The organism is Ferrigenium sp. UT5, assembly GCF_045866295.1.
GTDB lineage: Bacteria > Pseudomonadota > Gammaproteobacteria > Burkholderiales > Gallionellaceae > Sideroxyarcus.
On record NZ_BAAFRY010000016.1, the window covers coordinates 1 to 55,563 of the forward strand.

A 55,563-nucleotide genomic window follows, 5' to 3' on the forward strand; every position below is an offset into this window, starting at 1 on the left:
GCGCACGGCGCGCTCGCGAACTTCGGGGGAATACTTCGGGGTGGGTTTCTTGTCCATAAGGGCTCCATTCTCTCAAGATTAGGAGCCTCCTCAAAACCCGGAGCGATTCACTACACTGACCAACGCCGCCTCCCCGGAGGTGGCTAAAGTTCCTGGGTAAAATTCAACGCGCAGAACTGGGTAGTTTTAAACGCGCGCCAACACCCAATCTGATTGGGTTATCACTGAACACCCTGAGCTGAAGATTATTGACGATGAAACGTGGGCGGCTGTTAAAGCAAGGATACAAGCCACCCGCAATAAGACTGCCGGCATGCGCGAGAACCAGAAGAATACCGCAGCAAGTGGTGGTCGTGGCCCACGCTACCTGTTCAGCGGCCTGTTGAAGTGCGGTTGCTGTGGTGGCCCGTATGTGATTGTAGATCGCTACCGCTACGGTTGCGGTATCCATAAAGACAGGGGAGACACTGCTTGTACTAACCGCACCAAGATTGCCAGGGAAAAGGTAGAGAAGATTCTGCTGGAAGGCATCAAGAAAGACCTGCTGTCTGAAGATGCGTATCGACAGTTTGAGCGGGAAACGCGCCAGATTCTAAAAGACATGCAGCCAGACCCTACGGAAGCTCGCAAGAAGGTCGAGAAAGCCCACAAAGAGGCCGAGAACATCCTAAATGCGATCCGGCAGGGGATTATCACCCAATCTACTAAACGAGCGCTTGAGGAGGCTGAGGAAGCCGCTAAAACTGCTGAAGCTGAGTTGAGTGCCATCCTTGCCTTTCAGCCGACACAGATCTTGCCTCGTGCAAGGGAGATTTTCAAAGGAATGGTGGAAAAGCTGGAGTGCATCAATGATGTTGCCGCCGCAAGGGAGGCAATCCGTGCCATTACTGGCGATATCACACTGACTCAGGAAAACGGAGAGCTATACGCAGAACTAACAAAGGGTGGCATAGCCACCCTCAGTCAGATAACGTTGGTTGCGGGGGCAGGATTTGAACCTACGACCTTCGGGTTATGAGCCCGACGAGCTGCCAGACTGCTCCACCCCGCGTCAGTTGAGGGGGCGCATTATAGGGAAACATTGCTGGAAGGTCAACGTTCATTTTGATGTAATCGTCAAAAAGGAGAGTTTGGCAACTCCTGATTTTTGTGCGATGGCCATCACCTGCGCCACCCGACCGTAGTTCACAGCTTCATCGGCTTGAATCTGCAATTGGAAGCCAGGATCAACGGCGCGACTTTTTAACATCTTGGCCAGCCCATCGTCGTTTAGGCGCGCAGACTCATAAGTCACTTCACCTTTCGCATCGATAGCCAGACTCACCTTCTGCAACTTGTCATCTTTCGCCACCGATTCCGTCTTGGGCAGATTGATCTTGAGCGACTGCGACGCCAGTAAGGGCGCAGTAATGATGAACACCACCAGCAACACCAGCATCACATCCACCAGCGGCGTGACGTTGATCTCGCTCATCATGTCGCCACTGTCCTGCCCCGCATTGCCGAATGCCATTGCCGTCTCCTACAGTTTGTAATCGTGCTTCTGCGCCAGGCGCAAGAAGTCATGCGCGAAATTTTCCAGATCGGTCACATGCACCTTCAGACGACGCAAGAAAAAGTTATAGGCCAACACGGCTGGCAACGCGACTGCGATACCAATGGCGGTGGCGATCAAAGCTTCTCCAATAGGACCGGCCACCACATCCAATGACGCCGAGCCACTTTTTCCGATGTCTTGCAAGGCATGCATGATGCCCCACACCGTGCCGAACAATCCGATGAAGGGCGCGGTGGAACCGATGCTCGCCAACTCGGCCAGCCCGCGCTCGTGATAGCGCTGGATGTTCTGCAACTGCTGGCGCAGCATGCGCTCCAGCACGTCTTGAGGTGCACCGGAATGCTTAAGGTCTTGCTGGGCACTGTTGATCGTCTTCAATTCCGCAAAACCGGCTTGCGCCAGGCGGGCGATATCACCCTGACTGGCTTCGCTGACCTTGCCCGCTTCGCTCCATTCACGTACGGCCCAGAATTCCTGGTTGAAAAGGCGATCCTGCTTGCGCGATTGGTATTGCTTCCACAGTTTGAACAGGGCGATGGACCATGTTGCGATGGACAACACGATCAGCAACAGCAAGGTGGCCGAGACGATGGGCGAGTTGATGGAAAAGAAATCGTGCATGCGTTCATTCCTCTAAAGAAAATTTGATCGGCACCAGGAACCACTGTGTGACCGGTTGCCCGAAGCGCTTGGCCGGCGAGAACTTCCAGGTCTTGACTGTCTGCAGCGCGGCTTGATCCAGGATGTCGTAGCCGCTGTTGGTCTGCAGCTTCACCTCGCCCGCCCTTCCCTCGGCCAGCACTTCCACGTTGAGCACCACCTTGCCCTGGTAGCCCATGCGCCTTGCCACCAGCGGATACGGCGGGCGCGGATTGCTCAGGTAGTCGGCGCGATAGTCCGGCTCGGCATCCAACAGTACCGGCGCAGAGGGGGTTTCGTTTTGTACAGCGGGAGCGGCAATCTCATGGGTAATCGGCGTGGGTTCAGTTACCGCTTCCGGTCCAACCTCACGGAGTTTGGGCTCCGGCTTTGGTTTAGGCTGCGGTTTAGATTCTGGCACCGGCTCCGGCTTGGGTGCCGGTTGCGGCACAATATCAACCTGCGGTAGAGCGATATTGGCGAATGAAATGGATAACGCATTGATCGCCGCCTTGGGCAACTCCGGTTGTAGCAGCAAACCTGCAATGAAAACCAGATGCAGCAGCACGACGAGGCTAATCACGATCAGACGTTCGTATAAAGTAGAATCCAGCGGTGAATCACGGAACGAGGAATCCATGCGAATACAGGGTAAACCGAATTGAATTGCCGACATGCTACCAGCGCCCCTCCAGTGTCGCCAGCAAGGTGTGAGGTAGGTCGTCAACCGTAGAGTCCAACGGGTTAAGCGGCCATCTGTTTTGCATAGTACTGCTGGCTGAAAGCGGCAGGCGAGAGATAGCCAAGTCGAGCCTGCTTTCGCATGCGGTTATGGCACATCGACTTTGTTGCGCCATCCGGCGAGCGAGTTAGACGCTCTGCAGGCACTGCCGACAAGAAACAAGCGCAGGAACTGCACGACAGTCTGAAAGCAGAAGCATGGCGTGTGCAGAAGATGGGCGATAAGCCCGACTACGTTTGGGACGAAGCAGCGTTGAAGTTTATCAAAGAGACGCAGCACAAAGCGACTCACCGAGATGATGTAAGCCGATTGCGTTGGGTGCAGCCGCACCTGACAGGCAAGAAGCTCGCAGAGATCGACCGGGAACTGATACGCCGCATTGGGGATATCAAGGCAAGCGAGTCCAGTCCTGCCACTGCAAACCGAGTCCTGGCATTGATACGTTCGATACTCAGGAAAGCGGCCTTGGAGTGGGAGTGGTTCGATAAGCTGCCCAGGATCAGGCTCTACAAGGAGGCGAAACGTCGTGTTCGGTGGCTCACACCGGAACAGGTGAATACGCTCCTGAAGGAACTGCCTCCCCATCTGCAGGACATGATGCTGTTCGCGTTATCCACGGGGCTGCGCCAAGCCAACGTACTCAAGCTGGAATGGTCGCAAGTGGATATGGCTCGCAAGGTGTGTTGGATACACCCTGACCAAGCCAAGGCGAGGAAGGCGATTCATGTCCCGTTGAACTCGTCGGCAATGGATGTGCTGTTGAGACAAATCGGAAAGCATCCGCACCGTGTCTTTACGTATCGGGGCAATCCGTCTGAGAACGCAAATACGCGGGCATGGCGGGGCGCATTGAAACGTGCAGGCATCAAGAACTTCCGGTGGCACGATCTGAGGCACACTTGGGCAAGCTGGTTAGCCCAACAGGGAACGCCGCTAAACGTGTTGCAGGAATTGGGAGACTGGGAGAGTGAGACGATGGTGAAGCGATATGCCCACCTTGCACCTGCTCAACTGGTCGAGCACTCGGAGCGTGTGTCCGGCTTGCTTCATGGCACAAATATGGCACAAGCCGAAAGGTAAAAAGGCCTTGCATCGCTGCAAGACCTTGTTTTGTTTGGCTCCCCGACCTGGACTCGAACCAGGGACCTGCGGATTAACAGTCCGTCGCTCTACCAACTGAGCTATCAGGGAATTGATGAGGTCGCTATACTAACGGCAGACGATATTTCGGTCAACAACTGACTGCAAACATGTTAGCCCCAGGTAGTAATGTCCGCTTTCTCCCAAATAGAAATGTCCGTTGGTGATTAGACTCACCCCGATTTCCGGCGTCACCAACAAATGCACATGATTCGTCATCAGCACATAGGTGTGAAGGTGTGCAATAAATAATTGCGGGTAAAGGAAAAAATAAAACCCGGTGCAGTTTCGACCGGGTTCTATTCACTACGTGTTGGTGGCGGACGGTTGACCACGTGCTGACCGGCCTCCCGGGCTTATGAGGACTGGCGAGGGCTGCAGCGGGTCAAGCGCCTAACAGGCGGCGAGCGAGTACGGATTGCATGTCACGACGTCCGTCCGCAATCAAGTAAATAAGGACCTGGTTGCCTGTGACACGATAGATCACGCGGTAGGGTTTGAAAAATGTCTGGCGGTATTCTTTGATCCCAAGGCCGACTAGTTCCTTCGGATAACTGCCGCGTTCCGGGAATTTCGACAGACTCTCCACAACGTCCATCAACTCATCCAATACATAGTTGGCGTTGGCGACGCAGTCGAATTCGGAGATGTAGTCGTGGATGGCCTCCAGATCCTGCTCCGCTCCCTCGGTGAGCAGGACCTCAAACTTGGCTGATGAGCCTGCCATCAGACTGAGGCTCGCTTGGCGCGGAGGCGGGCAACTACGTCAGCGACAGGCTTGACCTTGCCAGCGGCCACATCCTGATTGCCCAACGCGAGGATCTTTAGCAAGGCGAGTGTTTCTTGCGTCTCCTCGAACGAAGCGACGTCCTGCAGGACAGCCTTGGCTTCGCCGTTTTGGGTGATGACCATCGGTTCACGCTGCTCCGCGAGGTGCGTCAGGACCTCGGCTGCGTTGGCTTTGAGATAGCTGATCGGCTTGACTTGTGATGAGTAGCGCATGGCTGTGCTCCAGTTTTAACAAGACTGAATATAGTCCTTTTTTAGTCTCATGGCAAGGCAGCTGAATTGGATGTGCCAGTGCCATCAAGGAGATGAAGGCGATGAGCTAGCCAGTGGAAGCCGATGCGCTCCTGCTCTAGCCGCAGTCCAAGGCGAATGCGGTTGTCGCGCAGGTCGTTGTATAGGGCTCTTTCCTCGGGCGTGAGTCGGTGCAAGTCCACACGGAGGGGCTTGTCCTCACTTCCCCAATAAACAGCGTGCGCATCGAGTGTGGCTCTGTCCATCAAGAACGAAACCACGTGGTCAAAGTGGACGCGAAGCTGATCCAGAATGCCAAAGCCATGCGTGTCGATATCGCCCCAATAATGGATTGAGCAGTTGTTCAACCAACGGCTGCGGGAAAGTGCATCCCAACCATAACCAGCACCGAAAATTACGATGGCATTACAAGCAGGCGGAAAGGCCAGGAAGTTTGTTTCGTTCTCCGTGATGAATACACGCTGCACGTCGAGATCCAAGCGACTGAAGCTATCGGCATCCAGCGTCAAGTCAGGGGATACTGAGCCGGGCACGACCCGAATCGACGGATCAAGAACGCGGAAGCGAATGCGCGTCGGCTTTTCCAGAAAGCCGTATCGAGCAGAAAACTGACTGATACCGGTTTTGCCAGAATCCACTGCATCGACTGGTAATGCCAGATCGAGCAACTCAGCCAGCACGCCACGATGTGCTTCGATGAATTTGCTGTGAACCCCAGGCAAATCCACCTGCCGCAGATAAATGCCAGGACGTTGATGATCGACGAGCCATGTCACCACGGCCAGCAATTGAGGCCATTCGACGGACAGCTCCAGCGCCTGCAGCGGGCGCTTCTCCAACCACGGCAGCAAGGCTGGATGGGTTTGCCGAGTAGTGGAAACCTGTGCCGAAAAGCGTTCCCAATCTTTGCGCTTACCTAACCAGGTCAACGCATCTTCTAGTGTCTCGACCCACACACAAGCCGGTAGCTTTTGCGCGCCCTGGACACGGTGCCTGAGCTCCTGCCACTCCACGCGTACTGAGCTCGTCGCGGCCAATTCGGCGGCCCACTCCCGAACTTCGTTAAAGCGATCTGTGATGTCCGCTGAAGTTGGGGACTTAAGAGACATGCGTAAGGGGAAACGCACATTGCCTGTTACTGCGTCTCGCAACAGTTCGCCGCGCTCCCAAAGTCGCGTCAACTGCGCTTTCAACTCCTTCGGGCCAGTCCAAGTCACTGCGCAGACTCCTGCGCTGATTGGGTTGGCATCAAGGCCTTCTGCGCGCGGTATTCCTCGATGGACAGATTGCGCAACTTTGAAGCTCGCCCACCTTCGTTATGGACGAAGCCAACACTGGAGACGTAAGGTTCGATGATGTGGATCTTCTGCAGCGGAGTCACGATCAACAGTTGCAGGTTCAGTTGCCGAAACAGCTTCAGGCCGTATTGGGCTGACTCATCCGAACCACGCCCGAAGGCCTCATCAATGACCACGAAGCGGAAGGAACGAGAGCGGACAGCCCCCCACTCCAAACCAAACTGGTATGCCAGGCTGGCGGCCAGAATGGTGTAGGCCAATTTCTCTTTTTGCCCGCCCGACTTGCCACCGGAGTCTGAGTAATGCTCGTGCTCGCTGTTGTCCTCACGCCAGCGCTCGCTGGCGGCGAAAAGGAACCAGTTGCGCACATCGGTGACTTTCGCTGTCCAGCGGCGATCCTGTTCGGACAACCCTTCGCGCCCCCGGAAACGGTCGATGATGGCCTTGACCTGCAAGAATTTTGCTTCGGAATACTGGGCGTCATCCGAACCTGTGACAGCGCCTTCAGTGCAGGCGCGTAATTCCTGTTGGAAGTCGCGGATCTCGGCGTCAGGGCTGGCCTGCGACTCCAGCACGATGTAGCGGCCAGGGTTGTAGTCGATCTCGCCCAGCGATTTGTTGATGTGGGCGATGCGCTCCTTGATGGTTTCGCGCTCACGGGCCAACTGAGCATTGAAGTTCGCGATTTCGTTGATGGTATTGACGTTGAGCAGTTCCTTGAAGCGCGAAACAAAACGCGGCAGGTCGTCGCGGTTCAATTGCGTCAGCAGGTTTTCATATTCAAAGGCCGCTTCAAGGCTGGCATCCATCTCGGCCGTCTCCAGCTTGAATGTCTCCTTGAAGGAGGCCATGGCTTTGATGATCTTCTCGGCTAGACGTTTGAGCTTCAAGTCTTCGGCGTCAATCCTTGACTGCAGCCAAGTGCGCACGTCCTGCTCGCGGTTATCACAGGATTCAACCGTGAGTTGGTGTTCCCCCAGCGCCTCGGCGCGCATGGCTTCGAGCTTTGCCGACAATGCATCGTCGATGACAAAACCATGAAGCCGCTCCATGGTTTGCTGTCGGAGGTCTTGCGCGTCAGAGCGCCGCTGCTCCACTTTGGCGCGCTTCTCGCGCGCAGTTTGCAACTCTTCTCCTGTTTCCTTCTGCGCCTTCTGCAAGGTGCGCAGGTTTTCGTTCAACTGTTTGAGTACATCCGATGCTGACTCCAGCCGGTTGCGTTCATCCACCAACTGTGCAATTTCGGTGGCAACGCTGGCCCAATCCTGCTCGTCGAACGCCGTAAACTCTTCGAGACGGGTCAGCGCATCAAGACGGCTGGCGAGCTCATCACGTTGTTTCTGGACAATACCGATTTCACTGCCAACCTTACCGAGCTGCGCTTCCAGCTGACGGCGCTTGGCCTCCAGTGCCGCGATCTTGGCGCTATTGCTCCAGCCCAGTACATAGCGGCTGCGATCATCGATACGGTGACGGTCATCCTTTTCATGTCGGCCACTCGGGTCTTTGATCTGGCCCGCGCGGGTGATGGCGCGGGTCTCGCGGCGGAATTGCTCTTGCGTGGCGCAACACGCGACGTCAAACCGATGGGCGAGTTCGCGTTCCAGCCAATCGTAGTGCGGTGATTCAGGCTTGATCGCCAACTTACGAACTAAGGAATCACGGTGCAGGTCAGGCAGTTCAGCGGCCTTGCGTGATCGCACATGGAAGTACACCAAACGGCCACGCAGATGGGCGCCATCCACCCATTCGGCCACGGCCTTGTAATGTGCATCCGGGACCAGCAGCGCCAGGCCAAAGCCGCGCAGCAAACGTTCGGCAGCACCTTCCCAATCGCGTTCATCTTCACGCACCTGAATCAATTCACCAGCAAACGGCATTTCCTCCACGTTTAGTCCTAGCGCCGCACACATCGCGGCGCGAATCTGGATTTGCTGGTCATCAATGTTGCTGCGTCGGCGCTTGAGGCTGTCGATCTCCAAGGTCTGTTGGTCGTGCTCTTGCTTGCCTTGGCGCAAAGTCACACCGTGTTCAGTGAGGGTGTTTTGCAGATCAGCATCGCGGTTGCGTGCATCCTCGCGCCAGTTTTGATACTTGCCGCGCTGCACGACGAAGGTGGTGGCATCGGTCGCAGGTGGCTCACCCAGTACGGCGGCCAGTTCACCATAGCGACTGGCCTTGGCTTTACGGGTATCCCGCAGCTGCTCTTTTTTGCGAATCTCGACGGCAAGGCGTTCCAGCCGATCGCCGCCGTTGTCGTTGATGGCCTGCTTCAGTTCATCTACTTGCTGGCCTTGCGTCTCCTGCGAAGCATCCAGTTTTTGTACTTGTGCATCCACGCGCTCCCATTCTTCAGCCAGCGAGCCCAGGCGTTTATCTATAAGCCCAAGCTTCAGGCCCGCAAAGTGGGGTCTCAGACTATCCCGGCATCCGCGCAGACTGTCGACCTCGGCTGCCAGCGCCTTGTGGCGGCCACAGTCATCAATCAGAGGCGTGAGCAATTCGACCTGTTGCTGGGTTTTCAGTACGGCCTGATGGGCGCGATTGAGATCATCGAAGTGGCCAATCAAGGCCTGCAGTCGCGGGCCAACCTCGAAGGGTTCAAGCATATGGCTGCGCACGAAATCCGTCAGGTTACCCACGGACTTCATCGACACCGTCTGGTGGAACAATTCCAGCGCCTGATCGTTTTCAATGCCGAAGCGCCGACGGAACCATGCCGCATAGGGTGGAAAGCTATCGTGCAATTCAGCGCCAAGCCCGCGCAGCTTCTTGCGCAGCTGGGCAATGTCCGACCCGAAATGTGAAAAGTCAGTTGCAATAGATAGTGCACGCTCCGCGCTCAAGAAGAACCGAGCTGGCTGCCCCTGAGCCTCCTTCATCCAGAACACCTGCGCCAGCGTTACCGTTTGGTCGTAGCCTGCGTTGTGGAAAACACCCAAGATCACCGAGTAGCTGTTGTGGTCTCGCAGGCTCACCGGCTTGGCCGCGCCGGTAACCTCATTGCGCTCGGATTTATAGTGCCCCAGCACGTAGGAGCGCAGTGTTCTTTCCTTGCTGTCCGCTCCGGCGGCCTTGTTGTAGGCGATCCGGTTAGCAGGCACCAGCAGAGTGGTAATGGCATCCACCAAGGTGGATTTGCCCGAGCCAATATCACCCGTAAGCAAGCCATTCTTGCCATCCAGTTGCAGCGTCCACACCCGGCCGTCAAAGGTGCCCCAGTTGAATGCCTCCAGCCGCGTAAGCCGAAAGCCCGACAGCGTGTCATCGGCGCAGAAGTCCAGGCCGAGTGATTGCGGATCATTCATGGCCGGCACCTTCCTTGGTGTTGCTCACTCCCGCCAGCTGAGATTGATACGTGGCCAGGCGCGTATCGAATTCGGCCAGCCATTGGGCGTCGACAAAGGCTTTCAGAATCCGCCGCACCTCGAAAGTGGCGGGCCCGACTGCCGCGCCACCGGCGGGTTTGAGCTTCTGCAGAAAACCCAGTTCGGCCACCTTGTTGATCGTGGTCTCGATCTGATCGATCAGTTTGGCCTCATTCGGGCCATCAGGCAGGAACACCCGCACCAGCTCCACGATGTCGTCGCGGGATAGCACCAGTCTTGTGTCCCCACCACCCGCGTCGAACTCGGCCAGTTTCTTGCGCAGTAGGGCAAGCAACAAACTCACGGCGAAGGACAGCGGGCGGCGCGCCACCAAGCGGGGCAAACACGGTGATGAATCGTCGTCGGCAGGCTCGGGACGGCTTTTCAGGAATGCATAGCCTTCTGCCTCATCCAGCACCAGATCAAGGTTCAACACCGCCACGTAATCACGCACGCGTGCTTGCAGGTTCAGCAGAGCTGCCCATTGGCGTTCATCGCCATCCCGGTAGAGCACACCTTTGAGCAAGCCGATCAGCAAAACCGACAAATCAGCGGCTGGAGCCACCATCGGGTGTGCAGTCGGTGTTGTGTTCAAGAATTCCTCTTCCATCCCTTGCCTCAGCTTTTGTTCTTTTTCAGCGCATGAAGATCACGCGGGGCAGCCGCGCACTCCGGGTAATAACTTGACCATCCGTTGCCACTGCCTGCCAGAGGATGGGTTCGGGGGTGTCTTCGTCCACCACGGTGCTGAATGCTTCACTGCCCAATTGCAGATAGGCCACCAACTCGGCCAGCCCCTGTTGTAAGGGCTGATTCGCTACCAGCTCACTCAAAGTGATCTGGGCGCGATCTTGCAAAGCGTGGCGGATATGGCGGGTAAGCCGCGCCTTGTCGACAACCACCTGATCGAACAATGCCGATGGGTCAATATCTTCATCACCCGTTTGCAAGGCCAGATCGGCAATCACGGGTTTGATGGCGGGAGTGAACAGGGGCCGCTCCATTGCCAGCTCAATGTCTGCGCAGGACTCAGCCATTTCCATCACGTTGCCTGGAGGGGGAGCATCGCGCAGCGCCAGCGCCTTGCTCTCGATGCCATGCAGAATGTCCATGATGCGGCGGTTTTCCAGCCAAGCCTGATCGTCCAGAAAACGGCGCAACTGCTGTGACAAAGCGGCGACGGTGCGCTGGGTATGTTCGCCCGCTTCCATCCAGTCGTAATGCACGCGGCGGGTGCGGGTATCCGGGTTCAGGTCCGCCACCGCGGGCAGTGCGAGCACGCGATCCAGCAGCTCGGTCAATTCTTCCTGACGACGGCTGGATAGCAGAAAGTCCCAGAAGGCGCGAAAGCTCTTGCCCTGATCAGAATCGGCAATGGCATCGCGCTCGCCCATGATGTCTTCCAACAGCGCGCCCTTGCTGCCTTCCCAGAGCGCGATGCGCTCGCGGACGCGCCGGTCCAACTGACGAAAGTTATGCTCCACCTCGCGAAAGTCAGTCAGCAGCTCGCGCGCACCCTGCATGAATTGCTGGAAGCGATCTTTCACCGCCGTGTCATCCAGCAGCGGCACATCGCCCGACAACACCCGTGAGATTTCGGCGTCAATGTCATCACGTTTTTTGTGCAGCTCGGCGATACGCTTGGCCGGATCGGCCTCACTGCCTTCGCTCATCTGTTTGAGCAGGTCAAACAGCGTGAGCAGGCGGGATTCCGTGCCGACGAACTGCCGTTCGCTGAGCTGCGCCAGCCAGGCGATGGCCTTTTCGGTCGCGGGCGTCAAATCGAATTGCGCCTCGTCCGTGCCGGGGCGGTAGAACTTGCGCAGCCAGCCCTTGTCGGGCGCGGCCCAGTCGTTCAGGTACTCCAGCGCGGGTTTGGGAAATGCGCTTTCGCCCACGTGCAGGCGCAAGGCATACAGCTCGTCCTCCAATGCTTCGGCCAAATCCGCCGCTGCCATCACCCGCACATTCGGTGCCACGAACACCCGCTGCAGAAAACTCGCCACCAGCGGTGCATGATCCGAACGCAACAGCCGCCACGCGGGGTGGTGGGTGCGCAGAACATCAAGGGTGGCGTAGTCGAGGGTCATGCGGCGCTCGGCTCGGTGGGCGTGAATAGAGCAGACTCGAAAGCGTCCCATGCCGCACTGCGTAATGCGGTAGCTTCGGTTCGCTTGGATTTCGCACGGATCACGGCGTCGTTCAATGCTTGAGCAAGGTCTTTTTGATGTGCAGGAGTTGGCAGCGGCACCTTGAGAGCCTTGATGTCTTTGCCGCCGATAGCGAAATTCCCAACCGCTGTTCGAGCTGCTGCTTCAATTTGGCTGCGCACGGCAGGCACTTGGAGTAAGCGCCAAAGAAATTCAGGTTCGATCTTGTCTAGGTTCGGCCGAACACGAATGACCTTGTCAGGGAAAATCATGTCGTCGATGTCGGACTCTACAAGTGCCGACATCCCAACATATGCCAACGTGCCATTGGTTCGGCACATCAGAATGTCACCTTTCTTGAGGGCAAATTGTTCGCGCAGGGCAGGTTCATCCGCTATGAACTTGTTTTCTGCCAGATCAAGCCGCCCCTTGGTGACTGCACTGATCTTCAAGACGCGCAAAGGGGTGGATTTCTTCGACGGTCCTTTCGAGCAGCCGTGGCGAACTTCAAGCAGCGCATTCCCCAGCAATTCTGTCGTTGCTTCCAAAGTGGTTGAGCCACTTCCAGTTACCCCACGAAGAATGCCGTCGTGACTCCACCGCTCCACATCCTTGAACCGTGCCACGAACACCGGCCGATCCGGTAGAGGAGGCGGCGGGGCCACGCCCAGTGCCGCTTCAAAGGCTTGCCAACCTGCGCGCTCAATGACTTCGGCCTCCTGTTCCAGTTGTTCGGCGCGAGTCAGGGCTTCTGCGTAGACGGTGACCAGTGCATCTTGCTCGTCCAAGCTTGGTACTGGCACCTCGAGGCTCAAAAAGCCCTCGGGCGTGACCCGCTTTCGGCCGCTGGTGCCCGATGCCTTGCGCTGAAGATCTGCCTTGAAATGCGCGGCGCGCAACAGGTGGTTCAGGAAAGCAGGCCGCAGTTTTTCTGGCTTGGGCGTAAAGACTGGGTACTCGGGGGTGATGACCGCTTTGGGAATGCTGTCCGGGATCAGCCCCACCGCGCCATTGCGGGCATCGATTTTGGAGAAAACCAGGTCGCCAGGGTAAGCGGCAAACATCGCCCCTTTGAAAGCTTCGGCCCGATCACGTGGCAGCACCTCGCCAGAGAACTTGATGGTGATGGCCTGCCAGTCACCAAGTACTCCGTCAACTCGCACGGATTCGTGACGCGGAACGATTAGTTCACTCAAGGCTTTTAATGGAAAGCCACTGGCGCGTGCTTCACCCGCTGTCGTCTCAATCCAGCGTTCTATCTCCCTCCACCGCCGGATCACGCAGTGGAGGGCACCGGAAAATTTGGCGTTGCCTCCGGCTGCGCACCTTGCGCTAACCAGTTTTCAAACTCGCGATAGGCTTTGAGCAATTCGGGCAGATCTGTCGCCACACCTTCGCCGGTTTCGCCAGTGGAGGTGATGCCGACGGCCTTGGGGGCTGCAATGAACACAGGGTAGTCAAACAACTCGCGCACGCGCGTCCACAGTGCGGCGGTGTGGGCTTCGTCGACGCCTTTGTATTTGGACTTCAACTCCGATAGCAGTGCATCGCTGTGTTTTTGTACGCCCGCCGGCGCCGCTGTGGCTTGCTTTTTGAGTTCGGTAACCGCCTTCTTGTGTTCCTTTGCGACCTCACCCAGCCAGACCGGCTTGCTCTGGGTTGTGGGGCGGCAGGTGCGTGGATATGCCGGCGCTTCGCCGCGCTGCCAGGGCAGCAAGGTGCGGTTCAAACCCAGGGCTGCCAGTTCATCCAGCAGACGCTGTGCTTCAGCGTCCTCGCCGCTGACGATGCGAGATGCGTAAGCCAGGTGCTGCGCAGTGCGCTCCGCATCAAAGTCTGCATCAAGCTCGGAATGGGCTTGAGTCCATGCCGCTTCCCACGCAATCGATTCGTCATCGGTGAACTTGCGCAGAAACACCAAGGATGCTTTGACCGTGGCGTTACTCGACTTGAAGGTCTCCTCGGGCAAGCTGACCACGGCCAGCAGCTTGGCGCGGCCCTCGGCCCAGCGGCGCAGCCAGGCCAGAGAAGGATTGTTGAGATTGCCATCGGGCAGCACAATGCCCATCCGCCCGCCGGGCTTGAGCAGGTTCAGGCAACGCTCCACGAAAATCAGTTCGGTGGGGCGGTTGTTCTTGGCCTTGCCGATCTCGAACAGATCAAGGATCGGCGTTTTTGCGGCGGCGGCATCCAGTAGGCGTTGGTGGCTTTCTTCCCACGCTTCACCGTAGCCGCGCTCCCGGCAACGGGCGAGATAGGCTTCGTCGGTGGGTACGCGGGTCTCATCGCTGCCACCGACCTTCTGGTCGCTGCCGACGTTGGAGCCAAACGGTGGATTGGTCAGCACCAGGTCAAAGCGGCCATTGAAGATGCCGTTGATGTCGAGCAGACCATCGTGGTAGTGAATGCCGCCATGCCCATCGCCGTGCATGATCATGTTCATCTTGGCGGTGCGGGCGGCGCGTGGCTCAGCATCGGTGCCGTAGATGCATTTCCAAGCTAAGCGCCCCACGCGGGTATCGATAGGCTTGTTGTCGTCCCCGCTGGGGAGCAGTTCGCGGTTTAGCCGAGAAAAGGCCGCTTCGATCTGGGTTTCTTCCTCTTCTTCCGGCAGGCCCAATGCTTCGATACGGGCGCGTTCTTCATCCTTCTGCCGTTGAACGTCTGCCACGATTTGGGCGCGGACGTGCTCAAAGGCACGGATCAGGAAACCGCCGGAGCCGGATGCCGGGTCGCAAACGAGTTGGTTTTCCTGTGGGTTGAGCAGGTCGACCATGAATTCGACCACCGGGCGCGGGGTGAAGAACTGACCCAGCTCGCCACGGAAGGTGGTGCCGAGGAATTTCTCAAAGGCCAGACCTTTGATGTCATCGCCAGTCTTGGAGAGATCAAAGCGTTGCAGTTCTTTGACGATGCGCCGGAAGGTGGTTTCCGAGATTTCCAATTTGTCAGTGGCTGCAAACAGATCATCTGCCTTGTAGTAGTCCTTGGTCAGCTCAAACAAACCATCGTGTACCAGTGGATCGTTTGGCATACGGGACGCGGCGCGCTGATCAAGATAATCAACAGTGAATGTCCCGTGCAGGCCGGAACGTTCGATGTACATCTTGATGAAGAGGATCTTCGAGATGGTGTCGAAAGCCCGGCCCGGGTCCATCTTGTGAACGTCGCGCAGGATGCTGTGGCAAACAAACAGCAGGTCCTGGAATTCTTTGCGATTGAAGGTCCGCAGAGATTCACGGATTTCTTTCAAGCGCTTTGCATCGCCCCAGTCAGTGGCTTTGGGAATTTCGTTGATGGCCACGAAACCGCCAGGGAGCCCGGGAACCAGTTTGAACACCGCCGTGTGCCGGGCATTGGTGGCAATGAAGAATTCGCAACCGGCGGCGCGGGTATAGGACTCGCCTTGGTAGTAGTCTCGTTGCTGGATATCGATGGTGTCGGTCTTGCACTCAATCACCAGCACGGGTGTGCGACCTGCATCTTTTTCGGTTGCGGACTGCCAAATCACGATGTCGGCGCGAGGGCTTTTGTGACCGTGTTGCGTGCGTCGCTCCTGATCCATCTGCTCCAGTGCATAGCCGTAATGCTCTACCAGCGTGCGGATGAATTTCTGCCGAACGATCTCCTCCGGTTTGGTCGTGACGTCACGCCACTCCTTGCGCAACGGAATCCACAGCCAATTGCCGTCCTGATGCAGAGTGTCGGCGGCAGGTGGAAATGGCAGGCTGGGTTTGTGGGTCGGTTTCTTGGTCTTGGCCATGAGTTAGTTCTCAATCAATCTTGCTTTTGTTGTTCTTCATCCGCGCCGCCTGCGCGTACCCATTCGTCCACCTCGGACAACTGGAATTTCCACAGTCGCCCCACACGATGCGCAGGTAGACCCTTGCGCTCGCGCCAGCGATAAACGGTGTCCTTGGCCACGCCCAAGTGCTGGGCGACATGCTCGGCGGTGACCCACGGTTCGGTGTTCATGGCATTGGCGCTCAATTGGTCTGAGTGAAAGTCGATGTAGATCGGTGAAAGTCTACATGAATGGAGCTTTATCGACTATCGCGCCACCACAGGTGCTCTCCATTTCTTGGAGGTCATCACGGAGCGGTAAGGATGTCCAGCTTCTGGAGCCCCTTGCATCGCTCGTCAAAGCGGCGGTTTTTCGTGCGGCAGGAGTACAAACCTGCGAACCCGGTACGCACCCAGGTTCGCACCTTCTGAGTTCGCGCGATTCCGCACACGCCAGCGCTGATGCGGCATTCAGCCCATCGGGCCGCACCGCCAAGTGCGAACCGCAAACCTTGCAAACCTTGTTTTGGGGTTGGACGGTGGCGCAATGCTGCGCTGTCGCCCCCCGCATTGGATTTTCGGCAGGAAGGACCCGTTTTGCCTGGGCGTGTGTGTATTCCCCGACCGTAACAATAGGCCGTGACCATCACCATCATCACAACCATCACGGTCAATGGCCCGCCGTGACAGTGGTGATGGTTGTGACGGTGCTTCATCTCTGTTTGGCCCAAAACACGCACACATCAACGTTGCAATGGATCGTCACCGGCATGGCCGGTAATATCTTGGTTTGTCCAATTCAAATCCAAGACGTGCGGAGGCGTGCATTCAGCGATGAGCTACTGTCGGCAATTCAATCAGTTCGATCCATTGACCGGTGCAGTCCCTCGCGTACCGTTCGTGGCACTGGGCGAGATTGCCGGGCGTGCGCGCCATTTGCTGAGTAATGCCACGACGGCGCAGCTTATTGAATTGGCTGAGACTGTCGAGTGGATCATCGACAGTGCCGTACTCAGGGCGGCTGAAGAAGCCGGTGCTGACGAGGAGCCCGCGCCAGTACGCATGCAGCGCAGTGACGGGCAATGGCTGCGTGACAGCATCTTCTATTACGACATCCGGCCCAAGGCGGGTGAACGCTTTCCGCACCATCATCACGCTTTTGCCGTGCTGGCACTGTGGTTGGTGGTCGATGCCAATTTCTCTATTCAGCCCGAACTCGATGCAATCGGCTACCACCGGGCGGTGCTGCCAGAGACGGCAGAGATCGAGCGGCAATGGGTGACGGCGGGGCGGTATGCCATCGATGCCATGGAGGCCATCTGTCTGGCGGAAGAACTGGCAAGCCGTCACGCTGACGCTCGCCTTGCTCGCATCCTGTTCCCCAATGAAGGAACGAGCCTCGATGCAGCAGTGAAGGAACGCATTTCGATTCAGGCCAAGGCTGCGGCCATCGAGAAGCACAAGACCAATCGTGCTGCACGATTGCGAGCTATCGAGTTGTACAGCATGCACAACTATCCCAGCGTCGAAGCCGCCTCACAGGCCATCGCCAAACTGGTACACAAGTCGCCACGCACCGTGGCCAAGTGGCTCTACGACGAGCGCAAAGGTCGTACCCCGCCGACATCTGACCTGCAGAAGTAGCAAGGGCACTCTCGCTGCGCGCAGCGTGTGCAGTCTGCGCGCACTGGTCGTTTCTCTGCCGGAAATAGAGGTATTCAATACAGAGCATCCCAAAACGACCACGGATGCTCACCATGAATTTCACCCGCCCAATCCTGCCCGAAACCGGCTTCGTTCGGTTGCCGCAGATCCTGTCCCTCATCCCCATCAGCCGTTCCGCGTGGTGGGCTGGCATCCGGGAAGGCAAATTCCCCCAAGGCATCAAACTCGGCAGCAAGACCACGGTCTGGCGCGCTGAAGACATTCGCAATCTCATCGAACGCTCGCGCTGATTCGGGCGGTGACGATGAGCGCGTCTATCGCATCGAAGGACGGAGTAGTAGAGAACGACCGTCACCACCATCACGACCATCACACGGTCGAGGTGGATGCGGTAGCTACTCCGGCACCGACGCCTGACACCGATCCCGTTGGCGTGATCGAGGCGGCGCTGCTCCGACTGGCCGATGACGTGGGCGTGCTGGCCGAGGAAGACGTGGTGCGCGCCTTCACGATTTTGAAGGCCACCGATCTGCCGACCTACTTACGCCTGCGCAACGCCGCCAAGAAGGCCAACCGCGATTGCTCGGTGACGGTGCTCGACAAACTGGTGCGTGCCGAACTGCCCGGCAGCGATGACGACAGCAGCACTCTTGATGAATTGGTGGCTTTAGCCCGGGCGCAGTGCCAGTTGCACCACGATGCCGACCGAAACGCCGTGGCCGTGATTCCGATGCCCAGTCGGCGCGAAGTGTGGCGGGTGTATTCCTCCGGCTTTGAAGACTGGCTGCGGGCCACCTACTGGAGGGCCAAGGAAATGGGCGTGCCGGAAACCACCATGAAGTCGGCACTGGCCACACTCGCCGCCGCAGGCATCAACGATGGCGACGAGATTGAAGTCCACGTCCGCGCCGCCCGTTGTGACGATGGCTACCTGATCGATCTGGCCGATGAGCAGTGGCAGGCCATCCATGTCACACCCCAGGGCTGGCGGGTGGTGAATGAATCACCGGTGTATTTCACCCGCACGCCTTCGATGCGCCCGTTGCCGATGCCAGCTGCGAATGGTGATGTCGGATTGCTTTGGCAGCACACCAACATCCCGGCGCACAGCCGGGTGATGGTGCTGCCTTGGCTGCTGGACTGCTTCCGTCCGGACACCCCATTCCCGGTGCTAGAGCTGGTGGGCGAACAAGGCTCGGCCAAGTCCACCACGCAATCCGTGCTGCGCAGCCTGGTCGATCCCAACAAGGTGATGCTGCGTGGGCGGCCCAAGACGGTGGAAGACGTGTTCGTCGCTGCCGCCAACAACTGGCTGGTCAGCTACGAGAACCTCTCCGGCCTCACGCCCGAGCAGCAGGATGCGTTTTGCACCCTGGCTACCGGTGGTGGCTTTGCCTCGCGCCAGCTTTACACCAATGGCGAAGAGCACGTGATGGAGACCAAACGGCCGGTGGTGCTCAACGGCATCGCCGTGGTCGCCACGCGTCCCGACCTGATCGACCGGGTGATCCATGTCGATCTGCCGACCATCCCCGCCGATGCCCGACGCGACGATGCCGACACGCACGCGGGCTGGGAGCGTGATCAACCCAAGGTGTTCGCCGGCTTGCTCGATCTGTTCTCAGCGGCACTGGCCATCCTGCCGACGGTCAAGCTCACCCAGAAGCAGCGTATGGCTGACTACGAACGACTGGGCGAGGCAGTGGCCCGCGCCCTGGGCTTTGCTCCCGGCGAATTCCAGCAGCAGTACGCAGACCTCGTGCGCGCGGGCATCGACCGGGCCTTGGAGAGCAACGCCGTTGCGCAGGCCCTGGACAAGTACCTCGCGGATCGCATCCTGCCCATCAATTGGCAGGGCACCGCCGGTCAGCTCTACGACCTGCTGAACACCCACAGCATTCCTGACCGCAGCAGTTGGCCGCGCTCCCCGAAAGGGCTGGCCGATCAATTGCGACGCATTGCTCCGGCCTATCGCGCCAAGGGCATCGACATCACCCACCTTGGCCACAGCCGCGATGGCGCGCTCTGGCGCATCACCACCCAAAAACAGCACGCCACGCCGCCCGGCGTCTCCCACACCTCTGTGGGCGGCATTCGATATGGAGAGCACAAATGAACGTGAACCCTTTCACCAAGAAAGCAGCAACAGCGGCCAACCCGAAATCCGCTAAGGGCGCATCGCCCGTCAGCGAAATCGGGGATGTCAGTGCCGTGGCGAAGATATTCGACCGTCTACGCCAGCAGAACGCCCAGTACCACCAGGCCATTGCCGCATTGGTCGCGGCCAACCGCATCACCTGCGGCTGGGACAAACCCGCCGAGCCGGAGATGACGCTGACCATTCAGCGAGATGTACTGGCAGCCTTGGGCGACGCGGATGCGCTGGCGAAATTCGATCAAGAACACCAACAGGCGCTGGCGCAGGAACAAGCCGCACGTGTGAAGGCCACGCAGCAGGTGCTGGAAGCACCCACCCGCGTCAAGGCACTGGAGCAGTACATCAACGATCTGGCCGGGCAGATGGTGGCCGGTGTGGATGAATCGCTGATCGATCAGGAAATCCGCCGCATCTTCCGCCCCAGCGCACAGCGGATGCTGGCGGCCGCCAAGATCTTCGTACAGGCCTGGCGCGAAATGCAGAGCGTGGAGGCCGTGCTGTTGCAGCGCGTGCGCCTGACCCACACCCGCGTGACGGGCGACACCTGCACGCGTTTCGACCACGAGCTGATCGGACAAACGCGCGATGGCGAACTGTTGCCCACCTTGATTGCGGGCATCCCGTACGAAGAACTGCGCGACCTGAACGAGCAGTTCACCCGCACCGACAATGAATTGGTCACTGCGCTGGACACCGCCCTGCGCAGCGCGGGCTTCGACGGCTGGGGCCTGAAGGTCTATCACCCCAAGGCCAAAGGTGATGAGCGCCGCATCTACGCGCCCGATCCCAATCCGCCTAAAAAGCATCTCGGTCAAGGTACCGGCCTGTCGACCGTGGTGCGCGTGGATGTGTGAGGGCTGCCGTCATGAAAATCCTGCCTTCAGGTCGGCATCAGCCAGATCGCTTCGGGCCGCTGTCGCCGCGCATTGCACCGGGGTCAGACGGTCTGGAGCGCCTGCCAGTCCGGCAGCAGTTTCTGCCACCGGCAGCACACGCCGCCATCTCGCGTGACGACGGCATTGGTGCGCTGCCTTCCGCGTCACAGGCAGCGTGGGGCGAGACCCCGTTCACCGTACCGGGCAGGACGTCGACCTCCATCGTACGCAGGGCGCGGCGCGTGCGGGTCAAGCTGCCCTGGTGGTGGCCGTGGTTTCTGGCCGCCGAACGGATCGACCGGCGGCTGCGCCGTTGGTGGCAGCGCCATTTCCAACGCCCGCCACGTCGGTATCGCCGTCACAGGTGAAAGGGGTCCTTCCCACGCATTAACCGATACGGGGGGCGCAGCCGCGCGCCCTCGTCAGCGACAGAACCCGAAACCGGGTTACCACCCCAGGTTACCGGTTACCACTCGGCAATGCGCCGGGTTACCAGCATTCAAGGAGATGAAATGAACACGACGATTGACACCACCATTCCCGGCCAGCCGCTGGCCTTTCACGACCCCGAAGTCGCCCAACGGGTTCAAGATTGGCTCGACACAGGAAAACCGCTGGTCTGGATTCCGATCCTGAGCCAGGAGAACTTTCCCGATGCGCCTCCCGCGATATTGCACTGGCTTGACTCACGGCAGGCCGCATTCCACGTCCCAATTAGCGTGCCCGCAGACCTGTTACGGATGCCGGAAGGCGTAACGGGCTGGTTGATGCCCGCCGACGAAGTGGACACCGACGTGGCCTGTGGCGTCTGGAACGGCGAGGTCTACATATTGGGCGTTCAGGACAAACGCACCGGGCATGCGCAGACCTTGCTGGGCGAGCGCGTCGAGGTGGCAACAGGTCAGGTCGATGACCCGACGCAGAGCGCGGTTTGACTTGGCTTCTGCTCGCCACAGCGCGTTCATGGACCTGTCTCAACCACAGGAGCATTTGAAATGACGAATACCACCAACGGTAGCATTTCGGCCCAATTGGCCGCGCTGCCATCCCTGCCCATGGCTGACCTTTGGGCGCTTTGGGATCAGCATTTCCCCCGGCGACCCAGCCACCGCAACCGCCACTATGTGGAATCGCGTCTGGCCTACCGCATCCAGGAGAAGGCCTACGGCGCGCTGCCCACCAATATCCGCAAGATGCTGGTCGAGGCCGGTGCCAAGCATTCCAAGATCAAAAGCAGTGTCGGGCGCAGCACACAGACTTTGCTGATACCCGGCACCACGCTGATCCGGGAATGGGATGAGCGCCAGCATCGCGTCACCGTTACGCCAGATGGTCTGTACGAGCTCAACGGTCAGGTGTTCAAAAGCCTGTCGGCGGCGGCGCGCCACATCACGGGCACGCGCTGGAATGGGCCGAAGTTCTTTGGTCTACGGGGCGGAAGAGGGGATGCTCAATGAACGCGCCTTTGCAGATGCCACAGACCGCACCGATGCGGCGCTGCGCGGTGTATTGCCGCGTCTCCAGTGACGAACGGCTGGACCAGTCCTTCAATTCCATCGATGCCCAGAAAGAAGCTGGGCACGCCTTCATCAAGAGCCAGAGCCACGAGGGCTGGGTCGCTGTGGCCGATGATTACGACGATGGTGGCTTCTCCGGGGGCAATATGGACCGGCCTGCCTTGAAGCGCCTGATGGCCGATATCCAGATGGGCAAGATCGACATCGTGGTGGTCTACAAGATCGACCGGCTGTCACGCTCGCTGGCGGATTTTGCCCGGATGGTCGATGTGTTCGACCGCCACCGTGTCAGCTTCAGCGCCGTCACGCAGCAGATCAATTCGGCCACGTCGATGGGCCGGTTGATGCTCAACGTGCTGCTGTCCTTCGCGCAGTTCGAACGGGAAGTGACCGGAGAGCGCATCCGCGACAAGATCGCGGCCAGCAAAGCCAAGGGGATGTGGATGGGCGGGCCGTTGCCGCTGGGCTACGACGTTCGGGATCGTCTGCTGGTGATCAATGAAACCGAGGCTGCCCTGGTTCGCCGCATCTTTGATGACTTCGTGACCGTGCGCTCGGCCACGCTGATGGCCAAGGCCTACGGCGCGCAAGGCGTGGTCACCAAGGGCGGCAAACCCTTCACCAAGCAGACCATCTACAAGATGCTGCACAACCGGATGTACCTGGGCGAGATCGTGCACAAGGGCCAAAGCTTCCCAGGTCAGCATCAGGCCATCATCACGCAAGGCCAGTGGGAAGCCGTCCACGCCTTGATTGCCACCGACGGCATCGAGCGGCGGCGCGAAACCAATGACCGCCAGAGCGAACCGGTGCTGTTGCGCGGCCTGCTGTTCACGTCCGATGGCGAACGGCTGGTGCCCAGCTACACGGTGAAGAAGGGCAAGACCTACCGTTACTACAGCCCGATCAAACACCGGCGCTTTGGTGCGTGGGCCAGTCAGCACGGTCCGCTGCCAGCAGCACCCATCGAGGAACTGGTCACGCAGCAGATCGTGGCGGCACTGTCGGCCCCGCGCATCGTGCAATCGGTGTGGGACCGGATGCGGCACCTCAGGCCGGATCTGACCGAACCCCAAGTGGTGCTGCCGATGCGCAACCTTGCCAGCCTGTGGCGGGAGTTGTTTCCAGCTGAGCAGTGTCGACTGGCGCAACTGCTGATCGAGCGCGTGGTGATTGCCGACGGCGGGCTGGAAATTATCTGGCGCGATCAGGGCTGGCAGGAACTGGTCGGAGAACTGATGCCCGGCACCATTGGTGCAGAACTGCATGAGATGGAGGAAACCATATGAAACCGAAAGTACGAACACTGGGAGTGCCCATCGCCCGCGAACGCCGGGATGGCGGGCAGATAAAACTGTCCACCTTCATCCCGCTGAAGATTAGAAAGCGCGGTGCCAGCAAGGTGGTGGTGCGGCCAGATGGAGCGGTTGAGTCGCCGAGCAAGGTCGCCACCCAGATCGACCAGCCCTTGCTGGTGGCGCTGACACGCGCGTTCTACTGGCAGCAGCTGCTCGACGACGGCGTGGTCGCCAGTGGCAGCGAGATCGCCCAGAGGGAAGGCCTGCACCACTCGACGGTCAACGAGCTGTTGCGTCTGACCCTGCTCGAGCCCGCCATCATCCGGACCATCCTGGCCGGGCAGCAGCCCCGGTGCATGAGCCTGCTGTGGTTCCAACGCAATCCACTGCCGACCGACTGGGTGGCGCAGCGCGAGGTGGTCACGGCGTTTGATGTCTGACCGGTCGCCTTGGTTGACGATGAACTGCCGCGCGTAAGTTGCTGATTTTGCAAGAGCCAAAACTGCGCCTACCCGCAGGCCAAACAGAGAATAGAGACAGACTTTGAGCCAAAAACGCTGAAATCAGGGCGTTTCGGCGGCAGGTCACCCGCAGCACAGTTGGCCGGAACCCCGCGTGGTGCGGGGATTTCAGGCAAGAAAAAGGGCCCGGAGATTGTCCGAGCCCTTCAATTTGGTGGAGGCGGCGGGAATTGAACCCGCGTCCGCAAGTCCTCTACAGACAGTTCTACATACTTAGTCAGGTTGTTTGATTTTATCCGGAAGACGCCAACCGACAGGCTGCTACTGGACGAGTCACCTAAATTTAATGCGATACAAAGTGACCCTGCATCACACGATTCCGTGTAAATGACCTCACTCATCGCGGCCTTGCGGCCTTGAGCCCCTCCACGGAAAGCAGGGTGTGAGGTCTAACCGGTTAAGCGGCTAGAGCGTACTTTTCGTCGTTTGCGACTATTGGTTTTCCAGCTGATTTACGAGGTGGCGGGTCCTCGGTATGCCCTGCACTGCTTTGCAACCCACGTCGAAGCCAGGTCGCCCCCGGTTCTGGTTTGTTACTTGGCGCCGGGGATTGTAGCAGTTTGTCGGGTTGCGGTGTTCTGCATGTGCCGGGCGAAATGGCGGTCTGCCTTGCTGGCGTGCGACGAGAACCAGTCCAGGAGCAGCAGCACGAGGCGATAGGCGAGGTAGCGCTGATCCTTGCAGCCGTTGCAGGATTGGTTTTGCATGGCGCGGTAGTTGGCGATGAAGTGCCGGTGTTCATGGGCGTGGCTGTCGGCAAAGGGATAATCATGTTCGCGCATCAATTTTTCCTCATAAGGGAAGAGGGAAGCGCACTGCTGTTGCAGGAAGGCGAACATTTCATCGAAGTCGATGGGCTCGTTGTGCAGGATGCAAGCGGCAAGCTGGTTGATGCGTTCGATCAGGGCGTGGTGGGCGGCATCTACCGGTTCGATGCCGGTCTGGAATTCCGCTTTCCACAACAACGGGGTGGAAAGTTCGCTGGTGCCGTAGTGGTGCTGTGTGGCCTGGTATTCGTGACAACGTTCGAGATAGATGCGGGCTGGTAGGTCTTCCGGGCAATGTTCGGCGCAGCGCTCGAAACGCGGCAGTGCCTGGGCGATGTCTTTCAGGTGGTAGTAGGCGACCGCTTGCTCGAAATCTTCCCGGGTATCGGATTTGTGCCTGCGCAGCCTGGGATCGTCAACGTCGAACACTTCGTAGAGGGAGAGCGGCTGCGCCTTGCCCTTGACGCGGAGGCGGTCGATAAAACGGAAATGGTAGGCATCGGGCGTGTTCAGGTCGTACAGGGTGTTGTGGCTGATGAGCAGCGGGGTGTTGTAAATCTTGGTCGCTTCTTCCAGGCGCGCCGCCAGATTGACAGCATCGCCGATCACGGTGCTATCCATGCGGTTGATGCCGCCGACGGTGCCGATCATCACCATGCCGCTGTTGAGGCCGATGCCGATGTGGATCGGTCGGTAGCCGGCGCGTTCCCGCCCCGCGTTGTAGTAGGCGAGTCTTTCCAGCATGGCGATCGCGCCGCGCAATGCTTCATCCGCGCCCTTTTCGAACAGCGCCATGATGGCGTCGCCGATGTATTTGTCGATGATGCCGTGGTGGCGGCTGATCACCGGCTCCATCTGGCTCAGGTAGGAGTTGATGAACTCGAAGTTCTCGGCCGGCGTCATGGATTCCGACAGCGGTGTGAAGTCGCGGATGTCGGAGAACAGGATGGTCATCTTGCGTTCCACCTGATCGCCCAGTTTCACATCGACGATGCTTCTGGCCTGCAGCAGGCTGAGCAACTGGTGCGGGACCAGGCGGCTGTAGGCGGTTTCCGTTTGTTGCAGAAGGGCGAGCGCCTGCTGGTGCGCGATGATGACCTTGTGCAGGATGGCCTGGATATCGTCCTCGCCGGAACTCAGCGCGGCAGCGTTCTGCTTCTCGTTCATATCGCCATGCCCCTTGTGGTTGCGGACATCATACCGGGGATCACAGGGTCAGGTAGCGCAGCAGGGCAAACGGGGTTTGCACGCTGCCGGCGGCAGGCCAGGCACGGAGGTCGGTGCCGGCAGCGAGGTAGCCGTAGGCGGCAATGATGCCGATCATCTGGGCGGCCTGCGCGGCCTGCATGTCGCGCAGGTCATCGCCGAGGTACAGGCAGCGTTTTGCTTCGACGCCCATCAGTTCCGCCGCGTGCAACAGCGGCTGCGGATGCGGTTTGGCCTCGTTGCAGGTGTCGCCGCTGACCAGGCACGCCGCCCGCGTGGCGTACCCCAGTTTTTCCATCAGCGGCACGGTGTAGCGGTGCGGCTTGTTGGTGACGATGCCCCAGGGCAGGTCGCGTTCCTCCAGTTCCTCGATCAGCGCCGCCATGCCCGGGAACAGCCGGGTGCGGTCGCACAAGTGCGCCGCGTAGTGTTGCAAAAAGGCGTCGCGCAAACTGTCGTAGTCGGGAGCGCCGGGTTCGAGCCCGAGCCCCAGATTGAGCAGGCCGCGCGAGCCGTGCGAGGCTTGCGGGCGGATGACTTCGAGCGGCAGCGGCGCAAAACCGCGCAGTGCCCTGACATGGTTCAGCGCCTCGCCCAGATCGGGTGCGGTGTCGGCAAAAGTGCCATCGAGATCGAAAAGGACGGCATCAACCACGTTGGCTGGCGAGCAGATAGTTGACGCTCGTGTCGCGTCCGAGCGCATAGGACTTGTCCAGCGGGTTATAGCTCATGCCGGTCACCTCGGTTACCTCCAGCCCCGCAGCGCGGCACCATTGCGCCAGTTCCGAGGGTTTGATGAATTTCGCGTAGTCGTGCGTGCCGCGCGGCAACAGGTTGAGCACGTATTCCGCGCCGATGATGGCGAACAGATAAGACTTCGGGTTGCGGTTCAGCGTGGAGAAGAATACGTGGCCGTTCGGTTTGACCAGTTGCGCGCAGGCGGCGACCACGGCCGCGGGATCGGGCACGTGCTCCAGCATTTCCATGCAGGTCACCACGTCGAAGGAGGCTGGACGTTCTTCGGCCAGCGCTTCGACCGCGACCTTGCGGTATTCGACCTGCTTGCCGCTTTCCAGAAGATGCAACTTGGCAACGCTCAAAGACTTGTCGGCGAGGTCGATGCCCGTTACCGTCGCGCCCGCATCCGCCAGCGCTTCGCTCAGGATGCCACCGCCGCAGCCCACGTCCAGCACGGTCTTGCCGGACAGCTTGGCGATGCCGTCGATATAAGCCAGTCGCAACGGGTTGATCTCGTGCAGCGGTTTGAATTCGCTGTTCGGGTCCCACCACTTGTGGGCGAGTTGCGAGAATTTTTCCAGTTCGATAGGGTCGGCGTTGGACATGTTGATTGACTCTTCATGAAGGTGCATGTGGAATATAGCAAAACCGCGCCGAATTGAAAGAAATTCCAAATAGAGACAAGGCGCATGATGCGCTTGGCGGATCGCGTCGATCTGATGGATATGTTAAATCAGGGTGCTGCAACGAAGTCGGCGTCTTAGCGCTGCACTGCATATTTTCGAACCAGTCCGGGCATGTTCCGTTCTGGGTGAGACCACGCCATTGCTTACTTGACGATGGTCAGTTTGGGTTTCCCCGGCGTCGGTGAGAGCGGTCCGTCCGCTCCGTCAACCGTTGGCAAAACAGTCTGCGATGCTTGAAACACCAGGCCCTGACCGTTTTCCTTGGCAAAGATGCCCACGACGGCGGCAACCGGCACGATGATCTGGTGCGCCACCCCGCCGAAGCGTCCGCTACAGGTGATATCCTCATTCCCGAGGTGCAGATTCTTCACTGCGTCCGCCCCGATATTCAGAACGATTCTGCCCTCCTTGACGTAAGCCTTGGGCACCTGGGTGTAGTCATCCACCTGCACCGCCAGATATGGGGTAAAACCGGAATCGGTACACCATTCGTAGATGGCGCGGATCAGATAGGGTTTGGTGGCAGGTCCGGTTGTCATGCCCAATTACTTGCGCATGGCTTTTTCGGCCGGCGTGAGCGCCTCGATGAAGCCTTGCCGCGAAAACAGGCGCTCGGCGTATTTCATCAGCGGGGTCGCCTCCTTGTCGAGATGGATCCCGTAATGTTCGAGACGCCACAACAAGGGGGCGATGGCCACATCAAGCATCGAGAATTCGTCACCCAGCATGAATTTCTGCTTGCCGAAAATCGGGGCAATCTGGGTCAGGTTGGCCCGGACGGCCTCGCGCGCCTTTTCATTGACCTTGGCGTTATTGCTTTCCAGTCCCGCGATATGGCAAAACAACTCTTGTTCAAAGCGGTGCAGGAACAAACGGGCACGCGCACGCATGACCGGATCGGGCGGCATCAGTTGCGGATGCGGGAAACGCTCGTCGATATACTCGTTGATGATGTTGGCTTCGTACAAAATGAGGTCGCGTTCGACCAGCACCGGAACCTGGTTGTATGGATTCATCACCGCCAGATCTTCCGGCATGTTGAACACATCAACATCGATCACTTCGAAGTCCATGCCTTTTTCAAACAAGACAAAACGACACCGATGGCTGTAGGGATCCGTTGTCCCGGAATAAAGTGTCATCATAAATTAAGTACCTGAAAATCAAAGTATTGCATTAAAAACCAAACGGCGGGGCAATGAGCCCCGCCGTATTGGCACTCATGAAAGCGGAGCGCAAATTACCACAAACCCGCTCTCGAATTCAATCCGCTTAATGCAGATCCTTCCAGATTTCCTTTTTGAGGGAGAACAACAGCAAAAACAGAATGAACAGGAAACCCAGCACGATCCAGCCGATCTGGTGACGCACCAGCTTGGCCGGTTCGCCCATGTACACCAGATAATTGGTCAGATCGGCGATCGCACTGTCGTATTCGGCCGGCTGCATCGAACCCGGTGTTTTCACCACCAGTTTCTTGATTTCGTGGCCCTCGTGTTGCTCGACTTCAGCGTGTTGTTCGCCTTGCAGGTCTGCCAGCACAAACGGCATCCCCACATTGGGGAAGACCGTGTTGTTCCAGCCGCTGGGGCGGCTCTCATCCACATAGAATTTGCGCAGGTAGGTGTACAGCCAATCAGCACTGCGCGAACGGGCGATCACACTTAAATCCGGAGGCGCGACCCCGTACGCCAGCTTGGCCGAGTTACTGTCCATCGCGGCCTGCATGGTCGAACCGACTTTCACGTCTTCCGGCAACTCGAGTTCCGCCTTGATCTGCTCTTCGCTCATGCCGATATCGCGCAAACGGTTATAGCGCATGTAACTGGCCGCGTGGCAGGCAAGACAGCGCGAGGTGAACAACTTTGCCCCGCGCTGCAACGAAGCCTGATCGTGCAGATTGACCGGTGCCTTGTCCAACTGAACCGCAGCACCGCTGGCGCTCGCCAATGCCGGCAGGGCGACCAGCAATACCAGCATGCCTATTTTCTTGATTGCATTCATGTCAACGAACCTCTCTCAATTATTTGGACGTCACACGCTCTGGCTCGGGCTTGCACTTGTCGATGCGGGTGTACCAGGGCATCAGGATGAAGAATGCGAAGTACACGACAGACAAAATGCGCGAGATCAGGGTATATGTGGGGGTCGCCGGCATCAGGCCGAGATAGCCCAGACCGACGAAGCTCACCACGAATGCAGCCAGAAACGACTTGTAGATCGTGCCACGATAGCGGATCGACTTCACTTTGCCGCGATCCAGCCACGGCAGGAAGAAGAACGCCACGGTGGCAATCCCCATCGCCACCACTCCCGGGAACTGCGAACCGAACATGGGCGGTACCGCACGCAGGATTGCGTAGTATGGCGTGAAGTACCAGACAGGGGCGATATGCTCCGGTGTCTTCATCGGATTGGCCGGGACGAAGTTATTATCTTCCAGGAAATACCCGCCCATTTCCGGCGAGAAGAAGATGATGGCCGCAAAGATCATCAGGAACACCACCGCGCCCACCCCGTCTTTCACGGTGTAGTAGGGATGGAAAGGGATGCCATCCAGCGGATGGCCGTTCGCATCCTTGTGCTTCTTGATCTCGACGCCGTCCGGATTGTTGGACCCAACCTCGTGCAGGGCGACCAGGTGCGCCACGATAATCAGCACCAGCACCAGCGGGATCGCAACCACGTGCAGCGCAAAGAAGCGGTTGAGCGTGACGTCGGACACCACGAAGTCGCCCCGGATCAGGATGGCGAGATCATGACCGATGAACGGCACTGACGAGAACAGGTTGACAATCACTTGGGCGCCCCAGAACGACATCTGCCCCCACGGCAACAGGTAGCCCATGAAAGCTTCCGCCATCAGCGCCAGATAAATGATCATGCCGATGATCCACAGCAGTTCGCGCGGCTGGCGGTAAGAACCGTACATCATGCCGCGGAACATGTGCAGATAGATCACCACGAAGAACATCGAGGCGCCGGTGGAGTGAATGTAGCGCAGGATCCAGCCCCATTGCACATCGCGCATGATGTACTCGACGGAAGCAAAGGCGAACAATGCATCCGGTTTGTAATTCATGGTCAGGAATATGCCGGATACAATCTGGATCACCAGCACCAGCAGGGCCAGCGAACCGAAGAAGTACCAGAAGTTGAAGTTCTTCGGCGCGTAATATTCGGAAGCATGCGCTTTCCAGGTCGAGATCAACGGGAAGCGCGCATCGATCCAGCCGATCAGTTTGGTCAGAAGGTTCATCATGCTGCGACCCCTTTGCGATCACTACCGTTCAACGGACTGTTTTCACTCAACTTCCGATCAGGCACGGAGGAAGGGCTTTGACTGTCGTCACCAATCAACAGGCGGGTCTCGCTCAGGTATTTGTGCGGCGGAATGATCAGATTGGTCGGCGCCGGCACGCCCTTGTACACGCGTGCCGCCAGGTCAAAACGCGAACCGTGGCACGGGCAGAACCAGCCACCCGCCCAGTTTGCGCCGAGATCGGCAGGGGAGACTTCGGGACGGAAAGTCGGAGAACATCCCAGATGCGTGCAAACCCCAAGCACCACCAGCACCTCGGGCTTGATTGAACGAGTTTTATTATTGCAATAATCCGGCTGTTGCGGCATTTCCGATGCAGGGTCCACCAGCGCCTCATCGTGCTTGCCCAGCAACTCCAGCATCGCCGGGGTGCGGCGCACGACCCAGACCGGCTTGCCCTGCCATTCCACGCTGATCATGCTGCCGGGTTCGATCGCACCGATATCCACTTCAACCGGAGCGCCTGCCGCCTTGGCACGTTCACTCGGCATCAAACTCAATACGAACGGTACTGCTGCACCGGCTGCCGCAACGCCTCCGGCGGCAGTCGTTGCAGCAATCAGCATCCGTCGCTTGCTGTGATCCACATTCTCTGTCATGACTCTCGTCCCTTTCGTCATACGTTACACAAAAACCGACATCGGCAATTCAGATTGCCGCATCGATCGTCAGGCAAGGAAGATGGCAACGCGCCGTCTGGATTATTTTTTTCAGACACGCAGGGTTGACTCCCCATTCAACCCCATACTTGCTGCACACGCGAAACAATCAGACTCCGCGTTCGACCAGGACAACTCCGGTTGTTCTTCTTATTGAGTGATTCATTAGTTGTTCTTTGCGCCCTGTTTGACCCATTTGCGCAAGGTCAAAATGTACTGGCGATCCAGCGTGCCGCCGGCATTCAACCCCATCGGCATTTTCAACCCTCGGTTGGTGCCGGTCAGCAGTTTGGTGAAGGTGCTGGCCTCGCTGTCGCCGGGGATCACGACCTTGCCGAACTTCGTGCCCTTCATCAACCCTTCGTATGAAGTGAGATCCAGACCGCTCTTGGCATAGCCCTTGGCCGTGGGAGAAGGATGATGGCAGCTGACACAATAATCGATCAGGATGGGCTCGACATCACGCTGGTAACTGACTTCTCCGGATTGCAACACGTTGATGGCACTTTGTGCCGGGGCCAAAGCCGCTTCAGCCGCATATGAACCAATGGAGAAAGCCAGTAAAGCACCCCCGCCCAACAAAGTTACGATCTTCATACTCATTTCCTCCTGATATGCCCTGATGATTCTGCACAAACCCAAGCAAGACATAGCTTGCAGCTGAATGGCGCTGCCCCATTAACAGGCTCCGGGTATACGAACACCCTAAACGGGTTAAGCCTAAAGTGTTACAAAATGACGGGCGAATAGTACGCAACGCTTTTGCACAATGCAACGCGGTAATTAACATTCCAGAGCTTCATACAGGGTTTTTCTGATCAAAGAATTGATGTTCGATTGCGAACCGGCTGGCCAGATGCTGTCCGAGCGCCTGAATGCCATATCTTTCCGTGGCATGGTGGCCTGCGGCAATGAAGGCAACTCCGCTTTCCTCGGCGACATGAACGTTCTGCTCGGATATCTCGCCCGTCAGAAAGGCATCCACCCCCAAGTCCACCGCTTGAGGAAAATAGGACTGGGCGGCCCCGCTGCACCAGGCAATCCTCGTCACTTCGACTGCCGGATTCCCGATCACTTGCGGCGCACGCTTGAATTCTTGGGCCAGACGCCGCACCAGAACCCCCAGCGGTTGCGGCTGCAACAATACCCCGTGGCAGGCAAGCTCCTGTTCACCAAATCGTCCGAGCTCGGCAAAACCGAGTAGGCGGGCCAATTGCGCATTGTTCCCCAGCACCGGATGCGCATCCAGCGGCAGGTGATAGGCGAGCAGACTGATGTCATGCCGGAGCAGATGGGCAATACGGCGCTTTTTGATACCCGTGATGGGGGCGCTTTCGCCGCGCCAGAAGTAGCCGTGATGAACGATGAGTGCGTCCGCCCCCCAGTTGCTAGCTGCTTCCAGCACAGCCTGCGAAGCCGTCACCGCGGTTGCGATGCGGACCACCTCGGCCTTGCCCTCGACCTGCAAACCGTTCGGACAGTAATCCTTAAAACGGTCGCTTCCGAGTTCAGTTCCGATATAATCGCGCAACTCCTTTAACTGCATGGCCGCCCCTCATTCACCGCACTGTTGGATCATATCATGCGCAAATTCTGGCTCTTGTTCGCCCAAGCCACCACCATCGTGCTGGCGCTGCTGTTTGTCATCCACACGCTCAAGCCGACCCTGCTGCCGTCCGTCACGCGCAATGGCGTGGTTACCCTGTATCAGGAGGAACCGCCTGACACGACCGGCGAGGTGATCGGCATCGGCTTCAGCCGTGCCGCAAAAAAAGTAATGCCTGCCGTCGTCAACATCTACACCACCAGCGAGGTCAAGCAGCCCGCGCATCCCTTCATGGATGACCCGCGCTTCCGTTTTTTCTTTGGTGACGAATTCGAAGAAGGCGTGCCGCAACAGAATTCCAGCCTGGGTTCCGGGGTGATCGTCAGCAATGACGGCTACATTCTGACCAATCACCACGTCGTCGAATCGGCTGACCAGATCGAGGTTGCGCTGGCGGACGGTCGCAAAGCCAAGGGGCACATCATTGGCACCGACCCGGAAACCGACCTGGCCGTCATCAAGATCGAGGCGGGCGACACCCTGCCTGCCATCACTTTTGCCAGCGCTGAAGCGGCACATGTCGGCGACATCGTATTGGCCATCGGCAATCCCTTCGGCGTGGGCCAGACCGTGACGATGGGCATCGTCAGCGCGCTCAAGCGCAACCACCTCGGCCTCAACACGTTCGAGAACTTCATCCAGACCGATGCCGCCATCAACCCGGGCAACTCCGGGGGCGCGCTGGTCGATGCGGAAGGCAACCTGCTCGGCATCAACAGCGCCATCTATTCGCCGAATGGCGGATCGCTCGGGATTGGCTTCGCCATCCCGGTTTCCACTGCGAAAAAAGTCATGGAGCAGATCATCCAGAACGGCTCCGTGACCCGCGGCTGGATCGGCGTCGCGGTGCAGGACATGACGCCGGAACTGGCAGAATCCTTCAAGCTGAACGATGCCCAAGGCGTCTTGATTTCGGAAATCATGCGCGGCAGCCCCGCCGACAAGGCCGGCATCAAGCCGGGCGACATCCTGATCGGCATCGGGGATAACACGATGATTGATTCCGCGTCGATGCTGGAGATCATTTCGGCGCTGCCACCCGGCAATCCGGTTGCCCTGCGGCTATTGCGGAATCAGGGTGAAGTGGTGGTGCAGGTCAAAGTGGGAAAGCGGCCCAAGCCGAAAGCGCAGTAGATTTCCCGCTTGCCGTGCTACCGTAGCAAAGCGCAGCAACAATCCCTATAAATTCACTTAATCGCGTCTGACCATCGGCGGGAGGATACCGCCGCCGATGACGTGGACATGCAGGTGAAATATTTCCTGTCCGCCCCCGGTACCGCTGTTGATCACCGTGCGAAATCCGGTGTTGAGCCCCTGCTCGCGCGCCAGCTTTGCCGCCAGTAGCAGCATCTTGCCCAGCAAAGCTTGCTGTCCCGCGTCTGCCTCCAGCAAGGACACGACGTGCAGCTTGGGGATCAGCATGAAATGCACCGGTGCGACCGGATGGATGTCGTGGAAAGCGAAGACGTCATCGTCCTCATACACCTTGCGGCTGGGAATCTCGCCGCGCGCGATCCGGCAGAACAGACAATTGTCACTCATTTTTCACTCCTGCTTGCGTGCCGCTTTTTCGGCGATCCCGGAAATTCCCTCGCGCCGCGCCAGTTCCAGCAATACGGCGTCCGCTGTCAGGCCATGTTGCGCCAACAGCACCATGCTGTGAAACCACAGATCGGCCACTTCGTACACCAGATGCGCCGGGTCACCTTCCTTGGCCGCCAGCAGCACTTCGCCCGCTTCCTCGATGACTTTTTTCAGGATGGCATCATCGCCCTTGCTAAACAACCGCGCGACGTAAGACGAGTCCGGCGCCGCACTTTTGCGCGACTCCAGCGTTTCGGTCAAGCGTTGCAGAATATCGCCGCTCATTTCTTGCTCCCCCCCGCGACCGCGGGAAAATCATCTTTTGTAAATCTCGTCCGGATTTTTCAACACCGCATCGACCTCGACCCACTCCCCGTGCACCAGTTTGCTGTAGAAACAGCTCGCCCGTCCGGTATGGCAGGCGATGCCGCCCTGTTGCTCGACTTGCAGCAGAACCACATCGGCATCGCAATCCAGACGGATCTCCTGCACCTTCTGGATATGGCCGGACTCTTCGCCCTTGTGCCACAACTTCCTGCGCGAACGCGACCAGTATATGGCCTCGCCCGTTTCGGCCGTGCGCTTGAGCGCTTCGCGGTCCATCCATGCCACCATCAGCACGCGTCCGCTTGCCGCATCCTGCGCGATAGCGGGAACCAACCCGTCTGCCGACCAGTTCACTTTGTTTAACCATGTTTCAGTCATAACACTCCAAATCAACCACAGGGCACACAGAGAGCACAGAGAAATTCGATCAACACATCAGTTCAGCAGGTTTTGTCTGCAAGCTCTGTATTCTCCGTGGCAAATGAGTCTTCAAATTCACAACCGCACCTCGATGCCCTGCTGCGCCATGAACTGCTTGGCCTGCTGCACGGTGTATTCGCCGAAGTGGAAGATGCTGGCGGCCAGCACCGCATCCGCGCCGCCGATCTTGACGCCATCCGCCAGATGTTGCAGGTTGCCCACACCGCCGCTGGCGATCACCGGGATTTCCAGCGCATCGGTCACCGCGCGCGTGAGCGCCAAGTCGAAACCGCGCTTCTGTCCATCCTGGTCCATACTGGTGAGCAGAATCTCACCCGCCCCCAGCGTTTGCATTTTGCGCGCCCACTCCACCGCGTCGAGGCCGGTGGCACGGCGTCCGCCGTGGGTGAACACCTCCCACTTGTCGGGCGCGGTTTGCTTGGCATCGATCGCCACCACGATGCATTGGGAACCGTAGCGCCGCGCCGCATCCGCCACCAGTTGCGGGTTGGTCACCGCCGAGGTGTTGATGCTGACCTTGTCCGCGCCGGCATTGAGCAGATTGCGCACGTCCTGCACTTCGCGCACGCCACCGCCGACGGTCAGGGGAATGAACACCTGCTCCGCCACTTTTTCGATGATGTGAAAAATAATACTGCGATCGTCGGAACTGGCCGTGATATCGAGAAAGGTCAGCTCATCCGCACCTTGTTCATCGTAACGCCGGGCAATCTCGACCGGGTCGCCGGCATCGCGCAGTTCGACGAAGCTGACGCCCTTGACCACCCGGCCAGCCGTCACATCCAGACAAGGAATAATGCGCTTAGCGAGCATTGGAATGCTCCAAAGATTCAAAACCACTCACCACAGAGACACAGAGACACAGAGAAAACCTTAACCCTTGCCTATCGTCTCGTGGTTTCGATTGATGTATTTGGTCTCTCTCTGTGTCTCTGTGTCTCTGTGGTGCAAAGGTTTGCTTCTGCATCTCAATCACACCTTGAGGTCGGTCAGCTCATCCGCCAAGGCTTGCGCCGCCTTGAAATCCAGCGTGCCTTCGTAGATGGCGCGGCCGGTGATTGCGCCGGTGATGCCCTCGGCACGCACCGCGCACAGCTTGCGCACGTCGTCGAGATTGGTGATTCCGCCGCTGGCAATGACCGGCACCGACAGCGGCCGCGCCAGTTCCACCGTCGCCTCGATATTGACCCCGGTCATCATGCCGTCGCGGCCGATGTCGGTATAGATGATGGCTTCGACGCCGTAGCCTTCGAAACGCTTGGCCAGATCGGCCACATCATGCCCGGTCAGTTTGGACCAGCCGTCCACCGCCACTTTGCCGCCTTTGGCATCGAGGCCGACCATGACATGACCGGGAAACGCGTCGCACGCCTCATGCAGAAAGCCCGGGACTTTGACCGCCGCCGTACCGATGATGACGTAACTGAGGCCAAGATCAAGATAACGCTCGATGGTTTCCAGATCGCGAATGCCGCCGCCCAGTTGCACCGGAATTTCGCCGCCGACTGCCTCGACGATGCTGCGCACGGCCGCTTCGTTCTTCGGTTTGCCCGCAAACGCGCCGTTCAGGTCCACCAGGTGCAGGCGGCGCGCACCCTGTTCCAGCCAGTGTCTGGCCATCGCCGCCGGGTCGTCGGAAAACACCGTCGCCCCTTCCATCTCGCCTTGGCGCAGACGCACGCATTGGCCGTCCTTCAAATCGATCGCGGGAATGATAAGTGTCGAAATATCCATGATATGAACGATGAGTTAGAGAGGATTACAAGGGATTCCAGTGGATAAAATTGTGCAGCAGCTGCAAACCGGCTGCCGCACTTTTCTCCGGGTGAAACTGCACGGCGAACAGGCTGTCGCGCGCCACCGCGCAGGTAAAAGGTTGCGGGTAATCGCTGCTGGCCTGCACCAGCGATGCATCGGCAGGCTGCACGTAATAACTGTGCACGAAATAGAAACGCGCATCCTGCGCGATGCCGCTCCACAACGGATGCTCATGCGTGCCCCCCCCTTCCAACTTCCCCCCGCTGGTGGGAAGGGCTAGCGTCTCACCTCCCTGCGGGAGTTGAGGATTAACCCCTCGACGCACCTGGTTCCAGCCCATATGCGGCACCTTCAGCTTGTTGCCCTGTGCATCCCTGAGGTCATGGGCGAAACGCGCCACCCTGCCCGGCAGCACGCCCAGCCCCGGCACCTCGCCCTCGGCACTGTGCTCGAACAGCATCTGAAGACCGATGCAGATGCCGAGAAACGGCTTGTTGCGCGCGGCATCCAGCACGGCCTGGCGCAAGCCGCGCGCATCCATCTCGCGCATGCAATCCGGCATCGCGCCCTGCCCGGGAAAGATCACGCGCCCGGCGGCGGCGATGACTTGGGCGTTGTCGGTAACGCGCACCGCCGCCTGCGGCGCAACCTTGCGCACGGCCTGATACACCGAGCGCAGATTGCCCATGCCGTAATCGACGATGGCCACTTCAGTCATGCTGACACCTTGTAAATATCCGCCCGGGAACAGGGCGCACCCCGGCCCCAAACCCGCGCAACAAAACCGGCGGGATTGACGCGCCGAGAATCCGTGAACATCCGTGTTTATCCGTGGCCAAAAGCATGTTTTGAAATTACAGGGAACCCTTGGTCGATGGCATGACACCCGCCATGCGCGGATCGATTTCCAGCGCGACACGCAGCGCGCGCCCGAAGGCCTTGAAGATGGTCTCGGCCTGATGGTGTGCGTTCTCGCCTGCCAGATTGTCGATGTGCAAGGTGACCAGGGCATGATTGACGAAACCCTGGAAGAATTCATGGAACAGCTCGGTATCGAACTGGCCTATCGTGGCGCGGGTGAAGCGGCAATTGAACGTCAGCCCCGGACGCCCGGAGATGTCCAGCACCACCCGCGACAAGGCTTCGTCCAGCGGCACGTAGGCGTGTCCGTAGCGGCGCAAGCCCTTCTTGTCGCCGACCGCCTGCGCAAAGGCCTGGCCCAGCGTGATGCCGATGTCTTCCACCGTGTGGTGGGCATCGATGTGCAGATCGCCCTTGGCCTGGATATCCAGATCGAGCAGTCCATGCCGCGCCACCTGATCCAGCATGTGCTCCAGAAAAGGCAGGCCCGTACTCAACCGGACCTTGCCCGTACCGTCGAGATTCAGCTCGACCGCGATTTGGGTCTCCAGGGTGTTGCGGCTGACTTTTGCGCTACGCATGATTCGCCTTATGCGAGTGAGTTAATCGTGTCCTGCAATGCGGTTATAAACCGTTCGTTTTGGTTACGACATAACCTGAAGGTTAGTCTCCACCGAAACTCGCTATTCATCGCGCAAACTTTCTTGCAATGCCGCGATGAATCGCTCGTTTTCTTCCGCCGTGCCCACCGTGACCCGCAAACAGTCCAGCAATGCCGGATGGCCGCCGTCCAGGTTCTTGATCAGCACACCGCGTCGTTTCAATCCTTCGAACAGCGCGGTCGCCCTGGCGATGCGGAACAGGATGAAATTGGCCTCGCTGGGATACGCCTGTACGCCCGGGAGGGATGTCAGCGCCTGCAGCAGTGCGGCACGGTCCTGCCTGATGCGTGTTGCCTGCGCCAGCAGCACGCCGTGGTGCGCCAGCAACCGCGTCGCCACCACCTGCGGCAACACGCCGACATTATACGGCAAGCGCAGTTTTTCCAACTGGCTCAACCAGGCGGCAGCACCTGCCAGGAAGCCCAGACGCAAGCCCGCCATCCCCAGTTTCGAGAACGTGCGCATCACCAGCAGATTTTCATACTGCGCCAGTTGCCCCATGAAACTGTGGCTGGCAAAGGCATAGTAAGCCTCATCCACCACCACCAGTCCGGGGGCTGCGGCGATGATGCGATGCACCGTTGCCGCGTCGAACAGATTGCCGGTCGGATTGTTCGGGTAAGCCAGAAACACCAGCGCCGGCTGCTCGCGCCGGATGGCCTCCAGCATCGCCTCCGGATCGAGCGAGAAATCTTCCCGCAGCGGCACACCAACATAGCGCATCCCGGCAAAAATGGCGATCATGCGGTACATCACGAACGACGGTTCGACGCTCATCAGGACCGCACCTGGTTTGGCCACGGCCAGTGCCAGCAACTGGATGATCTCGTCCGAGCCGTTGCCGAGCAGGATGTCCATGCCGTCTGGCAGGTCCACCACTTTGCGGATGGCGGCCTTCAGTTGTTGCGCGCCCGCATCCGGATAACGGTTGATCTCCGCATCCGCCACCGCGCGTGCGATCTCGTCGCGCAGGGGTTGCGGCAACGGATAGGGATTTTCCATTGCGTCCAGCTTGAGCATGCCACGGGCGGGAGGAACGTGATAGGCATCAAGCGCCTGGATCTCCGGGCGAATCAGACGCGCTGGCAGGACAGAAGTGCGGGCGGAAGACATGAATGGACAACTGCGATAATCGTGCCGCATTCTACCGCACTCTGGCGATTTGGCGCACATGCCGCCTATAATCCGCACTCCATAAAAAGAGCCGCCCCATGTCAAACAAGGAACTTCGGGTATTACTGGTCGAGTGCGCCGACGAAGATGCCGCAAGCATCCTGGCCAAACTCGCCGCCGCCGGATACACGGTGCAGCCCACCCGCGTCCGGGACGAGGCCGGTATGCGGCGGGCGCTGACCGGCGCCACGTTCGATGTGATCCTGTGCAGCGATGACGGCGATTGTTTCGGCGGGCTGGCGGCATTAAGCCTGTTGCGCCACCTCGATCTGGATATCCCCTTCCTGCTGCTGGCGCGGGAACTGCGCGAGGAGACGATCCTGCGCACCATGCGTGCCGGCGTGGATGATTACATTCTCAAGGGCAGTCTCAATCGCCTGACCCCCTCCATCGAACACAATCTGCACCAGGCGCGCATTCGCCGCAACTACCGCAACGCCCAGTCCGCCCTGCAGGAAAGTCAGGCGCGCATGCACGCCTTCATCGCCGACTTGCCGGGCATGGCCTACCAGATCCGGCTTGATGCGCACGGCGCAATCACGTTCCCCTATGTCAGCGAGGGCTGCCAGCCGCTGCTGGTCGTCGAGTCCCAGGAACTCACGGCAGAGCCCGGCCTGTTCGAGCGCATGCTGCACCCGGAGGATGCCGCCGGCTACCGCGCCAGCATGCTGTACTCCGCCGAACACCTCACCTTCTGGAACTGGGAAGGGCGCCTGCTGACCCCGCCCAACGGCGAGATCAAGTGGATCAACCTGCGCTGCAGTCCGCGCCGGGCGGAAGACTGTGTTTTGTGGGAGGGCATCATGCTCAACATCACGCAAAGCAAATTGACGGCCGCCGAACTGCTGCAGTCGCAACAGCGCCTGCATGAACTTTCCGCCCACATCGAAGACGCGCGCGAACAGGAACGCATCGCCATCGCGCGCGAGGTGCATGACGATCTGGGCAGCCTGCTCACCGCCACCAAGCTCGACGTCGCATGGCTGTCCAGCCACCTGAAAGACGCGCCAAAACTGGAACGCAAAGTCAGGGATATCGAGTCGCTTATCGACAAATGCACCCGTGCCGCGAGCAACATTTCGCGCAGCCTGCGCCCCAGCGCGCTGGACACCTTCGGCATCGTCGCCGCGATCGAAAACGAGGCGCAGGAGTTCTCGCAGCGCAGCGGGATCCCTTACGCATTCGAGCATAACGACGACGCCATGAAACTGTCGCCGCGCATCGCGATTTCGCTGTTCCGCATCTTTCAGGAAGCGCTGGCCAATATCACCAAACACGCGGAGGCAACCCGGGTCAGCATCGCGCTCGCCTGCCATGACGACCGGATCGAACTGACGGTGGGCGACAACGGCCGCGGCATCCGCGATGCGGACCGTGCCAAACCGCGCTCGTTCGGCCTGCGCGGCATCTTCGAGCGGGTCGCCCATTTCGGCGGCGAAGCCAGGCTGCATAGCGTACCCGGCCAGGGCACCACCCTGTCGGTGCAGCTGCCGTGCCAGAACGGCGATGCCAACCCGCCCGACCTGCAACAGGTTCTGTTCGATTGAGGAAGCACAGCATGATCAAAGTACTGATTGCCGATGACCACGAACTGATTCGCCGCGGCTTGAAACAGCTGCTGGACGACACCGACGACATGCGGGTCAGCGGAGAAGCCGGGAGTGGGATGGAGGCGCTCGCCATGATCCGGGAAAACCACTATGACGTGGTGCTGCTCGACATCAGCATGCCGGACAAGCACGGCATCGATGTGTTGAAACAGATCAAGAGCCTCCACCCCGAATTGTCGGTGCTGATCCTCAGCATGCACCCGGAAGAGCAATATGCGCTGCGCTCGATGAAGACCGGCGCCGCCGGCTATCTCAACAAGCAAAGTGCGCCGGCGCAATTGGTCACCGCGATCCGCCAGGTCGCCCAGGGCAAGAAATACATCAGCAACGAACTGGCCCAGCAACTGGCAAACGGCCTGTCGCAGGGCTATCAGGAACTCGCGCACCAGACCCTCTCCAACCGCGAGTATCAGACGCTGTGCCTGCTGGGACAAGGCAAAAAGTTGAGCGAAATGGCCGAGATCATGTCGCTCAGCCCGAAGACCGTCAGCGTCTATCGCCTGCGGCTGCTGGAAAAGATGAAGCTGAAGACCAATGCCGAGGCCATTCACTACGCGATCAGCAACCACCTGATCGATTGAGCGGCCTCCGAACAGACGATTTACGGCACGAGTCGGCATCTGTTCGCCGCTTTGACCGCTCCGGGCTGACCGATAATCCATGCCGAAGAACGAACGCAGGAATGCCGCCATCATGAGCCACCACAAAAATCCGACCGAGTTCGCGCGCGAGACCATACGCTTGCTGGGTGAACGCCACCTGCCGCCCACGCCGGAAAATTTCGCCCGCGTATATCGGGAACTGGGCGGCGAATCCGCACCGCAGGCAGCCGCAGCCGCGTCACTGGATTGGGCGAAACTGATCCGCAACGTGTTGCGCCAACTCGATACCGCGCACAAAGGCATCACCCTCGGCCGCAAAAAAGACGGCATCGAAGTCGTCCTCAACCGTTTTGCCGCAAAACCCGAAGTCCTGTTCGAAAAACTCGACGGATTGCAGCAGTCGTGGGGCACGGCGGGGGCCGGCAGCAACGAGTTGGTCGCCGCATTGCCGGACGAAGCCTCTCCCCAGATCAAAACCCCGGGCGGCGAACCGGACAGTCCGGCCATCCTGCAGCAATTGCGCGAACTGCTGGCCCAGTCGCTGGAAAACACCCTGACCTCACACCCGGAGCTGGCCGATGAAATCCGGCAATTGGCCGCCCAGGTCCGCGCCACGACCGATCCGGCGCGCATCAACGAACTGGCCAAACCGCTGCGCCAGTTCTGGCTCAAGCTCGAACTGCGCGGCGGCGACAAGGTCAAGATACAGGAAGGATTGTTGCGCCTGTTGCGCCTGCTGGTCGAGAATGTGAGCGAACTGGTATCGGATGACGAGTGGGTGCACGGCCAGATCAGCGCCTTGCAGGAAATCATCGCCCAGCCGCTGGACCGGCGCGCCATCGCGGATGCCGAGCGCAGTCTGCGTGACGCCATCATCAAGCAAGGCGCGCTCAAGCAAAGCCTGACCGATGCGAAGACCACCCTGAAGAGCCTGATGACCACATTCATCGACCGTCTCGGCAACCTGACCGAGAGCACCGGCGAATATCACCAGAAGATCGAGGGTTACAGCCAGAAGATCAGCAAGACCAACAATCTGACCGATCTCAGCCACCTGCTGGACGACATCATGCAGGACACCCGCGTCATCCAGGCCAGCGCCCTGCGCTCGCACGAGGAATTGCTCATCACCAAGAAACAGGCGGACGAAGCGGAAGGCCGGATCAAGGAACTGGAACAGGAACTGATGCAGGTCAGCGAACTGGTGCGCGAAGATCAGCTCACCGGCGCCCTGAACCGACGCGGCCTGGATGAAGCCATCGATGTCGAACTCAAACGCGCGGACCGCAACCGGACCCCGTTGAGCGTTGCCCTCCTCGATATCGACAATTTCAAGAAACTGAACGACACCCTGGGACACCAGGCCGGCGACCGCGCCCTCACCCACCTGACCCAGGTCATCAAGGAAACACTACGCCCGACCGATGCCGTGGGACGCTATGGCGGCGAGGAATTCGTGGTCATCCTGCCCGACACATCTCTGCAAGCTGCGGTCGAAGCCATCCAGCGCCTGCAACGCGACCTGACCAAGAAATTCTTCCTGCATGACAACGAGCGCGTGCTGGTCACCTTTAGCGCCGGGGTTGCTCTGCGCGGGGAGAACGAAGACCAGGAAGACCTCATCGGCCGGGCCGACAAGGCCATGTATCAGGCCAAACAGGCCGGCAAGAACCGCGTGGTTACGGCCGCCTGACCGCACCCCTCAAATTTCCCTAAAGTTTTCCCGGCGCGCTCCGATAACTGGTTCAACGGTGGTTGCTGTGCATTTGCAAACAGCCAGCGTAAACGGCACTTTGCCGTGTGAGTGAATCAGATCAAGGAGAATAAAATGCCTTCAATCATCAATACCAACATCGCGTCGCTGAATGCACAACGCAACCTGAACAGTTCGCAGAGTGCATTGCAGACTTCCCTGCAACGGCTGTCTTCCGGCTTGCGCATCAACAGCGCAAAGGACGACGCGGCAGGTTTGGCGATTTCCGAGCGTTTCACGACGCAGATTCGCGGCCTCAATCAGGCGGCGCGGAATGCCAACGACGGGATTTCACTCGCTCAAACCGGCGAAGGCGCTTTGGGTGAGCTGACCAACAACCTGCAACGGATCCGCGAACTGGCGGTGCAATCCGCCAATGCCACCAACTCGGCCTCGGACCGTGCCGCGCTCGACCTGGAAGTGCAACAACGCCTGGCCGAGATCGACCGCACTGCGGTGCAAACCTCGTTCAACGGGCGCAAGATTCTCGATGGTTCGTTCGGCAATGCCGCCTTCCAGATTGGATCGAACGTGGGCGAAACCATCTCCGTCAATCTGACCACCAGCATGCGCACCAACCAGATCGGCCAGATTGCCACGGCCACCGGTACTGCCGTGACGGCCAATGCCCTGACCGACGGCGGGTTGACCATTGCGATCGGGTCCGGCACCGCGCTCGCCGTGGGTGCATCGGTCGCCGGAACCGCATCCGGGCAGACTGCAGACAGCGCATTCGCCAAGGTCAATGCCATCAATGCTGCGGGGGTCACCGGATTGACGGCCACAGCGACCAATTCCAGCAGCGCCGCTTTCAGCACGATCACCGGCGCTACGGACAGCACGGCCGGCGGCGATCCTGCTTTTGTTGCGGGCACATACTCGCTGACGGTCAACGGAACGGCCATTTACAATGCGCAGACACTGGGTAACGGCGGCTCGCTCACCGGCAGCGATGTGGCAGCCCAGATCAACCTGTTCTCCAACACCACCGGCGTGTCGGCCAATTTCTCCGGCGGCAATCTATCCTTGAACAGTGTCGATGGACGCAACATCGTCGTCGCCGAAACGGTCAACCTGGGAACACCGGGCGCTGGCGTGGGAGGCGTGGCGGGCAGCGGCACAGGTGTTGACGTGACACAGGAAGGTACGCTCCGCGGCACGATTAACTTGAGCGCCACCGAGAACATCACGATGACCGGTCAATTCGCCGATATCGGGCAGGCCAACACGATCTCGAAGGATACGACGACCCTTGCCACGCAAAGTGTACTGACCGTGGATGCCGCGAATTCGACGATCCAGCGGATCGATGCCGCCCTCACCGCAGTCAGCACCCTGCGCAGCACGTTCGGTGCGGTGCAGAACCGCTTCGAGTCGGTGATCTCAAGCCTGGCTGCCACATCGGAAAATCTGACCGCATCCCGCAGCCGGATTCAGGATACCGACTTCGCCGCGGAAACCGCACAACTGACCCGCAACCAGATTTTGCAACAAGCGGGTACGGCGATGCTGGCGCAGGCGAACCAGTTGCCGAACACGGTTCTGACCCTGTTGCGGTAAGCCGGTGAGTTGAAATGTTCCCGGCCGGGCAACCGGTCGGGAATGCAAACTGAAGGAGAGGCAAAATGCTCATCCAGAATGTCGGCAACCCGGCTCAAGCTGCGCCGCCCGCCAGGCCCACCCGCGAGGCGCCCGCTGATATCGCAGTTGTCACCCAACCTTTGGGGTTACCTGATTCCCCGGCGGTTTCCTCAAAATCGGCAGCCGTGGAGCCGCAATTATCAGCCGAACAGACCCAGCGTGCTGTAGATACGATCAACCAGGCACTGAAACAATCCAACAAGAATCTGGAATTCAGTATCGACGAGAGCACCAACAAACAGGTGTTCAAGCTGACGGATGGAGAAACCGGCGATGTCATCCGCCAATATCCGACCGAGGAAATGCTGGCGATTTCACGCGCCATCGACCAGGTGCAGCAGGGCTTGTTATTGAAACAGGAGGCTTGATCCCCGGCTAATCGGGGATTTGGCTTTTGCGTTGGGTTGTACAGTTTGAACGTCGGAATGAATCCCGACCTGCGGGAGGCGTGCTTTTCACAGGTCGGGGTTTAGTCCGACATGCCGGGTCAAAATCCGGCAAAAATTCATCCGGCAAAAATTCGAGTTGCAACGCGCAAGAAGAAAGGCTTCCAGGAAAAATCATGGCAACTTCAGCGACAACCTCAACGACAAACCTCGATGTGAACAGCATCGTGACGCAGTTGATGGCGGTCGAGCGGCGGCCGATCAATCAACTTGATACGCGGGAAGCCGGATTTCAGGCCCAGCTTTCCGCCTACGGCAGCATTAAAGGAGCGGTTTCCGGGTTTCAAACCGCCCTGCAGGGACTGAACAGTGTTGCCAAATTCCAGGCGTTGAAGGCGACCGTCTCCGACGCCTCCGTTTTGACCGCTTCAACGACCAGCATCGCAGCAGCCGGTACGTACGCCGTGGAAGTGACCAGCCTGGCGCAGGCGCAAAAACTGATCGCCACCGGCCAAACCAGTCTGACCGATGCCATCGGTACCGGCGCGACCACGACCATCAGTTTTGATCTGGGCAGCATCAGCGGTGGAACATTCACCGCATATGATGCCAATACCGGAACGGGCGGTTCCTACACGGGGGCCACTTTCACCAGCCAGGGTGGCACGGCCAAGACCCTGACCATTGATAGCAGCAACAACACCCTAGCGGGGATTCGGGACGCAATCAATGTCGCCCAACTGGGCGTCACCGCGACCCTGGTGAACGACGGCAGTGCCACGCCGTATCGCATGGCGCTGTCCTCCGATAATCCAGGAGCGGCGAACAGCATGAAGATTACGGTCAGCGGCGACGCCGCAATCGCCAATTTGCTGGGCTACGACCCCGCTGCCGGGCAAAATCTGGCCGAAACCGTCTCCGCCCGCAATGCCAATCTCAAGGTGGACGGCGTCGCCGTGAGCAAATCGACCAATACCGTATCCGATGTCATTCAGGGCGTCACGCTCACCCTGAACAAGGAGACCGCAGTCAACACACCGGTCACGCTGTCCGTCACGCGCGACACCACAACGCTGAACAACTCAATTTCCGCATTTGTCAAAGCCTACAACGACGTGTCTGGCGTATTGAACACGTTATCCGCTTACGATCCGGCCACCAAGACCGGAGCGATTCTGCAAGGCGACAGCACGGTGCGCACCTTGCAGACCCAACTGCGCACTTTACTGAACACGGCGACGGGCAATTCGAGCAGCGCGTTGCGCACCCTGACAGACATCGGCATAACCATCCAGCCGGACGGCAAACTGGCTGTCAACCCAACCAAACTTGATCGCACCATAAGCGGAAATTTCAACGAGATCGCCACGTTGTTCACCGGCGACAAAGGCTATCTGTCTTCCTTTGATACCTGGATCAAGTCCGTGCTATCCAACAATGGTGCACTGGCGGGACGGACCGACGGGATTGGACAAACCATCACTGATATTGGCCGTCGCCGCGATGCTCTCGAAAATCGGCTGCTGGCCATCGAAAAACGTTATCGCGCCCAATTTACCGCGCTGGATGTCATGTTGAGCAGCATGAATCGGACCAGCGTCTTCTTGACCCAGCAATTATCTCAACTCAGCAATTTAGGATAGGAGAACAAGCATGAACGCCACCACAGCGATCAAAGCCTACGCAACCGTCGGGATCGAATCCGGCGTTATTTCTGCCGACCCGCACAAGCTGATTGCCATGCTATATCAGGGCGCGCTGCTGGCAATCGCCAATGCCAAAAACGGCATGATGCGCAAGGATGCGGCAGCCAAGGGGGCGGCGATTTCCAAGGCGATTTCAATCATTGAAGACGGGTTGAATGCCAGCCTGGACAAAAAAGTCGGCGGCGAACTGGCGCAGAATCTTTCGTCTCTGTACGAATACATGAGCAGACGGTTGCTCGCTGCCAACGTGAATAATGATATGCAAGCGCTGGATGAGGTGGCGAACCTGTTGAACGACTTGAAAAGCGCCTGGGAAGGCATCAAACAACAGCCGAGCACGCCGGCGCCCCGAGTGGTAATGCCTGCCCCCAGCAAACCCGCTGCGCTGGTCTATGGAAGAGCGTGATATGGACCCGGTCATTGCAGAGTATCAGCACCTGTCCACCCTCACCGGGAGAATGCGGGAGGCTGCCGCCCGCGGGGAATGGGACGCGCTGATTGCGCTTGAACGCACGTGCGCGCAACAACTGGCCCGGCTCAAACCGCGCGACGGGATTCCCGCCGACGAGTCGGTTCGCCGGCAAAAAGCCGATCTCATCCGCAAGATGCTGGCTGACGACAAGGCGATCCGGGAAAAGACCGAGCCGTGGATGCGCCAACTGGAACAGATCATGCACAGCGCGCGCAGCGAACAACGCCTGCAACAGGCCTATCTGGCGCAAGGTTGAGCCTTGCCACGGCAATGCGCCCATGCTGCCCGCCGACCTCCTTACTGCCGCGCTCAACCGCTTTGCGTCTCCCGATAAACCGCTGATCGCGGTTACACCGGACCAGAAAAACCCGGCGGCCACCCTCAAACTCGAAGTCGGGCAGCAAATCCAGGCAACTGTCCAGGCGCAGGTCGCTCCCGGCGTGTTCCAGGTTCGCATTGCCCAGCGCATGGTGCAAATGCAGTTGCCCGCCTTTGTCCGCAGCGGCGACCTGATCGCGCTCCAGGTGCTGTCGCTGCAGCCGCGCCTGACCTTTTCGCTGGCCGCCTCCAGCAATCCGCTTTCCACCTCGGAACAGCTCGGTTCCGCCGCGCGCCTGCTGTCGTCGCTGGCGCAACTGCCGGTACGCCAGGACTATGTGCCGGCCGCGCAGCGTGCGCCGCTGTGGATCGGTACGAACGGCAGCCCGGACCCCGTGCAGTTGGCCGAACGGCTGCATCAGGCATTGAGTCATAGCGGTCTTTTTTACGAATCGCACCAGGCGCAGTGGATTGCCGGCACGCGCAGCACGCCGCAACTGTTGCAGGAACCGCACAATCAGTTGGCCAACCCGACTGCACCAGCCGATCCTGGCGCAGCACCCCGCACGAGCACCATCCCGGAACAGTTACAGGCCATCGTGCAGCAACAACTGCATGCGCTGGAGAACAAGCAGGTGGTGTGGCAAGGATGGGCATGGCCGGAACAGGAGATGCGCTGGGAAGTCGGCGAAGAAGCCGCACAGCCGCCGGCCGCGCCCGCAGAAAAACAATGGGTCACCGCCTTGCATCTTGAACTGCCCGCGTTGGGTGGCATCCATGCGCGCCTGCGTTTCAATGGCACTGCGGTCAGCTTCGAGATCGACACGGCCAGGGCGCAGGCGACACAGATTCTGGAAACGGCCAGCACGCAACTGGTTTCCGCCCTCAAGGCGCGCGGCGTACCGGTGCTGCAAACCCTGATCCGGCATCTGCCGGAAGCGGCAGCATGAGCGACCTCGCCAAGCGCCAGATGGCGGTCGCCCTCGCTTATCGCAACGGCGAAAGCGCGCCCCGGGTGGTAGCCAGCGGGCGCGGCCTGATTGCACAGGCCATCATCGAGCGCGCCCATCAGCACGGCATCTATGTGCACGAATCGGAAGAACTGGTCGCGCTGCTGATGCAGGTCGAGCTGGATCAGCACATTCCGCCCGCGCTGTATCTGGCAGTGGCCGAACTGCTGGCCTGGCTATACCGATTGGAGCAGGCAGAAATCCCCGCTATTCATCATTCTGCCCCGCCGCGCTAGCCGTTATCATCCGCACACACGCCTCAATCCAGGTTCAGCCATGCGCAACAAGGAAGTGCCCCTCAAGATCGAGGTCGTCACCCGGGATGAAGAAAACGATTTCATCCTGCACGACCCGAAAGAAATTCTCGCCGTGTTGCGCGACATCGCTGCCCGGCGCAGCCGCGTGGCGCTCTATTACAACGAGGACAACAGCATGGTGCTGACCCTGCTGCTGGCGGTCGATGAAACCGGCCTGTGGGTGGATGCCGCCGCCAGCCCCATCGACAATCGCCACATCGAGCGCAGCCGCCGCATCGTATTCGTCAGCACGCACAATCAGGCGAAGGTCCAGTGGGTTTCCACCGAGACCACGCAGGGCCTGTTCCAGAACATGCCGGCCTTCTTCCTGCCCCTGCCGCGCAAGTTGCTGCGCCTGCAGCGCCGCAACTATTACCGCCTGCTCAACAGCGAACCGGATGCGCTCAAGTGCTACATCCATGCCCATCCGCATCCGGCACGGCAACGGCATGAAATGACCGTGCTGGATTTGAGCATCGGCGGGGTGGCGCTGGTGTGCGTGGCAAACGATGTGCAGCTGGAGGTCGGAAAACGCTATACGGATTGCGAGATCGACTTGCCCGGAATCGGCAGCATCCATCCGGTGATCGAAGTCAGAAGCCTGTTCGAAGTGACCAGCCGCAGCGGCGAAGTCAGCCGCCGCGCCGGCTGCGAATTCTACCAACCGGACAGTGACACCGTGATGAAGCTGCAACGCTACGTGGCCCAGATGCAGCAGCAACTGGCGCAGAAACAGCGTACCGAATAGTTGCCGCTAAAAAACGTACCACCAGGCACTCAAGGTAAAGAAGGAAAGAATCAGCCCTACCGCCACCATCAGGTTGGCCAGATCCGGATCGAGGTCATGTTCCTTCGCCACAATGGCGGCGGTGATCATCGGCGGCATGGCGGCTTCGAACAGCGTGACCTGGATGGGCAGGCCGCGCGCACCGAGCCATTGCACATACAGCAGCCACAACAGCAGCGGCGCGAGGATCAGCTTGAAGCCAAGCCCCAGCGCCAGATCGCGCCGGTGTTCGGCAATATGCCCCAGCCGCAACTGCATCCCCACTGACAACAGGGCGAGCGGTGCCAACGTGTCCCCCAGACGGCGCAGCAACACGCCGAACCATTCCGCATACTCAACGGGGATCAGTAGCAGGGCGATGCACAACGAGATGAACGGCGGAAACAGCGCGATGCGCTTGAATATCTCCGCTGCCTTCGGACGACCGGAAGAGTAGATGCCCGCGACGGTGATGCCCAGCACCGAGAGCGCGAAGAACGAACCGAGCTGGTCCGCGATGATGGCGGTTCCCAGCCCCTCCTTGCCATAGAACGCCTCCACCATAGGCAAGCCGAAGAACGAGGTGTTGCCGAGACCACCGGTCAGCATCAGCGCGCCGATGGTCGCACGCGGCAGTTGCAGCCAGCGCCCCAGCAGCCAGAAGAATCCCGCCGCCAGACCGAACACGATCCACGCCATCAGCGCGGTCAGCACCACATCGCCGGAAAGATGCAGTTCGTGGATGTAGAGCAGCGTCAGCGCGGGCAGCGAAACGTGGATGATGAAACTGTTGAGGGTGGCCGGCGCATTGTCCGGCATGCGCCGGAAACGCCGCAGCAGCACACCGGCGACAAAGCAAAGGATGAGCAGGAGGAGGTTGTTCATATCCGTCATTCCGGCGCAGGCCGGAATCCAGTGCGGTTATCTAACATGCAGTTATTTCGTCCCGCTTCGCGTCGTTTGTTTAATGACTGGATTCCGGCCTGCGCCGGAATGACGAACTAACCCGCCACGTTCGCGCTGATGAACGCCTTCAGCTTCGCCACATCCGCCTCCATCACTTCGCAGCGCTGCGGCAGGTCTTCGATGCCTTCCAGCGCGACGGGACGTTCCGGCTCGCGCCCCAGTGCCTCGCGGAGAGTCTCCGCGAACTTGGCGGGCAACGCCGTCTCCAGACAGATCAGCGGCAGGCTGGGACGGCGCTGCTCCAGCCCGACTTTCAAACCGTCGGCGGTGTGCGTGTCCACCATCACGCCGTATTCTTCCCACATCTCACGGATGGTCTTGAGACGGTCTTCGTGCGTGCTCTTGCCGGACGCGAAATCGAATTTCGGCAGTGCGTGCCAGTAATCGGTGCCCTTGATATCGAAGGAGCCGCCCTTGTCCACTTTGCTCCAGAACTCGCGCACCTTCGCGCCATCGCGGCCCACGAGATCGAACATGAAGCGCTCGAAGTTGCTGGCCTTGGAAATATCCATCGAAGGACTGCTGGTCTCGTAGGTATGCTTCGTGTCGCGCGGACGATAAACGCCGGTGCGGAAGAACTCGTCCAGCACGTCGTTCTCGTTGGTCGCCAGAATCAACTGGCCAATCGGCAAGCCCATCATGCGCGCGATATGCCCGGCGCAGATGTTGCCGAAGTTGCCGGAGGGAACGGAGAACGCGACCTGCTCGTCGTTGGATTTCGTCGCGGCGAAATAACCTTTGAAGTAATACACGATCTGCGCCGACACGCGCCCACAGTTGATGGAGTTCACCGTGCCGATCTTGTGCGCGGCCTTGTAAGCGTGGTCGTTCGACACCGCCTTCACCATGTCCTGCGCGTCGTCAAAAAACCCGTGGATGGCGATGTTGAAGATGTTGGGATCCTGCAGCGAATACATCTGTGCGCGCTGGAACGACGACATCTTGCCTTCCGGCGACAGCATGAACACGCGGATACCGCGCTTGCCGCGCATCGCATATTCGGCGGCAGAGCCGGTGTCGCCCGACGTCGCACCGAGGATGTTCAGTTCTTCGTGCTGCTTCGCCAATGCGTATTCGAACAGGTTGCCCAGCAACTGCATCGCCATGTCCTTGAACGCCAGCGTCGGGCCGTTGGAGAGTTCCTGGATGAACACGCCGTCGCTCAGTTTACGTAATGGAGTGATCTGCGTCGCATCGCTGTCGGCGCGCCCGTTGCTGTACACCTCGGCGGTGTAAGTCTTGTGCACGATGGCGCGCAGGTCATTCGCCGGAATATCTGTCGCGAACTTGGACAGCACCTCGAACGCCAGGTCTGCATAGGAAAGACTGCGCCATGCGTCCAGCTCTTCGCGCGTCACCTGCGGATAGCGCTCCGGCAGATACAGACCGCCGTCCGGCGCGAGGCCGCCCAGCAGTATCTCGGTAAAAGTCTTGGCGGGCGCATTGCCACGGGTGGAGATGTATTTCATTCGTTTGCTCTCTTGTCCGTCATTCCGGCGCAGGCCGGAATCCAGCGAAAAATAAATTCCGGCGAAGCCGACAACTTGGGTTTTGTCCCGCTACGCGGGCTATCTCAATCAACTGGATTCCGGCCTGCGCCAGAATGACAGCTTACCTTCCCAGTTCTTCCATGCGCAGCTTGGTCACTTTCCCCGCCACCACCCCTAACTTCTCGATCTTGGCGATGGCTGCATTGATGCGCTTCTCGCGCGTCTGGTGGGTGAGCATGATGAGGTCGGTCTGCTCTTCGCCTTCTTCGGGTTCCTTCTGGATCACGGCGTCGATGGAGATCTGCTCGTCCGCCAGGATGCGCGTGATGTCGGCCAGCACGCCCGGTTTGTCCTGCACGCGCAGGCGCAGGTAGTAGCTGGTCTGCACTTCGTCCATCGGCAGGATTTTCAAATCCGCCATCGCGTTCGGCTGGAACGCAAGGTGCGGCACGCGGTTCTGCGGATCGGCGGTAGCCATGCGCGTCACGTCCACCAGGTCGGCGATCACCGCGCTGGCAGTGGGCTCGGCACCCGCGCCTTTGCCATAGTAGAGCGTCGCACCCACGGCATCACCCTGTACCAGCACCGCGTTCATCGCGCCTTCGACGTTGGCGATGAGGCGTTTGCTCGGGATCAGCGTGGGATGCACGCGCAGCTCGACGCCTTCGTCGGTGCGCTTGGTGATGCCCAGCAGCTTGATGCGGTAGCCGAGTTGTTCGGCGTACTTGATGTCGATCGCATCCAGTTTGGAAATACCTTCGATGTAGGCCTTATCGAACTGCATGGGGATGCCGAACGCCAGCGAAGCCAGGATGGTGATCTTGTGCGCCGCGTCCACGCCTTCGATGTCGAAGGTCGGGTCGGCTTCGGCATAGCCCAGGCGTTGCGCTTCTTTCAGCACGGTGTCGAAGCTCAAGCCCTTGTCGCGCATCTCACTCAAAATGAAATTCGTCGTGCCGTTGATGATGCCCGCGATCCATTCGATGCGGTTCGCGCTCAAGCCTTCGCGCACCGCCTTGATGATGGGGATGCCGCCCGCCACCGCCGCCTCGAACGCGACCATCACGCCCTTGTCCTGCGCGGCCTTGAAGATTTCGTTGCCGTGTGTGGCCAGCAATGCCTTGTTGGCGGTGACCACGTGCTTGCCGTTGGCGATGGCTTTCAGCACCAGCTCTTTCGCCACGCCGTAACCGCCGATGAGTTCGATGACGATATCCACTTCCGGATCGGCCACCACGGCGAACGCATCGTCGGTCACGCGGCAGGCGCCGCCGGTGATTTTCTTTGCCAGTTCGAGGTTGCGATCCGCCACCACGGTGATGCGGATGGGACGGCCGGCGCGGCGCGCAATCTCGTCGGCGTTGCGCTGCAGCACGGTGAAGGTGCCGCCGCCGACGGTGCCGATGCCGAGTAATCCTACGTTGATTGGTTTGGTTTCGGCGTAACGTTCGCCTTGCTCACGTGAGCCTTCACCGAAACTCGCTTTACTCGTTTTCATGTCTGTTCAATTCCTGTTGTGGGTCGGACTTCAGTCCGACAAAAAAAACCTGTCGGGATGAATCCCGACCTACACGCTCCATGTCCCATGCCGCTTGCGATAATTCTCGAGGAAGCGCGCGATGCGACCAATGGCTTCCGTCAGGTCATCCACGTTGGGCAGGAACACCACGCGGATGTGGTCCGGGTGCGGCCAGTTGAAGCCGCTGCCCTGCACCACCAGCACCTTCTCCTCTTCCAGCAATTCAAGGATGAACTGCTGGTCGTTCTTGATCGGGTACAGCTTCGGGTCGAATCGCGGGAACAGGTACAGCGCCGCCTTCGGCTTGACGCAGGTCACGCCCGGAATTGCGGTCAGCAGCTTCCAGGCAAGGTCGCGCTGCTTCGCCAGCCTGCCCGTTGGCGCCACCAGATCGTCGATACTCTGATAGCCGCCCAGTGCGGTCTGAATCGCAAACTGCCCCGGCACATTGGAACACAGGCGCATCGAGGCCAGTATCGTCAGGCCGTTGATGTAGTCCTGCGCATGCTTCTTCTCGCCGGACAACACCATCCAGCCGGCGCGATAGCCGCAGGCCCGGTAATTCTTGGACAGGCCGTTCAGGGTGACGAACAGCAAGTCGTCGGCCAGCGAGGCCATCGAGGTATGCACCGCGCCGTCGTACAGCATCTTGTCGTAAATTTCGTCCGCAAAGACCACCAACTCGTGCTCGCGCGCGATCTGGATGATCTCTTTGAGGATGTCGTCCGAATACAGCGCGCCGGTCGGATTGTTCGGATTGATGATGACGATGGCGCGCGTCTTGTCGGTGATCTTGCTGCGCATGTCCTTGAGGTCGGGATTCCACGCGTTGGCCTCGTCGCACAGATAATGGCGCGGCGTGCCCCCTGCCAGCGTGACCGCCGCTGTCCACAGTGGGTAGTCGGGAGCGGGCACCAGCACCTCGTCGCCCGTGTTGAGCAAGCCCTGCATCGCCATCACGATCAGCTCCGATGCGCCGTTGCCGATATAGATGTCATCCAGTCCCACGCCCATGATCTTCTTCGACTGGCAGTAGTGCATGATGGCCTTGCGCGCCGCGAACATGCCCTTGGAATCGGAATAGCCGGAAGAATTCGGCAGGTTGAGGATCACGTCCTGCTGGATTTCCTCCGGCGCCTCGAAGCCGAATGGCGCCAGGTTGCCGATGTTCAGCTTGATGATGCGCTGCCCTTCCTCTTCCATCAGCTTGGCGCGCTCCATCACCGGGCCGCGGATGTCGTAGCACACGTTGGAAAGTTTGGTCGATTTGAGCAAGGGTTTCACGATTTCTCACTTTGTCAGCGGGGATATTGCGCGCGCGACCGATGGTAGAATTCGACGCCCGTTCGGCAATTCCCGCAAGGGGCGCGATTTTACCTGTGCCAACCCTGCCGCGGCAAACGATTGGAGAGAAGATTGGCCCTGCATCTGCAAAAGACCTCGCACCTCATGACCTTTACCGGGCACGGCGAGGGCTACGTCGCC

58 protein-coding genes, 2 tRNA genes and 1 other RNA gene (1 of these 61 only partly in view) are annotated in these 55,563 nt (G+C 59.3%); 24 read left to right on the forward strand and 37 right to left on the reverse strand.

The features are described from left to right. Positions 1-313: 313 nt before the first annotated feature. Positions 314-1,018 (forward strand): zinc ribbon domain-containing protein, encoded by a 705-nt coding sequence (locus tag ACKTSJ_RS07355; protein ID WP_407898993.1) that lies wholly within the window; start codon positions 314-316, stop codon positions 1,016-1,018. On the opposite strand, the gene ACKTSJ_RS07360 is transcribed toward ACKTSJ_RS07355, so the two are convergent. The 4 genes from ACKTSJ_RS07360 to ACKTSJ_RS07375 form a co-directional block, all read right to left on the reverse strand. Then, positions 975-1,051 (reverse strand) — tRNA-Met (locus tag ACKTSJ_RS07360). The two genes, ACKTSJ_RS07355 and ACKTSJ_RS07360, sit on opposite strands and share 44 nt — an antisense overlap. Positions 1,052-1,099: 48 nt before the next feature. Further along, positions 1,100-1,513: an ExbD/TolR family protein gene (locus ACKTSJ_RS07365; protein ID WP_407898872.1), complete on the reverse strand. Its 414-nt coding sequence runs from the start codon at positions 1,511-1,513 to the stop codon at positions 1,100-1,102. A 9-nt stretch (positions 1,514-1,522) separates the two neighbouring features. After that, on the reverse strand, positions 1,523-2,179 hold the full coding sequence (locus ACKTSJ_RS07370) for a MotA/TolQ/ExbB proton channel family protein (protein WP_407898874.1): 657 nt from the start codon (positions 2,177-2,179) through the stop codon (positions 1,523-1,525). A 4-nt stretch (positions 2,180-2,183) separates the two neighbouring features. After that, positions 2,184-2,873 (reverse strand): energy transducer TonB, encoded by a 690-nt coding sequence (locus ACKTSJ_RS07375; RefSeq protein ID WP_407898876.1) that lies wholly within the window; start codon positions 2,871-2,873, stop codon positions 2,184-2,186. A 147-nt stretch (positions 2,874-3,020) separates the two neighbouring features. On the opposite strand from ACKTSJ_RS07375, the gene ACKTSJ_RS07380 reads away from it, so the two are divergent. Continuing rightward, positions 3,021-4,019 carry a tyrosine-type recombinase/integrase gene (locus ACKTSJ_RS07380; RefSeq protein ID WP_407898878.1) on the forward strand — a complete coding sequence of 333 codons (999 nt, stop codon included), beginning with the start codon at positions 3,021-3,023 and terminating at the stop codon, positions 4,017-4,019. Between the two features lie 35 nt (positions 4,020-4,054). On the opposite strand, the gene ACKTSJ_RS07385 is transcribed toward ACKTSJ_RS07380, so the two are convergent. From ACKTSJ_RS07385 to ACKTSJ_RS07430, 10 genes are all read right to left on the reverse strand, one after another. After that, a tRNA-Asn gene (locus tag ACKTSJ_RS07385) sits at positions 4,055-4,130 on the reverse strand. A 334-nt stretch (positions 4,131-4,464) separates the two neighbouring features. Beyond that, positions 4,465-4,806, reverse strand: a complete 342-nt coding sequence (locus ACKTSJ_RS07390) for a type II toxin-antitoxin system RelE/ParE family toxin (RefSeq protein WP_407898880.1) — start codon at positions 4,804-4,806, stop codon at positions 4,465-4,467. Then, complete coding sequence (locus tag ACKTSJ_RS07395) at positions 4,806-5,081, reverse strand: type II toxin-antitoxin system Phd/YefM family antitoxin (RefSeq protein WP_054257227.1); 276 nt, start codon at positions 5,079-5,081, stop codon at positions 4,806-4,808. Before ACKTSJ_RS07395 ends, ACKTSJ_RS07390 begins: the two co-directional genes overlap by 1 nt. 47 nt (positions 5,082-5,128) lie before the next feature. Continuing rightward, positions 5,129-6,337 (reverse strand): DUF3322 domain-containing protein, encoded by a 1,209-nt coding sequence (locus ACKTSJ_RS07400; RefSeq protein WP_407898883.1) that lies wholly within the window; start codon positions 6,335-6,337, stop codon positions 5,129-5,131. Further along, on the reverse strand, positions 6,334-9,726 hold the full coding sequence (locus tag ACKTSJ_RS07405; protein ID WP_407898885.1) for an ATP-binding protein: 3,393 nt from the start codon (positions 9,724-9,726) through the stop codon (positions 6,334-6,336). The genes ACKTSJ_RS07400 and ACKTSJ_RS07405 overlap by 4 nt, the downstream gene beginning before the upstream one ends. Continuing rightward, positions 9,719-10,381 carry a DUF4194 domain-containing protein gene (locus ACKTSJ_RS07410; protein WP_407898887.1) on the reverse strand — a complete coding sequence of 221 codons (663 nt, stop codon included), beginning with the start codon at positions 10,379-10,381 and terminating at the stop codon, positions 9,719-9,721. The genes ACKTSJ_RS07405 and ACKTSJ_RS07410 overlap by 8 nt, the downstream gene beginning before the upstream one ends. 40 nt (positions 10,382-10,421) lie before the next feature. Next, the gene (locus tag ACKTSJ_RS07415; protein WP_407898889.1) at positions 10,422-11,876 is read right to left on the reverse strand and encodes a DUF3375 domain-containing protein; all 1,455 of its coding nucleotides are present in this window, start codon (positions 11,874-11,876) and stop codon (positions 10,422-10,424) included. Then, on the reverse strand, positions 11,873-13,132 hold the full coding sequence (locus ACKTSJ_RS07420) for a hypothetical protein (RefSeq protein ID WP_407898891.1): 1,260 nt from the start codon (positions 13,130-13,132) through the stop codon (positions 11,873-11,875). The genes ACKTSJ_RS07415 and ACKTSJ_RS07420 overlap by 4 nt, the downstream gene beginning before the upstream one ends. An 80-nt stretch (positions 13,133-13,212) precedes the next feature. Further along, complete coding sequence (locus ACKTSJ_RS07425; RefSeq protein WP_407898893.1) at positions 13,213-15,699, reverse strand: N-6 DNA methylase; 2,487 nt, start codon at positions 15,697-15,699, stop codon at positions 13,213-13,215. 14 nt (positions 15,700-15,713) lie between these two features. Continuing rightward, complete coding sequence (locus tag ACKTSJ_RS07430; RefSeq protein WP_189373450.1) at positions 15,714-15,911, reverse strand: helix-turn-helix domain-containing protein; 198 nt, start codon at positions 15,909-15,911, stop codon at positions 15,714-15,716. A gap of 780 nt (positions 15,912-16,691) precedes the next feature. Between ACKTSJ_RS07430 and ACKTSJ_RS07435 the strand changes: the two genes are divergently transcribed. From ACKTSJ_RS07435 to ACKTSJ_RS07475, 9 genes are all read left to right on the forward strand, one after another. Continuing rightward, positions 16,692-17,363, forward strand: coding sequence for a hypothetical protein (locus tag ACKTSJ_RS07435; RefSeq protein ID WP_407898895.1), 672 nt, complete (start codon positions 16,692-16,694; stop codon positions 17,361-17,363). A 113-nt stretch (positions 17,364-17,476) separates the two neighbouring features. After that, positions 17,477-17,674 carry an AlpA family phage regulatory protein gene (locus ACKTSJ_RS07440; RefSeq protein WP_308726027.1) on the forward strand — a complete coding sequence of 66 codons (198 nt, stop codon included), beginning with the start codon at positions 17,477-17,479 and terminating at the stop codon, positions 17,672-17,674. 14 nt (positions 17,675-17,688) lie between these two features. Further along, on the forward strand, positions 17,689-19,500 hold the full coding sequence (locus ACKTSJ_RS07445; RefSeq protein ID WP_407898898.1) for a hypothetical protein: 1,812 nt from the start codon (positions 17,689-17,691) through the stop codon (positions 19,498-19,500). Continuing rightward, positions 19,497-20,396: a hypothetical protein gene (locus tag ACKTSJ_RS07450; protein WP_407898899.1), complete on the forward strand. Its 900-nt coding sequence runs from the start codon at positions 19,497-19,499 to the stop codon at positions 20,394-20,396. The genes ACKTSJ_RS07445 and ACKTSJ_RS07450 overlap by 4 nt, the downstream gene beginning before the upstream one ends. Positions 20,397-20,407: 11 nt before the next feature. After that, positions 20,408-20,785 carry a hypothetical protein gene (locus tag ACKTSJ_RS07455; RefSeq protein WP_407898901.1) on the forward strand — a complete coding sequence of 126 codons (378 nt, stop codon included), beginning with the start codon at positions 20,408-20,410 and terminating at the stop codon, positions 20,783-20,785. 144 nt (positions 20,786-20,929) lie between these two features. After that, positions 20,930-21,352 (forward strand): hypothetical protein, encoded by a 423-nt coding sequence (locus tag ACKTSJ_RS07460; protein WP_407898903.1) that lies wholly within the window; start codon positions 20,930-20,932, stop codon positions 21,350-21,352. Positions 21,353-21,412: 60 nt separating this feature from the next. Further along, entirely contained in the window at positions 21,413-21,874 is a 462-nt protein-coding gene (locus tag ACKTSJ_RS07465; RefSeq protein WP_407898905.1) for a DUF2924 domain-containing protein, read from the forward strand. Next, a complete protein-coding gene (locus tag ACKTSJ_RS07470) occupies positions 21,871-23,223 on the forward strand; it encodes a recombinase family protein (RefSeq protein WP_407898907.1) in 1,353 nt (450 codons plus the stop codon). The genes ACKTSJ_RS07465 and ACKTSJ_RS07470 overlap by 4 nt, the downstream gene beginning before the upstream one ends. Beyond that, positions 23,220-23,672, forward strand: a complete 453-nt coding sequence (locus ACKTSJ_RS07475) for a site-specific recombinase resolvase (RefSeq protein ID WP_407898909.1) — start codon at positions 23,220-23,222, stop codon at positions 23,670-23,672. The genes ACKTSJ_RS07470 and ACKTSJ_RS07475 overlap by 4 nt, the downstream gene beginning before the upstream one ends. Before the next feature lie 233 nt (positions 23,673-23,905). Here the strand turns inward: ACKTSJ_RS07475 and ssrA are convergent. The 11 genes from ssrA to ACKTSJ_RS07530 all read right to left on the reverse strand — a co-directional run bounded on the left by ssrA (position 23,906) and on the right by ACKTSJ_RS07530 (position 32,677). Then, positions 23,906-24,274, reverse strand: a transfer-messenger RNA (tmRNA) gene (gene ssrA, locus ACKTSJ_RS07480). Between the two features lie 12 nt (positions 24,275-24,286). Further along, entirely contained in the window at positions 24,287-25,687 is a 1,401-nt protein-coding gene (locus tag ACKTSJ_RS07485) for a hemerythrin domain-containing protein (protein ID WP_407898911.1), read from the reverse strand. Positions 25,688-25,727: 40 nt separating this feature from the next. Beyond that, on the reverse strand, positions 25,728-26,381 hold the full coding sequence (locus tag ACKTSJ_RS07490) for an HAD family hydrolase (protein WP_407898913.1): 654 nt from the start codon (positions 26,379-26,381) through the stop codon (positions 25,728-25,730). Next, positions 26,374-27,069 carry a bifunctional 2-polyprenyl-6-hydroxyphenol methylase/3-demethylubiquinol 3-O-methyltransferase UbiG gene (gene ubiG / locus ACKTSJ_RS07495; protein ID WP_407898915.1) on the reverse strand — a complete coding sequence of 232 codons (696 nt, stop codon included), beginning with the start codon at positions 27,067-27,069 and terminating at the stop codon, positions 26,374-26,376. Before ubiG ends, ACKTSJ_RS07490 begins: the two co-directional genes overlap by 8 nt. Before the next feature lie 224 nt (positions 27,070-27,293). Next, positions 27,294-27,689 carry a ClpXP protease specificity-enhancing factor gene (locus ACKTSJ_RS07500; protein ID WP_407898917.1) on the reverse strand — a complete coding sequence of 132 codons (396 nt, stop codon included), beginning with the start codon at positions 27,687-27,689 and terminating at the stop codon, positions 27,294-27,296. 6 nt (positions 27,690-27,695) lie between these two features. Continuing rightward, positions 27,696-28,295, reverse strand: coding sequence for a glutathione S-transferase N-terminal domain-containing protein (locus ACKTSJ_RS07505; RefSeq protein ID WP_407898919.1), 600 nt, complete (start codon positions 28,293-28,295; stop codon positions 27,696-27,698). Between the two features lie 127 nt (positions 28,296-28,422). Beyond that, a complete protein-coding gene (locus ACKTSJ_RS07510) occupies positions 28,423-29,154 on the reverse strand; it encodes a cytochrome c1 (RefSeq protein WP_407898921.1) in 732 nt (243 codons plus the stop codon). Between the two features lie 19 nt (positions 29,155-29,173). Next, positions 29,174-30,412 (reverse strand): cytochrome bc complex cytochrome b subunit, encoded by a 1,239-nt coding sequence (locus ACKTSJ_RS07515; RefSeq protein ID WP_407898923.1) that lies wholly within the window; start codon positions 30,410-30,412, stop codon positions 29,174-29,176. Next, positions 30,409-31,071 (reverse strand): ubiquinol-cytochrome c reductase iron-sulfur subunit, encoded by a 663-nt coding sequence (petA, locus tag ACKTSJ_RS07520; protein WP_407898925.1) that lies wholly within the window; start codon positions 31,069-31,071, stop codon positions 30,409-30,411. Before petA ends, ACKTSJ_RS07515 begins: the two co-directional genes overlap by 4 nt. 225 nt (positions 31,072-31,296) lie before the next feature. Next, positions 31,297-31,728 (reverse strand): c-type cytochrome domain-containing protein, encoded by a 432-nt coding sequence (locus ACKTSJ_RS07525; protein WP_407898927.1) that lies wholly within the window; start codon positions 31,726-31,728, stop codon positions 31,297-31,299. Between the two features lie 202 nt (positions 31,729-31,930). Continuing rightward, the gene (locus tag ACKTSJ_RS07530; RefSeq protein WP_407898929.1) at positions 31,931-32,677 is read right to left on the reverse strand and encodes a Nif3-like dinuclear metal center hexameric protein; all 747 of its coding nucleotides are present in this window, start codon (positions 32,675-32,677) and stop codon (positions 31,931-31,933) included. Between the two features lie 36 nt (positions 32,678-32,713). On the opposite strand from ACKTSJ_RS07530, the gene ACKTSJ_RS07535 reads away from it, so the two are divergent. Continuing rightward, a complete protein-coding gene (locus ACKTSJ_RS07535; RefSeq protein WP_407898931.1) occupies positions 32,714-33,871 on the forward strand; it encodes a Do family serine endopeptidase in 1,158 nt (385 codons plus the stop codon). A gap of 57 nt (positions 33,872-33,928) precedes the next feature. Here the strand turns inward: ACKTSJ_RS07535 and ACKTSJ_RS07540 are convergent, their stop codons facing one another. The 8 genes from ACKTSJ_RS07540 to hisC form a co-directional block, all read right to left on the reverse strand. After that, the gene (locus ACKTSJ_RS07540) at positions 33,929-34,279 is read right to left on the reverse strand and encodes a histidine triad nucleotide-binding protein (protein ID WP_407898933.1); all 351 of its coding nucleotides are present in this window, start codon (positions 34,277-34,279) and stop codon (positions 33,929-33,931) included. Positions 34,280-34,282: 3 nt separating this feature from the next. Further along, positions 34,283-34,606 (reverse strand): phosphoribosyl-ATP diphosphatase, encoded by a 324-nt coding sequence (locus ACKTSJ_RS07545; protein ID WP_407898935.1) that lies wholly within the window; start codon positions 34,604-34,606, stop codon positions 34,283-34,285. Positions 34,607-34,636: 30 nt separating this feature from the next. Continuing rightward, positions 34,637-35,026 (reverse strand): phosphoribosyl-AMP cyclohydrolase, encoded by a 390-nt coding sequence (gene hisI, locus ACKTSJ_RS07550; RefSeq protein WP_407898937.1) that lies wholly within the window; start codon positions 35,024-35,026, stop codon positions 34,637-34,639. A 117-nt stretch (positions 35,027-35,143) separates the two neighbouring features. After that, a complete protein-coding gene (hisF, locus tag ACKTSJ_RS07555) occupies positions 35,144-35,902 on the reverse strand; it encodes an imidazole glycerol phosphate synthase subunit HisF (protein ID WP_407898938.1) in 759 nt (252 codons plus the stop codon). 159 nt (positions 35,903-36,061) lie between these two features. Then, complete coding sequence (hisA, locus tag ACKTSJ_RS07560; protein WP_407898940.1) at positions 36,062-36,823, reverse strand: 1-(5-phosphoribosyl)-5-[(5-phosphoribosylamino)methylideneamino]imidazole-4-carboxamide isomerase; 762 nt, start codon at positions 36,821-36,823, stop codon at positions 36,062-36,064. A 25-nt stretch (positions 36,824-36,848) separates the two neighbouring features. Continuing rightward, entirely contained in the window at positions 36,849-37,565 is a 717-nt protein-coding gene (gene hisH, locus ACKTSJ_RS07565) for an imidazole glycerol phosphate synthase subunit HisH (RefSeq protein ID WP_407898941.1), read from the reverse strand. A 136-nt stretch (positions 37,566-37,701) separates the two neighbouring features. Beyond that, positions 37,702-38,289: an imidazoleglycerol-phosphate dehydratase HisB gene (gene hisB, locus ACKTSJ_RS07570; protein ID WP_407898943.1), complete on the reverse strand. Its 588-nt coding sequence runs from the start codon at positions 38,287-38,289 to the stop codon at positions 37,702-37,704. A 102-nt stretch (positions 38,290-38,391) separates the two neighbouring features. Further along, positions 38,392-39,483 carry a histidinol-phosphate transaminase gene (gene hisC / locus ACKTSJ_RS07575; protein ID WP_407898945.1) on the reverse strand — a complete coding sequence of 364 codons (1,092 nt, stop codon included), beginning with the start codon at positions 39,481-39,483 and terminating at the stop codon, positions 38,392-38,394. 98 nt (positions 39,484-39,581) lie between these two features. Between hisC and ACKTSJ_RS07580 the strand changes: the two genes are divergently transcribed. The 11 genes from ACKTSJ_RS07580 (at position 39,582) to ACKTSJ_RS07630 (ending at position 50,085) form a co-directional block, all read left to right on the forward strand. After that, on the forward strand, positions 39,582-41,090 hold the full coding sequence (locus tag ACKTSJ_RS07580; RefSeq protein WP_407898947.1) for an ATP-binding protein: 1,509 nt from the start codon (positions 39,582-39,584) through the stop codon (positions 41,088-41,090). An 11-nt stretch (positions 41,091-41,101) separates the two neighbouring features. Beyond that, entirely contained in the window at positions 41,102-41,734 is a 633-nt protein-coding gene (locus tag ACKTSJ_RS07585) for a response regulator (RefSeq protein ID WP_407898949.1), read from the forward strand. Between the two features lie 79 nt (positions 41,735-41,813). Beyond that, positions 41,814-43,448 carry a diguanylate cyclase gene (locus tag ACKTSJ_RS07590; RefSeq protein WP_407898951.1) on the forward strand — a complete coding sequence of 545 codons (1,635 nt, stop codon included), beginning with the start codon at positions 41,814-41,816 and terminating at the stop codon, positions 43,446-43,448. Positions 43,449-43,583: 135 nt separating this feature from the next. Continuing rightward, positions 43,584-45,068, forward strand: coding sequence for a flagellin (locus ACKTSJ_RS07595; RefSeq protein ID WP_407898953.1), 1,485 nt, complete (start codon positions 43,584-43,586; stop codon positions 45,066-45,068). Between the two features lie 65 nt (positions 45,069-45,133). Next, positions 45,134-45,517, forward strand: a complete 384-nt coding sequence (locus ACKTSJ_RS07600; RefSeq protein WP_407898955.1) for a flagellar protein FlaG — start codon at positions 45,134-45,136, stop codon at positions 45,515-45,517. 194 nt (positions 45,518-45,711) lie between these two features. Then, a complete protein-coding gene (fliD, locus tag ACKTSJ_RS07605; RefSeq protein WP_407898957.1) occupies positions 45,712-47,178 on the forward strand; it encodes a flagellar filament capping protein FliD in 1,467 nt (488 codons plus the stop codon). A gap of 10 nt (positions 47,179-47,188) precedes the next feature. Beyond that, positions 47,189-47,647, forward strand: a complete 459-nt coding sequence (fliS, locus tag ACKTSJ_RS07610; RefSeq protein ID WP_407898959.1) for a flagellar export chaperone FliS — start codon at positions 47,189-47,191, stop codon at positions 47,645-47,647. A 1-nt stretch (position 47,648) separates the two neighbouring features. After that, positions 47,649-47,969, forward strand: a complete 321-nt coding sequence (locus ACKTSJ_RS07615) for a flagellar protein FliT (RefSeq protein ID WP_407898961.1) — start codon at positions 47,649-47,651, stop codon at positions 47,967-47,969. Positions 47,970-47,991: 22 nt separating this feature from the next. Then, entirely contained in the window at positions 47,992-48,981 is a 990-nt protein-coding gene (locus ACKTSJ_RS07620; protein ID WP_407898963.1) for a flagellar hook-length control protein FliK, read from the forward strand. Further along, positions 48,978-49,277, forward strand: coding sequence for an EscU/YscU/HrcU family type III secretion system export apparatus switch protein (locus tag ACKTSJ_RS07625; protein ID WP_407898965.1), 300 nt, complete (start codon positions 48,978-48,980; stop codon positions 49,275-49,277). Before ACKTSJ_RS07620 ends, ACKTSJ_RS07625 begins: the two co-directional genes overlap by 4 nt. 40 nt (positions 49,278-49,317) lie before the next feature. Then, positions 49,318-50,085: a flagellar brake protein gene (locus tag ACKTSJ_RS07630; protein WP_407898967.1), complete on the forward strand. Its 768-nt coding sequence runs from the start codon at positions 49,318-49,320 to the stop codon at positions 50,083-50,085. Between the two features lie 6 nt (positions 50,086-50,091). On the opposite strand, the gene ACKTSJ_RS07635 is transcribed toward ACKTSJ_RS07630, so the two are convergent. The 4 genes from ACKTSJ_RS07635 to ACKTSJ_RS07650 all read right to left on the reverse strand — a co-directional run bounded on the left by ACKTSJ_RS07635 (position 50,092) and on the right by ACKTSJ_RS07650 (position 55,362). Next, a complete protein-coding gene (locus ACKTSJ_RS07635) occupies positions 50,092-50,988 on the reverse strand; it encodes an AEC family transporter (RefSeq protein WP_407898968.1) in 897 nt (298 codons plus the stop codon). Between the two features lie 116 nt (positions 50,989-51,104). Beyond that, positions 51,105-52,538, reverse strand: coding sequence for a threonine synthase (gene thrC / locus ACKTSJ_RS07640; protein WP_407898970.1), 1,434 nt, complete (start codon positions 52,536-52,538; stop codon positions 51,105-51,107). A 142-nt stretch (positions 52,539-52,680) separates the two neighbouring features. After that, on the reverse strand, positions 52,681-54,057 hold the full coding sequence (locus ACKTSJ_RS07645; RefSeq protein WP_407898972.1) for a homoserine dehydrogenase: 1,377 nt from the start codon (positions 54,055-54,057) through the stop codon (positions 52,681-52,683). 69 nt (positions 54,058-54,126) lie between these two features. Then, positions 54,127-55,362, reverse strand: a complete 1,236-nt coding sequence (locus ACKTSJ_RS07650) for a pyridoxal phosphate-dependent aminotransferase (RefSeq protein WP_407898974.1) — start codon at positions 55,360-55,362, stop codon at positions 54,127-54,129. 120 nt (positions 55,363-55,482) lie between these two features. Between ACKTSJ_RS07650 and ACKTSJ_RS07655 the strand changes: the two genes are divergently transcribed. Further along, positions 55,483-55,563: the beginning of an Mth938-like domain-containing protein gene (locus ACKTSJ_RS07655; protein WP_407898976.1), read on the forward strand. The gene runs 300 nt beyond the window's last position; 81 of the gene's 381 nt are visible here — the first part of the coding sequence; its start codon is at positions 55,483-55,485; its stop codon lies beyond the right edge, outside the window.

Bases quoted from the DNA above. Each gene is read 5' to 3' on its own strand.
- ACKTSJ_RS07470 (WP_407898907.1), top strand. From the start codon at position 21,871: ATGAACGCGCCTTTGCAGATGCCACAGACCGCACCGATGCGGCGCTGC.
- ACKTSJ_RS07485 (WP_407898911.1), bottom strand. From the start codon at position 25,687: ATGAACGAGAAGCAGAACGCTGCCGCGCTGAGTTCCGGCGAGGACGAT.
- ACKTSJ_RS07535 (WP_407898931.1), top strand. From the start codon at position 32,714: ATGCGCAAATTCTGGCTCTTGTTCGCCCAAGCCACCACCATCGTGCTG.
- hisB (WP_407898943.1), bottom strand. From the start codon at position 38,289: ATGCGTAGCGCAAAAGTCAGCCGCAACACCCTGGAGACCCAAATCGCG.
- ACKTSJ_RS07580 (WP_407898947.1), top strand. From the start codon at position 39,582: ATGTCAAACAAGGAACTTCGGGTATTACTGGTCGAGTGCGCCGACGAA.
- thrC (WP_407898970.1), bottom strand. From the start codon at position 52,538: ATGAAATACATCTCCACCCGTGGCAATGCGCCCGCCAAGACTTTTACC.
- ACKTSJ_RS07455 (WP_407898901.1), top strand. From the start codon at position 20,408: ATGAAAATCCTGCCTTCAGGTCGGCATCAGCCAGATCGCTTCGGGCCG.
- ACKTSJ_RS07545 (WP_407898935.1), bottom strand. From the start codon at position 34,606: ATGAGCGGCGATATTCTGCAACGCTTGACCGAAACGCTGGAGTCGCGC.
- ACKTSJ_RS07425 (WP_407898893.1), bottom strand. From the start codon at position 15,699: ATGGCCAAGACCAAGAAACCGACCCACAAACCCAGCCTGCCATTTCCA.
- ACKTSJ_RS07505 (WP_407898919.1), bottom strand. From the start codon at position 28,295: ATGATGACACTTTATTCCGGGACAACGGATCCCTACAGCCATCGGTGT.
- petA (WP_407898925.1), bottom strand. From the start codon at position 31,071: ATGACAGAGAATGTGGATCACAGCAAGCGACGGATGCTGATTGCTGCA.
- ACKTSJ_RS07625 (WP_407898965.1), top strand. From the start codon at position 48,978: ATGAGCGACCTCGCCAAGCGCCAGATGGCGGTCGCCCTCGCTTATCGC.
- ACKTSJ_RS07375 (WP_407898876.1), bottom strand. From the start codon at position 2,873: ATGTCGGCAATTCAATTCGGTTTACCCTGTATTCGCATGGATTCCTCG.
- hisF (WP_407898938.1), bottom strand. From the start codon at position 35,902: ATGCTCGCTAAGCGCATTATTCCTTGTCTGGATGTGACGGCTGGCCGG.
- ACKTSJ_RS07450 (WP_407898899.1), top strand. From the start codon at position 19,497: ATGAACGTGAACCCTTTCACCAAGAAAGCAGCAACAGCGGCCAACCCG.
- ACKTSJ_RS07405 (WP_407898885.1), bottom strand. From the start codon at position 9,726: ATGAATGATCCGCAATCACTCGGCCTGGACTTCTGCGCCGATGACACG.
- ACKTSJ_RS07510 (WP_407898921.1), bottom strand. From the start codon at position 29,154: ATGAATGCAATCAAGAAAATAGGCATGCTGGTATTGCTGGTCGCCCTG.
- ACKTSJ_RS07445 (WP_407898898.1), top strand. From the start codon at position 17,689: ATGAGCGCGTCTATCGCATCGAAGGACGGAGTAGTAGAGAACGACCGT.
- ACKTSJ_RS07630 (WP_407898967.1), top strand. From the start codon at position 49,318: ATGCGCAACAAGGAAGTGCCCCTCAAGATCGAGGTCGTCACCCGGGAT.
- fliD (WP_407898957.1), top strand. From the start codon at position 45,712: ATGGCAACTTCAGCGACAACCTCAACGACAAACCTCGATGTGAACAGC.
- hisA (WP_407898940.1), bottom strand. From the start codon at position 36,823: ATGGATATTTCGACACTTATCATTCCCGCGATCGATTTGAAGGACGGC.
- ACKTSJ_RS07430 (WP_189373450.1), bottom strand. From the start codon at position 15,911: ATGAACACCGAACCGTGGGTCACCGCCGAGCATGTCGCCCAGCACTTG.
- ubiG (WP_407898915.1), bottom strand. From the start codon at position 27,069: ATGTCCAACGCCGACCCTATCGAACTGGAAAAATTCTCGCAACTCGCC.
- ACKTSJ_RS07615 (WP_407898961.1), top strand. From the start codon at position 47,649: ATGGACCCGGTCATTGCAGAGTATCAGCACCTGTCCACCCTCACCGGG.
- ACKTSJ_RS07365 (WP_407898872.1), bottom strand. From the start codon at position 1,513: ATGGCATTCGGCAATGCGGGGCAGGACAGTGGCGACATGATGAGCGAG.
- ACKTSJ_RS07355 (WP_407898993.1), top strand. From the start codon at position 314: ATGCGCGAGAACCAGAAGAATACCGCAGCAAGTGGTGGTCGTGGCCCA.
- ACKTSJ_RS07460 (WP_407898903.1), top strand. From the start codon at position 20,930: ATGAACACGACGATTGACACCACCATTCCCGGCCAGCCGCTGGCCTTT.
- ACKTSJ_RS07635 (WP_407898968.1), bottom strand. From the start codon at position 50,988: ATGAACAACCTCCTCCTGCTCATCCTTTGCTTTGTCGCCGGTGTGCTG.
- ACKTSJ_RS07500 (WP_407898917.1), bottom strand. From the start codon at position 27,689: ATGACAACCGGACCTGCCACCAAACCCTATCTGATCCGCGCCATCTAC.
- ACKTSJ_RS07540 (WP_407898933.1), bottom strand. From the start codon at position 34,279: ATGAGTGACAATTGTCTGTTCTGCCGGATCGCGCGCGGCGAGATTCCC.
- ACKTSJ_RS07530 (WP_407898929.1), bottom strand. From the start codon at position 32,677: ATGCAGTTAAAGGAGTTGCGCGATTATATCGGAACTGAACTCGGAAGC.
- hisH (WP_407898941.1), bottom strand. From the start codon at position 37,565: ATGACTGAAGTGGCCATCGTCGATTACGGCATGGGCAATCTGCGCTCG.
- ACKTSJ_RS07475 (WP_407898909.1), top strand. From the start codon at position 23,220: ATGAAACCGAAAGTACGAACACTGGGAGTGCCCATCGCCCGCGAACGC.
- ACKTSJ_RS07525 (WP_407898927.1), bottom strand. From the start codon at position 31,728: ATGAAGATCGTAACTTTGTTGGGCGGGGGTGCTTTACTGGCTTTCTCC.
- hisI (WP_407898937.1), bottom strand. From the start codon at position 35,026: ATGACTGAAACATGGTTAAACAAAGTGAACTGGTCGGCAGACGGGTTG.
- ACKTSJ_RS07380 (WP_407898878.1), top strand. From the start codon at position 3,021: ATGCGGTTATGGCACATCGACTTTGTTGCGCCATCCGGCGAGCGAGTT.
- ACKTSJ_RS07465 (WP_407898905.1), top strand. From the start codon at position 21,413: ATGACGAATACCACCAACGGTAGCATTTCGGCCCAATTGGCCGCGCTG.
- ACKTSJ_RS07595 (WP_407898953.1), top strand. From the start codon at position 43,584: ATGCCTTCAATCATCAATACCAACATCGCGTCGCTGAATGCACAACGC.
- ACKTSJ_RS07440 (WP_308726027.1), top strand. From the start codon at position 17,477: ATGAATTTCACCCGCCCAATCCTGCCCGAAACCGGCTTCGTTCGGTTG.
- ACKTSJ_RS07585 (WP_407898949.1), top strand. From the start codon at position 41,102: ATGATCAAAGTACTGATTGCCGATGACCACGAACTGATTCGCCGCGGC.
- fliS (WP_407898959.1), top strand. From the start codon at position 47,189: ATGAACGCCACCACAGCGATCAAAGCCTACGCAACCGTCGGGATCGAA.
- ACKTSJ_RS07600 (WP_407898955.1), top strand. From the start codon at position 45,134: ATGCTCATCCAGAATGTCGGCAACCCGGCTCAAGCTGCGCCGCCCGCC.
- hisC (WP_407898945.1), bottom strand. From the start codon at position 39,483: ATGTCTTCCGCCCGCACTTCTGTCCTGCCAGCGCGTCTGATTCGCCCG.
- ACKTSJ_RS07515 (WP_407898923.1), bottom strand. From the start codon at position 30,412: ATGATGAACCTTCTGACCAAACTGATCGGCTGGATCGATGCGCGCTTC.
- ACKTSJ_RS07620 (WP_407898963.1), top strand. From the start codon at position 47,992: ATGCTGCCCGCCGACCTCCTTACTGCCGCGCTCAACCGCTTTGCGTCT.
- ACKTSJ_RS07370 (WP_407898874.1), bottom strand. From the start codon at position 2,179: ATGCACGATTTCTTTTCCATCAACTCGCCCATCGTCTCGGCCACCTTG.
- ACKTSJ_RS07390 (WP_407898880.1), bottom strand. From the start codon at position 4,806: ATGGCAGGCTCATCAGCCAAGTTTGAGGTCCTGCTCACCGAGGGAGCG.
- ACKTSJ_RS07590 (WP_407898951.1), top strand. From the start codon at position 41,814: ATGCCGAAGAACGAACGCAGGAATGCCGCCATCATGAGCCACCACAAA.
- ACKTSJ_RS07415 (WP_407898889.1), bottom strand. From the start codon at position 11,876: ATGACCCTCGACTACGCCACCCTTGATGTTCTGCGCACCCACCACCCC.
- ACKTSJ_RS07645 (WP_407898972.1), bottom strand. From the start codon at position 54,057: ATGAAAACGAGTAAAGCGAGTTTCGGTGAAGGCTCACGTGAGCAAGGC.
- ACKTSJ_RS07395 (WP_054257227.1), bottom strand. From the start codon at position 5,081: ATGCGCTACTCATCACAAGTCAAGCCGATCAGCTATCTCAAAGCCAAC.